This window comes from Paenibacillus oceani, from assembly GCF_014705615.1.
Classification (GTDB): domain Bacteria; phylum Bacillota; class Bacilli; order Paenibacillales; family NBRC-103111; genus Paenibacillus_AB; species Paenibacillus_AB oceani.
In genome coordinates this window covers 1-57,671 of record NZ_JACXJA010000042.1, presented here as the reverse complement: position 1 = coordinate 57,671, position 57,671 = coordinate 1, and the positions used below count along the sequence as shown (strand labels likewise).

Here is a 57,671-nt window from a genome sequence, read left to right as displayed (position 1 = left end):
GAAAGATTTAAGTACGGGTTATGATTCGTTCTCGTTCAGCGACGTGCTCAGCGGCAAAATCGACGCGAACATGTTCGAAAACGATATTGTCCTGATCGGGCCTTATACGACCGCACTTCAGGACGAATATATGACGCCGATGAGCCGGGCGATCAAAATGTTCGGGGTCGAAATCCATGCCAATATGGTCCAGTCGATACTGGATAGCCGGTTCTGGAACGAAGCCGGCAAGCCGGCCGGTATCGCTATTCTTGCTCTGGTCGTGCTGCTCGCCGCCTTTTTGTTCGGAACGTTCAGAGGCAGAGCCGCCTTATTCTGGTTTATCGGACTTTCAGTCTTGTACATAGGAGCGTTCATTGTCGCCAATGAAGCGCTTCGTATTTACTTGCCGATCTTTTATCCGCTGCTGGCGATCATTCTGATGTACGTCTGGTCGATCGTCGACCATTATTTGGCGGAGCGCCGGGAGCGCGGGCGTGTGACGGGCATCTTCGGAAGGTTCGTGCCGAAGGCGGTCGTCGACCAGATGCTCGCATCGGGCAATGAGGTGAAGCTCGGCGGAGAACGGATGGACATATCGCTCATCTTCGTAGATATCCGCGGATTCACGACGCTGTCCGAAAAGCTGGAGCCCGAGCAGGTCATCCAATTTTTGAACGAATATTTGGACGTGTGCACGAAAGCTGTATTCAAATACAACGGGACGCTCGACAAATTTATCGGCGACGGCGTGATGGCGATGTTCGGGGCGCCGGTCAAGTACGATAACCATGCGGAGATGGCGGTAAGAGCAGCGCTCGAGATGAAGAAGCAGACAGCCAGTCTCGAAAAGCGGCTTATGCAGAAACTGGGCTTTACCGTCCGGTTCGGCATCGGCATTAACTGCGGCCCGGCGATCGTAGGCAATATCGGTTCGGAGGAGTTGCGTCTCGACTATACGGCGATCGGGGACACCGTCAATCTGGCGGCCCGGCTCGAATCGAACGCCAAGCCCGGACAAATTCTGATCAGCGACGCCTTGTACGAGAGGGTTAAAGAGTTGTTCGAGATCGAAAGTATGGGCGAAATCAAGGTGAAGGGCAAGGAGCTCCCGGTAAACATTTATCAGGTGCACGCGGAGAAGTAAGGACCTAATGGTATCCAATTAGGCGAAAGAACTGATAAAATAAACGTACAACTTCGTTTTGCGCTGCCGAATGCGGCAGATCAGGAAACTAAAGAGGAGATTTTAACAGGGAAGAGGAGAAATGGGAGAATGAAAAGCAGATCCGTATTGTCTGTGATGCTGTGCCTGACGCTTTTGATCAGTCTGCTGACGGGGCCGCTAGCCGGTATAGCTAATGCCAAGGAGAGCCGTGCGGCGATCGTGGTCAGTGTCCAGGGCACCGTCATGGTGACGAAAGCGGGCGGATCGTCCCCCTTTAGAGCTGTCGAGGAGATGAGCCTGAATCAGGGAGACCATATCCGGACGGAGGAAGGCTCCCGTATCGTCTTGCGCGTGGCGGACGGGGAGGACGAAGTAACGATCGGCGAGAACACGGAGATGTACATATCGTCTCTCGTCGAAGCCGACGATGGAGGCAAGAAGTCCAAGCTGAAAATGTGGGCCGGCTCGTTATGGTTCAAAGTGAAAAAGCTGGTGAACGCCGACGATGAATTCGAGGTGGAAACACCGACCGCCGTTATGGGTGTTCGCGGCTCGAACGGTTATATTGAAGCGAGATACGGGCAGCTTTTTGCCCTGATGACGTCCGGTGTGTTGGAGACGAGAGGGACAAGCGGAACCGGAACGGGAGACCCCGCACGGGTATACCCCGGTCAGCAGATCATCCAATTGCCGGGGACGCCCGACGTCGGGGCGGATCATGTAACTCCGCTGGATGTGCAGTCGTTTATTAACGAAGCTACGCCGGAAGTGATCAACGCTTTATTAAAGTCGATTCAGCAAATCCGCGAAGAAAACGATCAATTCATCCGCGATATTGCGGACGGCGCCAAGGAAATCGATCCGAGCACCGGCTTGGCGCTTGCATCCGAGGACGACTTGCGTAAATTCGGCGAGAACTTAAAAAATTTGCTCGCTAACGTAGCCAAAGGCGCGATCGATACGAAGAAGCTGTCGGAAAGCAGCGTGCATGACCTGATCGATAAAGCGAACGAGAAATACAGACACGACCCGATTGATCTTGGCAATATCAAGCCGTTTGATCTGTCGGTCGGACTTGATCCGAACGTACAGAAGGCTAAGCTGGATCGGTTGAAGGAGCTGCAGGAGCAGCGGGAACGAATGAAGCAGCAGGAAAAGCAGCTGGAAGAAATCAAAAAACAGCAGCATGCGGCGTTGGTCGAACGGCTGGAAGCGGAGCGCAAACGTCTGGAGGAAGCGAACCGGAAAGCGCAGGAGGAGCGCGAGCGGCTGGCCCGCGAGCAGTATGAGCGGCAGTTGGCGCAGGAGGAGCGTACGCGCTTCCTGGAAGACCAGCGTAAACATCAGGAGGAGCTCCGCAGACAAGAAGGCGGAGCGCCTGTCCAGCCGAATCCCGGAACGCCTTCGCCAGGCGGCAGCGGGGGAAGCGACAGCGGCGGAGATCCGGGCAGCACGCCGGACACGACCCCGCCGACCGGCACGGTAAAGATCAATAACAGCAGCGAATCCGCGCCGACGACAACGCTGCCTGCGGTTACGCTGTACATCGCAGCATCTTCGGATACGGCGAAGGTGATGGTGTCGGAAGCGTTAGACTTCGCCGGAGCGTCGTGGATTCCGTTCCAGAAGTCGTCCGAAGGGGATTTCATGGCGCTGAGCCATCAGCTGTCGAGCGGATATGGCTCGAAGACGATATATGTGAAGCTGCAGGATGCGGCGGGCAATGTGTCGGCTCCGGTATCGGCGTCGATCGAATACAAGGTTCAGCCGACGGTTTCTCTCCGGACGGACAAATCGGCTCAAGAGATGATGGAGCTGAATGACTGGGATTCATTCCAGCTCGACATCGTCATGAACAACTTTGCGGCAAACGATGCGTTTTATGCAGTCGAGGTTGAGCTTACGTACGGCAGCGAGTTGGATGCTAGCACGTATGGCTACACGGACAGCGGTGACGATTACATTTTCGACCCGGATACGAGCGTAAGTACGGCAGGGCAGCAAAGGAATGGAAATCAGCCTACCGTTTTGACGTATGTAGCGACGAAATTTTCGACGACGGACAATTTGCCTCCGATCAGTTCGGAGAAAAAGCTTGTAACGCTGTCGTTCTCTGCGATGAATGACAGTCAGATCGCCAAGCAGGGAACGATTCAGATTACGAAAGTAACCGTGGTTAATGCAAGCGGCGACGCGATTGCGGGCATTAGCTTTACCGCCAATCCGATCTTGTATCAGGTTGCGGGTTATGCGGGAGGAAATTAAAATGAACCGAACTAACTTCAAGAGAAAGATTGCCGTCGTTCTGGTATGGATGCTGGCAGTCGGCTGCATCGGCTTGTCCGGTATATTCCAGGCAGGCACGGCGGCTGCGCAGTCGGTCGGGGTAACTCTTGCTCCCCCTGTCGCTTGCGAAGAACCGGCCGTGCAACAAACGGTCTATGTATCCGTCTATAATAAGAGCTCCGGGCAGACGTTGTGCTACCAGTCGAGCCTTTTCCAATTAACCGGCAATATCGGCGACCAGATGGAAGTCACCGTGCATATGCCCGAATTCGGGCAAAACGCTTTGATAGAATACCAGTATAATTACGAGCCGTATCCAAGTTATGAATATATGCAATCCCTCAGCCTTAAGCTTTCCGGGAGTTTCATCATCTCGCAAGGAACGAACGCCCTGCAGATCGGGGTCAGAACGAGCAGCAGCTACGGACCGGCGGTATATGCGAAGCCTAGCGGCACGCTGGCATACAGCCGCCATACGGATTCGAACGGAGTGCTGAAGCTGAATCCGGACGGGCAATCTTCACAACCCGGCAGCTATGACTTATTCATCGATTATTTTGGTTATGCGGAATGGGGAGTTCAACTGGTCGACTCCAGCGGACAGCCGTTATCCGGCGTCTCGGCCGTATCTCTGAACAACGACGGCCGCCACTCCTTTCCCCAAGTTCCGGTTCCGGCGGACGGACAAATTTATGCTGTATATACCCCCCCGGGAGGCCAAGGAAACGGACGGATCGAGTCGATTCTGATCGGTCATCTGCCGGATTCGAGCCAAGTCGTCAAGGTTGTACTCGATCCGGAGGGGCAGGCGGATGTTACGCTGGATCAGGTAGTCCGGACGGATGCAACGTTGAACCTGCTTGCGCGGTTTGGCAATCATCTGTACCTGCTGGATAATGAACCCGCCCCTCCGTGGGTTCACAAAGAAATTGTATTGGAAGCGACCCGAAATAGTCCGAACAACCCGACAACAGGCGGAGTCAAGCATTTGTTAACGGTTATATATACGGCGCCTGTGGAACAGAGTCCTTATGAGAACTCTCATTACATACCGATTCATACGGATTACTGGAGAACGGTGACGCTCGTCCATGCGAACCCTGCCTTGCCGGGCAGCGCTCTTTCGAACGTCAGAGTGTATTTGAATCGGGATGACTACCCTTCTTTTAATTCGATGTACACGTATACCGACAGTCAAGGAAAAGCGACTTTTTACGATTTTGACAGTTATTCGGTAGAACTCCCTTATACGTATAATCTGGCTTCGGAAGACGGAGGCAACGGGCACAAGCCTGCACTTATTCAGATCGGTCCCGACTTCTGGAACAACGATACCGGCGAGACGCAGCTTAAAGTAACCGAGTTGAAGCGGCCGGGCAGCGACGATCCGAATTCGGAGTTCCAACTGAAGGATCTGGTCTGGTTCGCGCAAAACTTCCAGTCCCCCGAGTACTTCTACGATATGAACCAGGATGGGGATGTAACCAAGGAAGATTTGAATATTTTGCTCAGAATTCTTGCACCAACTTTACTATTCGATTAACGGACAAAGGAGAGACCCATGAAAAAAAAGGATAAACTGCTCATCGCTCCGTTGCTGGCCGCTTCTTTGTTCCTTGGAGGCACGGCGGCGACCGGCGCCGGCATCGGTTTGGCCGTAACCGGCGGGGAAGGACAACCGCTCTCTCAAGTCACAACGGTCGCAGGCAGAGGCGACTTGGGCGAAGCGAACGGCAAAGCTGCAGATTCCACGTTCCGGGCGCCGTGGAGCCTGCTGGCGCTTCCAGACGGCTCGGTGCTGGTGGCGGATGCGCGCAGCCACTTGATCCGCAAGCTCGCCGCCTCGGAAGTTTCGACTTACGCGGGAATTACGATCGGCAAAGACGACTATTCCTACCCGATCGGCGGGATGATCGACGGCGCGGCAGCCGCTGCGGTATTCCAGCAGCCGAAAGGACTCGCGGCCGATCAAGCCGGCAACGTGTATGTGGCGGATACGGAAAACCATGCGATCCGCAAAATCGGCAAAAACGGCGAGGTGACGACTCTGGCCGGCAGCGGGGTTCTCGGCAGCAAGGACGGGAAAGGGGAGGAAGCCGCCTTTCATACGCCTCAGGACGTAGCGGTGGCTGCTAACGGAACGGTATATGCAGCCGATACGTTGAATCATACGATCCGTAAAATAACCGCAGACGGAACCGTAACGACGTTAAATGCGTTATCGGAGCGCGCCGTGGAAGTGACCCCGGGCCAGCTCGTTCCTGCCGGAGATTATGTTGACGGCCCCTTGAAGTCGGCGAAGTTCAACGAGCCGGCGGGGCTTGCGCTTGACGCGAAAGGCAATCTGTACGTGAGCGATTCCGGCAATCAGGTGATCCGTTATATCGATTTTAGCACCGGCACCGTTACAACGGTGGCCGGCGACAGCAAGACGGCTTACGGAAAAAACCAGATGTATGCAGCCGGCGATTTCGCCGACGGGGAAGCGGGAGCCGCCCGGTTTAATTTCCCGAAAGGACTCGCGGTTACGGCGGACGGAGGTTTGCTTATTGCGGACGCGCTGAACCATTCGGTCCGTTACTTGAAGGACGGTGTCGTCCGCACGGCAGCCGGACAAAAGGATAACGCCGGCGGCAGCCGGGACGGAACGGAACGGTATGCCGGCTTCCATCACCCTGCCGATGTGGCGGTGCTGTATGACGGCAGCATCCTCGTGGCGGACGCCTATAACAACAAAATCAGAAAAATCGCGTTTTATGATCTGCCAGAAGGCATTACTTCGGACGCTATGATTAAAGTTGTATACGGAGGAAGCCCAATCCGTTTCGAAGCGCCGCCGGAGCTGAGCAACGGACGTACGATGGTCCCTGTCCGGGCCATTACGGAAGCGCTTGGCTTTCAAGTTACGTTTAATGTGGATGAGTCGACAGGGGAGAGAACCGTCGATTTGAGCAAGGACGCAGCTACGATCCGCCTGACGATCGGCCAGGAAGAGCTGAAGCGAATCGCGCAAGACTCGACCGTTACTCGTCTGCAGATGGACGTTGCGCCTTATATCCAGTCGGATCTTACGTACGTGCCGGTCCGGTTTTTCGCCGAAGGTCTCGGGTTAAACGTCGAGTGGCACGAAGCGACAAGCACTGTTATTTTGCGGGATAACCGGTAGAAATCAGGATACGTCTTTACTAGGATAACGAGATAGGGAGGAAGCCGTCGATTCGACAGGCTTCTTCTTTTTTTTGTGCGCGAAACGGACCCGAGGACCCATTTTTGCCCGCCGCCTTCAAAACGTTGAAAGTCCGGCCGATATACAAAGATATACAGAAGGCAGAACAGAGAACAGAGGCTTATAGCGTTACTTCCTGATGGAAGGAGGGGCAGCATGGATGATCCGAAGAATGAAGATCCGAAATATTTAAAAAACTATATTAAAGAACATCCGACCAATAAAATGGCGTGGTATTTGTTAGGGCGCCAGTATGCCGCCAAGGGAGAGGAAGGGAAAGCGAACTACTGCTTCGCCCAGGCCGGCGAGGTGTACCGTGCGTTTGAGAACAGCGCCGCCTTTACGAATCCGCTCGAAGACGAAGAACCGGCGGAGGAGACGGCAGACCGGACGGAGCAGACCGTCAACGGCAGGCCGGCTCGCTGGCGTAAAATCGCCGTTGTGCTCCTGCTGCTGCTTCTCGGAAGCCATATTCCGTTTCAGGACGACCGGTTCGAACGGTCTGCGGCGGAAGTGGCGGCAGGCGACCGGCTCGGACAGGATGCACAAAACCCGGCGGTGGAAACGGGCGGCAGTGCCGAATCCGCCGCAGGCGGGAAGTTCGGCGTGGTGTATACCCGGCCAGGCGGCGGTTCCGGTTCCGGATCATCGCGAACGAACCAGATCGCGGATATGCTGAACCGGCTTTACTCCAGATCGCAGGAGAAAGCCGAATCGCTGCTGCTCGCCGATCCGACATGGAGCGGGGACGGCAGATGGCTGCTGTGGACAGCGCGTACGAAACCGATCGTGACGGCACAGCGGCCGGACCATGCGGCTCCCGACGCCAAGCTTACTTATTACGATGCCGCGGCTTGCCAGTGCGAGCCTGCTGACGCAGCCGCGCCTTCGGCCCAATACGTCAAATGGCAAAATGACGAGCTGCAGAAGCTGATCGTCCGCTCCTCCGCAGCAGCCTATGAGCAGCAAAACGGAAAGCCGCCGGAGCAGATCGAGCAGATGGCACAAAACTACCCGGATAATCTGATGACGGGTTATACCGCTGTGATGAAGAGAGAGTTCGAGGTATGGCTGGCGGAACGGAAAAACGGGCAGTCCGCCACTTCCGGCGGCGAGCCGCAGCCGGGACAACCTTCCGGGACGGCGCCTGCCGCAGCGAATCCGGGGAACGGAGAACTGCTGCCGGCATCGGAAGCTTTGAAGGAGCCGCTGCGCATTATGGTCGATATTACGACACATCGTTTGGCGGTTGTGAGCGGCAATGTGCTGCTGCGCAGCTACCCCGTAGGCTTGGGAGGCGACCGCACGCCGGAAGGTGAATTTCAGATCTCGGAGAAAGTGCGCAATCCGAACGGAAGAGACAACGGTACGTTCGGCAGCCGCGGCATGACGCTCTCCGATACGTTGTACGCGATACACGGCACGAACCAGCCTTCCAGCATCGGCCAAGACAAGTCGCTCGGGTGCATCCGCATGCTGAAGCCGGATGTGGAGGAGCTGTTCGATATGGTTCCGATCGGCACGAAAGTAACGATCGGGCGGGATCTGCCGCTGCCTGACGAGACGCTGCGTGCTGCAGAGCCGCTGAAGCTGCCTTCGGTATCGGACGAGACGAATCCGAACAAAGTATACAAATGGCTGGACTAACCGGCATTTCTAGGACGGCCATCCCGGGTATTGGAGCACATAATCACGGAATTGGACGGCAGAGGGAGTGAGATGTCGGGTCTCGCTCCAGGCTAAGCCGATCGTCCGACGGCACACGGGATCTGCAATTGGCAGGCGGGCGAGGTTCGTCATATCGATGCCCGACACGTGAGGCAGCAGTGTAATGCCGAGACCCGCTTTGACGAATCCGAGGGCACTTACCGCTTCATCGCTCTCGAACGCGATGTCGGGTGCGATTCCCGCTTGTTCGAATGCGTCCTCGAATATAGTCCGCGTCCCGTAACCGCGCTTCAGGACAATAAACGTTTCTTCGGCCAGCTCGTGAAGCGAGACTTGCTCGCGGCCCGCCAGCTTGTGACCGGCCGGCACGACGACATACATATCTTCCGTCCACAGCTGTGCCCATTCGATCCCGGGTCTTGTTTCTGTAATCGAAGACATGCAGAAATCAAGCTCGCCCTGCTCCAACTGATCCAGCATGACACTTGTGGAGTTTTGGAACAGCTGAAAATGAATTTGGGGGTATAGCTGAAGAAAGGACCGTACCAGATTGGGGACGGAGCTAAAGCCGAGCGTCTTCAAAAAAGCGAGAGAGACCGTTCCGCGATCCGGGTCTTGCAGCTCTGCAATTTCCCGCTTGGCGTCAATGATTTCCTGGAGCACGCGCGTCGTTCTCCGGTAGAACATTTCGCCGTAACGATTCAGCTTCACCTGCCTTCCGATCCGGTCGAACAAAGGGACTCCCAGCTCCTGCTCCAGCTTGGCGATCGAGCGGCTTAAGGTCGGCTGCGAGACAGCCAGTTTGTCCGCTGCGCGCGTAAAATGCTCCTCCTGCGCCACGATTTGAAAATACTCCAGCTGCTGCCATTCCATCATTTCGTCTCCTTACATCACGTATTCTATTGATTACATAATAACATCGAATAGATAGAGATTATACATTGGACGTCATGCGCAATCCGGTGTTTAATGAGAAGTAGCGGGAATGAAGCTGGAAATTAAAGCAGGATTCGAAGGATGATCTGCCTATGAGGGAGGATGTCCATGATCAAGTGCGGAATGAGTGAGCTCGTAATAACGCCGCCGCTTGGCAGTCCCATACCGGGGGCGGGGAACGAACGCATCTCGACGGGAGTCAAGGACGATCTGTTCGTCAAGGCGCTGGTGCTTGAATCGGACCGGATCACGGTCGTGTTTCTTGTTCTGGACGCAATCGATATCGCCAGGCCGGACGCGGAGGCGATTCGCCGCAAGGTGCAGGAGCAGACCGGCATCGCATACGAGCATATCATCGTTTCGGCGACGCATGCGCATACGTCGGGTCCGACGATCGAGACGAGTTATGTGAAAGCGGTGGACGCCGCCTATGTGCAGTGGATGATTCAAAAAGCTGCGGATGCGGCAGCAATTGCTTATGCCAGCCGGCAGGAGGCGCGGATCGGCTTCGGTCTCGGAGCGGAACGCGACATCGCGTTCAACCGCAGATTCCGCATGCGGGACGGATCGGTCCGCACCAATCCGGGCATCGGCCATCCGGATATTGTCGGACCGGAAGGGCCAACCGATCCCGACGTTCCGGTAATCCGCATCGACGATCCCGAAGGCCGCCCGATCGGGATCGTTACGAACTATGCTTGTCATGCCGACGTGGTGGGCGGACTGGAATACAGCGGCGATTACCCCGGCGAATTAAGCGCGGCGCTCAAGCGCGTGTACGGCGATCAGGCGGTCAGCCTCTTTTTTCAAGGGGCGAGCGGGAATATCAATCATATCGACGTCAGCGGACGAATAACGTTTGACCGGTCGGTGCATTACAAGAAAATGGGCCGGATTCTGGCGGGAGAAGCGATCCGCACGCGGGAAAAAGCGGAGACGCACGCAAGCCTCGATATACGAGTCGAACGTGTGTTCGTTCCAATCCGCTACAGGAAGCCATCGGAGGAAGAATTGGCGGTTGCGGGGCAGGTGCTGCAAGCGGAGGAGCGTTACCCCAGAAACGAGGTAAACTTCGCCCGTCAGGCGATGGAGCTTGCGGCACGGGAGGAAGAGGAGACGGAGGCTGAAATTCACGCGGTCGGTTTCGGACCGGATACGGCGCTCGTTTGCCTGCCTGCCGAACTTTTCGTCGAGTTCGGTCTTGCGATCAAACAAAGCTCCCCCTTCCGGCTCACGATCGTGAACGAGCTGTCCAATGGTTCGGTGAGCGGTTATGTGTGCACGCCCGAGGCGTACGGCAGCGGAGGGTACGAGAACCGGCTCCGGAAATACAGCAGGCTGCAGCCGGAGGCCGGGGAGCGGTTCGTACGGCGGGCGTTGGAGCTGTTGGAGAAAGTAAAGCTGGGTTATGCAGACGCAAGCGCAAACGCAAATGCATCAGACAAGGAGCATGAATGAAGCGAGAGACGATGAAACGAAGAGACGGCACCCGAAGCCAAGCAGCGTGAGCGGTTACCCGAAGCGACAAAATCCCCGTCAGCGGCTTGCCGTCTGTACGGGGATTTTGCTGTGTGGGGGTCCGGGTTCGAGCCTAAGGATTCCAGATCAGCAGAATAATCATAAACAAAACAAAAGCGGCAAGGATCGAGCCGACCCAGATGATCGCCTTCTTGTTCAGTTTATCCTTCTTTTTGTAGGAGTAGCTTGGTTTCCGGTTCGCCAAATGAATCAACCTTCCTTCCGAACATGCCCAGCATGCATTTAAGCCTATTATAGCAAAAGAACAGCCGCCCTGAAAGGGCTTTCAATCGCAAGGGTTGTCAACACTCCCGAAATGATATCCGCCACTTTCTTTTTGCTTCAGAAACAGATAAACTGTTCGATAGAGTCCAAGACAGAACGGAGTGTACTTCTCATGCTTTACCGCACTATTGCCAAACCGGTATTGTTCCGGCTTGATCCGGAGAAAGCCCATCATGTCACGGTGGACGGGCTGGGTGCCGCCACCCGCGTTCCCGGCATGACCGGGGTGTTGCAAGGCCTGTTCGGAGTTGTCAGCAAGCCGGAGACGACCGTTTCGTTATGCGGATTGACGTTTCCGAATCCGGTCGGCTTGGCCGCCGGGCTTGATAAAAATGCAAAGGCGGTTCGCGGCTTTGCCTCGCTCGGCTTCGGGTTTATGGAGGTCGGGACGGTAACGCCGAGACCGCAGCTGGGCAACGAGAAGCCGAGATTGTTCCGGCTGCCGAGCGATGATGCGCTTATTAACCGGATGGGCTTCAACAATGTCGGCGCGAGGGTGATGGCCGCCCACTTGAGGCAGGCGGGAGCCCAGCGTATTCCGGTCGCAGTGAATATCGGCAAAAACAAGGATACGCCGAATGAGCTGGCCGAAGAGGATTACCGGATCTGCGTCCGCGAGCTGTATCCGTACGGCGACTTCTTCGTCGTGAACATCAGCTCGCCGAATACGCCGGGACTGCGCAACCTTCAGCATGGAGCGGAGCTGCGAAGCCTGGTCGCCGCAGTCAAAGACGAGATGCAGCAGCAAAGCGCCGCGAAGAAGCTGCCGCTGAAGCCGGTGTTCGTGAAGATTGCGCCGGACGTCACAGGCACCGAGCTTGAATATATGGTCGAGACGCTCGCCGCCAGCGGCATCTCCGGGGTGATCGCCACGAATACGACGATCGGCCGGGAAGGACTGACCCATCCTCATGCGAAAGAAACCGGCGGCTTAAGCGGTAGGCCGCTGACCTCGAAGTCGACGGAAGTGATCCGCACCGTCTACCGGCTTACCGGCGGCAAGCTACCGATCATAGGCTCCGGGGGTATATTTACGGCGGAAGACGCATATGAAAAAATACGGGCGGGGGCCAGCCTCGTCGAAGTATATACGGCTCTGATCTATAAGGGACCGGAGCTGCTGAGGGAACTAAACGATGGATTGCTCCGCTTATTGCAGCGTGACGGCTATACGCATATTTCGCAAGCCGTAGGCGCGGACGCGAAGGCGTGACAACGTTTCAGGAGGCGGGCGTATGGACAGCAGGGATTGGAAAAAGTTTTTGATTCCATACGAACAGTCGGTCGAGGAGCTGAAAGTGAAGTTCAAGACGCTCCGCACAGAGATGAAGGCGCGGGATGAGTATTCCCCGATCGAATTCGTGACGGGAAGAGTGAAGCGGATCTCAAGCATATTGGATAAGGCGAAACGGCTTCATGTACCGATGGACCGACTGGAGGAAGGGATCGAGGATATAGCCGGAATCCGCATCATGTGTCAATTCATCCAGGATATACAGCGGTTGTCGGAGCTGATCCGGCAGCGGAAAGACATGTCGGTTATTTACGAGAAAGATTATATTACCAACTACAAGGAAAGCGGCTACCGCAGCTACCACATCATCGTAGAATACCCGGTTCAGACCTCGCTCGGTCAAAAAAACGTATTGGCCGAACTCCAGATCCGGACGCTGGCGATGAACTTCTGGGCGACGATCGAGCATTCGCTCAGTTACAAATATAAGGAAAGATTGCCCGAGCAGGTAAAGCTGAGGCTGCAAAAAGCGGCCGAGGCGGCTAACGCGCTCGATCAGGAGATGTCGAGCATCCGCAAGGAGATTATGGATGCCCAGAAGCTGTTTGAAGATAACTCCAACCTGGTGTCGAAGGTGTTGAACCATATTCAGGACTTGTACTACTACCACCGGGTTCGCGAAGCGGCTAACTTTCAACTGAAATTTAACGAGCTGTGGGAGTCGGAAGACATCTGGAATTTGCGGCTGCTGTCTTTGCAGGTCGAGGAAGCGGTTCTCCGAGCCAAAAAAACGGACCCGACGTGAACGTCAGCCGGCGAGCATTATCGGTTTGTGCCCGAGCCCCTCATATTCGCCGCCGGCGTCTGATGAGCGGGCTCCTTTCCTTCAATCGATCGCTGGAGGCGAAGTTATGTTTATCGGTTATGATAATCTGTACATCGAGTTTTTGTACTACTTTAACGTAGAGCGGGACTATTTCGAATGTCATGAGGTGATGGAGGAGCTCTGGATGGAAGAGGGACGCAATCCGCTTCATCAAGGGCTGCTTCAGATTGCAGTCGCTTTGTACCATCACCGCAACGGCAACGTCGGCGGGGCGATCAAACTGTTCAACCAAGGAATCGAGAAGCTGCAGTTTTACCCGAAGATGACGATGGGGATCGATCTGGGCAAGCTGCTGGCGGACTCAGAGGCGTATTTGACGAAGCTGGAACAGATCGACGAGAAGCCGTTCGACTTCTACGATCTCGATATTGCGATCGTCCATTCCGAGCTGGCTGCGATGGTCGAGGAGCTGAAGCAGTTTCCACCGGTAAAGGAGGATTGAAGGGCAAAGGGCGGATGCTTGGCGGATAAAGGCAGATTCCAGCCCGCGACAGGCAGGGCGACGCCAGTTGTCCGGAGAAAAACAACAGCGGCCGTCCCGACCGGGAACAACCGCTGTTGCGTCTGCCTTGCGACGATGTGCTGGCTTGCTTAAACTTACTTTTTCTTGGCGTCTTCGAAAAAGGTCTTGAACGTATCGCTCGAATGACCAGGCTGCCCGTCATGGCTGACGCCGCCTTCGAGACGCTGGACTTCCTTGCCGCCCTTGTAGTAGATGAGCGTTGGCGTTGCCGTAATCTTAAATTCGTTCCAGCCGGCTTCGTATTCCCACACGTTCAACTGCTTCAGATCGACCCCGGCATCCTTGGCGATCGGGTTCAATACCGGTGTAGTCGCCCGGCAGTGGACGCACGTCGTCGAGAAATAGTAGACGTACATATCTTTCTTGTCGTCCAGCGCCGCCTTCAGATCCGCCGGCTTAATAATGTTCTGGTAGTTCGGATCGTTCAGCTGGGCGAGCGTCTCCGGACGCAGCTTGGCGCCTTCGACTCCGTACAGCTGCTTAGCTTTCTCATTTGTCGCCGCATCGATCTTGCTGGCGCGGGATTGTTCCTTGGCCTTTTCGCTTTGTTGATTTACAATGAACAATAGAGCGAAAAGCGCTACAATGACTCCCAAATAAATCATTAGCTTTTTCACAAATTCACCTCAAGATGATCAAGTTTGGGGCACACCATTCTATTACGTATTCTACCTCCACTCCTTGTTTTCCTCCCGGACAAGTCTGGGAAAAAGATGATCATTTTATGAACAAAGCAAGCATCGCCTGCCCTGCATCAACGTTTCCCGCCCGGATGGACGAAATCGCCGGACGGGATGCTGAACAACGAATACCGGCAAGCTGGAGGTCGACTTCAATGGGGAAAAAACTTAGACTGGATAAAATCCTTGCGCATATGGGCTACGGCTCCCGAAGCGAGATCCGAAGACTGGTCAAGCAGGGAAACGTAGAAGTCGGAGGCAAGGTCGTCAAAGATTTCGGGCTGCAGGTCGATCCCGAGCAGGAGACGGTAACGATCGGTGGAGAACGGGTCGAGTTTCGCGAGTTTATCTATTTGATGCTGAACAAGCCGCAAGGAGTCGTCTCGGCCACGGAGGATACGAGAGACCGTACGGTGCTTGACGTGCTGGAAGGCGAATACGTTCATTTCGAGCCGTTTCCGGTAGGACGTCTGGATAAAGATACGGAAGGGCTGCTGCTTCTGACCAATGACGGCAAGCTTGCCCATAATTTGCTGTCCCCCCGCAAGCATGTGCCCAAAACGTATTTTGCCGAAGTCGAGGGGGCTGTCGGAGCTTCCGATGCTGCGGCTTTCGAGAAGGGGGTTGCGCTGGACGACGGTTATGTGACGATGCCGGCCAAGCTCGTCGTTTTGGCGGAGGGCGACCCTGCCGCCGGCCGGGTATCCAAAATCGAGCTGACGATTACGGAAGGGAAGTTTCATCAAGTAAAGCGGATGTTTCAGGCGGTCGGCAAAAAAGTCGTGTTCCTAAAACGGATCTCGATGGGACCGCTGCTGCTCGATGAGCACCTGGCGCCGGGACAATTCCGGGAGCTGACCGAGGAGGAGCTGGCGCAGTTGAAGGGCGATGCGGGACATTAACCGCAAATTCGTATACAAGGCGGATAAACAGATAAAGAGGGAGAGAAACGATGAACTACAGGCTGATTGCACTCGATGTGGACGGAACTTTGCTGAACGACCGGTACGAGCTTACGGAAAGGACGAAGCGGACGGTTCGGGACGTCCACGAAGCGGGCGCGACGATCGTGCTGTGCACCGGGCGCTCGCCGGTTAATACACTGCCGATCATGGAGGAGCTGGGCCTGGAAGGGACGCTTATTACGCATAATGGAGCTGCGACCGTCCTCTCCTCCGATCGGAGTGTAGTTGCGGAATGCCCGTTCGAGATGGAACAGCTGCATCCGCTGATCCGGTACTGCCGCGAGCACCGGGTCCACATGGACTTGTGCACGCCGTTCAACTCGTTTGTCGAAGGGGCGATCGGGGAGACGGAGACGGCGATGTATGCGAAATTTATGCTGGAGCCGTCGCGGACGGACGATCTTGCCCGGTTGTCTGTCTCTCCCGTCAAATTTACCGCGTTCGCCGATAAAGAAACGATGGACCGGGTCGAGCGCGATTGGCTGGCGATGGAGCTGCCGCTGGCGATTATCCGCAGCGGCGATTACTTCATCGATGTGATGCATCCGGAGGCGACCAAGGGTAACTCGCTGAAGCGGCTGGCCGATTCGCTCGGCATCGACCGCTCCCAGGTGATGGCGATCGGCAATTATTTCAACGATGTGGAGATGATCCGGTTTGCCGGCCTCGGAATTGCCATGGACAATTCGCCGGACGGCGTAAAGGAGGCGGCCGACGCCGTCACCGCCTCCAACAACGAAGACGGCGTGCATCTGGCATTGGTCCGGCATGTGCTGGAGGCCGGAGAACTGCTGCATACCAAAAAGGATTGACGCCCGGAGGCGCCAATCCTTTTTGGTTATACAGGAACACAGGCGTTGCCGTTTCCTGTGACGAACGGAGCTCCCCCAAAAGCGGCAGCCGTTCGTTGCGGAGCACAACCGCGCTTTCGGGGGCAGTGTTACTGCCAAGAGGGTGATCTTATTTGCTGTCTCTTCGTAAGCGAATGTGGACAGAGCCCGATATTAGTAGATGAACGGACGGGATACGATCACCAACAGGATGAACAGAACAAGAATAACGCCAGTCGACGTGACAAGTCCTCCAACTCCAGACATTGCAATTCCTCCCCTAGTGATTGTATTCCCGGATGCGCCCTGCGGTTCCATGCAGGTGCCGGCGGGCATTGACTGTAAGGTTACGCACCCGGTATACAAATAACATATGGCGACGGACGCACAAAGGACTGGACATTTGCCCGTACGCATAGAAATTAGGCGCGCTTAGGATAATAAAGGGGGAAATGGGATTTTACCGAAAGGGGACAGATCAAAGTGGCAGCGATCACCTATAGGCCTGACCTGAAAACGGCCGGCGGAGAAGTAACCGAACTCCTTCTGGACGGTACGTTCGTCGGAGCGATGACCCTGGTATACCGGGAAGGCCAGCGATTGTCCGGCTCGATTCAGCTCGATAGCGAGTCGTTATCCGCCGTCTCGGAGAACCTCGCGCTCCGCGCCGCCAAAGATTACGTTAGGCAGTTGGCGGATGCGCTGCAAGTCCGGGAGTGCGAAGTGATCGTTACCTGCAGCGCTTACGAACACCTCCTGTCTTCCGAGTCCGGCGAGGAGGACCCGTACGGACGATATGACAAGGTCCGGTTCCACGATGACGAGGACCTGGAGGTTACCGATATCGATCCGGACGAGATCGATACGATGGAGATGGTTTCCCGGTTCGGGAACATGGACTGGGAGCTGGTTATTATCGGGGAAACCCGCAACCGGGTCGAATACCATCTGTACGACCGCGACGGAGATCTGCTTGCGGAATCGACGGTCCGTTTATTCGGAGCGGATGCGGTCGGGGAGATCGAATGGAAGGTCGAACCTTCGGACGAGGCGACCGAACATTTGGCCGATCTGATCGTATCCGATTTTAATCCCGACGAAGTCGACACGTTCGTGCTTCATATGAAATTCGACGACAGGATCGTCGAGACGATCGAGCTGACGCATGAGGACTTGCTTGATGAGCACGGCTGGCTGGCGGACAGGGAACTGGAACTGGAGCCGGAGCTGGTGATGCCGGAGCCGGATAGCGGAAACAACTATTCGGTCATTCTGGTCCGGGACGACGGAGATACGCTAACCTACGACTTGTATGAGCAGTCTCACGGCGGACTGCCGGTCGGTCAGGCGACCGTCGACACCAGCAGCTGCGAGCTGACCGGCTTTATCGATTTCCGTCATCCGGAAAGTCCGGAGGACCGGGAGCTGATCGGGATGCTGCTTATGCGCGAGCTCGATAAAGAACGGGAATGCCGGTCGCTTAACTTGACGATGCTGGTGAACAACAAACGAATCGACGAAATATGTTTCGGTACGGAAACGCTGCATTAAGCCGGTGATTTCCGTTCGCGGCGCAGACGGGCATCTCCGGTTGATCGGGAGGTGCCCGTTTTTTCATGACCGACTGCCGAATAGGGAGAGATGAGGCGTTGATCGAATTTACCCCGGAATGCGCAGCCCTTTCGGCAAATGGTTTTTGATTAAACCATCGCTTGCCTTGCCCCACCCCAGCGGGAAGCCTTCGACCGTTACCGCCGTCCACCCCGATAAATCGTCTGCGGCGGCGATCGTCTCGCCTCTCAAGTAGCCGCTGAGCTCGGGGCTGTCCGCAGCGTAGTCGGCGGTATGCCGGCACATGCCGGCTGTGACGGCGAGTGCCAACGAATGAGCGGGCTCGGCGCGGTTTTTTTTGATATGGGCGAGATGAAGTCCCGGCCGTAGCGTCTTGAGGCCGTTCAGATCGGCTGCCGAGAGCTTCAGGCCGGGAGCCGCCGGAAGCACGTACAGCTGATCGCCGAACAGGACGGGCTCGCCCTGCGGCGGTTCGAAGCCCGGAACCGTCTCCTTCATCATCGCGTCCGCGAGCTTTACGGCTTCCCGCAGAAGCTTATCCGGCGGTTCCGCCCCGCCCTTGCCGCGCCGGCCCTGATTGCTGCGGGAGCCGGAAGAGACAGGTGCTGCGCTGTCCCCGCTTTTGCGCAGCAAAGCCGCGAAATGCCCTTCTCCGCGAACCCGGTGAGGCCACAGCCGCTCGATTTTTAGTACCGAGAAGGCAGGGTGGGCTTGCGTAAACCGTTCGAGGACTTCTTCGTTTTCTTCGCGGTTAAACGTACAGGTGGAGTAAACGAGCGCTCCTCCGGGCTTCAGCATCAACGCTGCGGATTCCAGAATGTCCAGCTGGCGGTCGGCGCACATCCGTACATGGTCTGGTGACCATTCGGCGACGGCGTCCGGATCTTTGCGGAACATTCCTTCTCCGGAGCAAGGGGCGTCCAGCATAATCTTATCGAACGCGGCGGGAAACTTGCGGGCCAGCTCGTCCGGCGACGCGCTCGTGACGACGGCGTTTGCGACGCCCATCCGTTCCACGTTTTCGGACAATATTTTGGCCCGGGCCGGGTGGATTTCGTTGGCCATCAGAACGCCGCGGTTGCCCAGCTTGCCTGCGATTTGCGTCGTTTTGCCGCCGGGAGCGGCGGCCAGGTCGAGAACGATGTCTCCGGGCTGCGGATCGAGCAGCTCGGCGGAAGACATCGCGGACGGCTCTTGAATATAATAAATACCCGCTTGATGGAACGGATGCTTCCCGGGTCTGGCCGACTCTTCATAATAGTAACCGTCCGGACACCACGGTACCGGGCTAAGGCCGAACTGACGGAATATCGGGTCCAGCCGCGGATCGTCTGTAAGTCGCCCCGTTGTCGCTTTTAGCGGATTCAGTCTGAGCCCGAGCAAACGGGGCAGTTCGTAGGTTTGCAGGAAAGCGCCGGCGTCATCCCCCAGTTGGGAGCGAATCCGGTCTATAAAAAGGGGAGGGAGCTGTATCATTCCGTTTTTTCTCCTTCGGTATCGGGGCTAGTCGCTGTTAGAGTTCGTTAAAATGCACAAGAAGGCGTCAACCTTTCTCTAACAAGAACATGATTATTATACTCGCCGATGAGGCCGGAGAAAAGTTTTTTGCTGCAGCGGAAGGAGAACCAGGAGTGGAGCGGGGATTAACCGTAGGGGAGCCGGACCGAGATAGAAGCCTGCCGTGTAAAAAAGATCCGGCTGAACAAAGCTGTTCATCGCGTGCGACCTGCAGCGTAGGCGACCGCTTATCCTGCGGCGGAAAGCGTCCGGTTTCGGTTTTGTAAAAATGAAATCAAAAAAGCCGCAATCGCGGCTTTTGAGTGTTTACGTGGATTGTAGAAGTCCATTCCGAGCTTACCCCGGAAGAGGCAAGAGTGGCCGGCGGCCAGCGCCCCCAGACCCCTTTTTCAAAACAGAGATGTGCAGCTCCGTATGGTGTGTTACCTCTCGGCGGGCAACGCATGTTTGGAGGCGGCGGGCATATTCGAAGAATATTTAACCACTTTGTTTTTGCCGGTCGTTTTCGCTGCGTACATCGCCTGATCCGCCTGCGCGACCAACTGCTCGGCGGTAATCCCTTTGCGGGATTTGGTGTAGCCGACGCTGACCGTCACTCCGGCATCGCTCTCGACGCGCGCCCGCACTTTCTCGGCGAACTTGGCCATATCAACGGAGGAGTCGGTTACGAGAATGACCATTTCTTCACCGCCGAACCGGCCGGCAATCCCGATATCTTCGCTTTCCTCGATCATGATGTTCGCTACTTCCTTTAACGCTTCGTCGCCGGCCTGATGACCGAGCGTATCGTTCAGCTTCTTGAAGTTGTCGATATCGCTGAACAGCACCGACACCGTGTAGCCGTGCTTGATATACTGCGCCGCCCGGCCTAGCAGAAACCGGCGGTTGTATAGCCCGGTCAAGCCGTCCGTTATCGAGGAGCGGTAGCTAGCCTGCATCAATTCCACGATTCGTTCGAACAGCAGCAGGAACAGGATAAAATAATACAGCAGCGGCACATACAGCTCGGCCAGCGTAAGGAAGACGTGCGGCTCTTCCATCATATACAGATTGACCAGGTGCGACAAATGGACGATAAAATAGACAAACAGTCCGAACTTGTACGTCCGTGCTTGCCCGATCCGGTCCGGAATCGTCAAATAACAGACGAACAGGATCAGCAGCAGAAACAGATCGAGGCCGATCTGCTCGAGCGTGGCGATCTGTTCCGGAGACCCGGCGAACAAGCGCGGCACATTGATCCGGAATGCGGCTAGCACAACCGTAACGATCAGCGTAAAATAAAAATAAAGGTGATGACGACTTTTTGTGGAATTATATAGCTGGTAGATCGCCCGGTTGATCATCACAAAAGCGGCGACTTCGAGCGTCTGTACGAAGAGGTCGGCCCAACCGGCAGGCTTGTCAGGAGTCAGCGCGAGCGCGATTTGCAGCACATATTGGATGACAAAAGCGAATACCGCTACCGTCAGCGACAAGTAAGCTTTGCGCCGGCGGCTGGTGAACAGGCGGACCGACATGACCAGAATCATGATCAGAATGACCAGAATGCCGGTATACGAATACACCTGGGCGTACGTTCCGATAAAAAGCGCAGATAAACTCACAATGGCCTCCGTTCATTCGACTCGATTCGACTACATTATATCATCAGAACGAATAAACATCGACGGACAATTTTTTGTTTGTATCCGAAGTTTCTGCCGGTGCCGTATCCCCAGCGAAGGGACGGCGGTTTTCGACTGCTTAGACCATCATCATTCACCATATGGGAGAGACTAGCGAGATGAACATGCTGCAAGCGTTATTTTTTCCTCCGGAACAGCCCGGAGGGGTATCATCCATGATTCCGTATATTCAGCATTCGTTTTTGGATAAAGGGTGGGAGATGGAGCTGTTCTCGCTCCCGAAGAGAATCCGTGCCAAAGGGACGGAGGAGGTCCGCTTCGAATCGTTCGATTGGCGGCAGTATGCGGGCAACCCGGTCGTTGACAAATACATTCAAACCTTCAAAGATTACGTGTGGTGGACCCGGATGCGCATCCGGAAGCGGTACGATCTCATCCATGCCCATCATCCGATCGCGGCGCTCGCTATGAAGCAGCTGTTCCCGGATACGCCGGTGCTGGCTACGATTCACTCCAGCTACGAGAAGGAGCTGATTTTGAACGGCAAGATTTTGCCCGGCGGCCCGGAAGAAACGTTTCTGACCAAGCTGTACGGCGAGCTGGAGCACCAGGTCAACGGCATCGTGACCGTCTCGCAGTCGTTCAAGGCATACTTGGGCGGATATGTTCAGAAGGGAGAAGCGATCGGCGTTATCCCGAACGGCTTCGACGAGCGGAGGTTCCGGCCGGTCGCTCACGATAATGCCGTTCCCCAGCTGATCTCGGTATGCCGCCTCGTCCCGGCCAAAGGGATCGACGTCCTGCTTCAGGCTTGCTCGGAGCTTAAGAAACGCGGCTTCCCGTTCGTGCTTCATCTGATCGGGGACGGTCCGATCCGCGAGGAGCTGGAGCGGATGGCGGTGGAGCTGAACATTTACGAGGAAACGATTTTTTACGGCTATATGCTGCATCCCGAGGAATTTATGCCGTTTTTCGATATTTTCGTGCTTCCGTCGAGGGCGGAAGCATTCGGTTCGGTCTTCGCGGAAGCGGCGTTATGCTGTCTGGCGCTGGTAGGCACCGATGTCGGCGGAGTGTCCGAGCAGATCGAAGACGGCGTGAACGGGCTGCTCGTGCCGGTTGACGAGCATGCGGCGCTCGCCGATGCGCTCGAGAAAGTGATGACCGATCCGGACTACCGGTACCAATTGGCCCGCTCCGCATGGCTCAAAGCCAAAAGCTCCTATTCGCTGAACCGGGTAATCGGACAGCTACAGCAGCAGTACAGCCTCGTCATGGGCAAACGGTAACCAACCGCAACCGACAACCGGATACAAGGCTGCACCCCGCTGACGAGCGCTCCGTTCGAATGCGGGGTTTTTGCGTGTACGGACAGGACGGCGGCCAACAGCCTCGTCTGAGGGGGAAAAACGGGCCCTGTACATTGACGCAGCGTCAACGTTTACAATAGGCGGAGGAGGGACCGAGATGAAGATTAAAGAAATAGCGGACCGGCTGGACGTATCCGCCCGTGCCATCCGATTTTACGAGCAGAAAGGGCTCGTGCAGCCGGCCAAGGAAAGCGCGAACGGTTATCGGACGTTCTCGGAGGAAGACGCCTGGAAGCTGCAGACGATCGTCTCGCTGAAGGAGATCGGCTTCCGTCTGAACGACATCGCACCGGTGCTTCGGAATATCAGGAGCGGCGACGGGGAAGCGGTGCTGGAATTTCTGGAGGCGCAGCGGAGCGCGATGTACGCCAGGTGGGTCGAGACCCGGCAGATGATCGAGACGCTGGAGCGGGTCATCGAGCGGGCGTCGGGCGAGGAAGGATTGTCCGGCACGGATCTGGCGGAGATGGCCGAGGGCGTGAAACAGTTGAAGGCGGCGCGTGCGGACTGGAAAGATATGTGGAATTATGACGTGCTCGCCGAATCGTTCGACCGACTTGCTTCCGAGGCCGGAGAGACCGGCTTCGGCGCGTCGTACCGCCCGCTGCTCGAGCTGGCCGCACAGCGGATCGCCCCGGCGTCCGGGGAGCGCGGACTCGATGCGGGAACCGGCACCGGCAATCTGGCCGGGCTGCTTGCTTCGAGGGGAGCGCGGATGGCGGGAATCGATCAATCGCGGGAGATGCTGCGCCGCTGCAATAGCAAATATCCCGAAGTGGAGACGAAGCTCGGGAACGTGCTGGCGATCCCTTATTTCGATTCCACGTTTCACTTCGTCGCATCGAGCTTCGCTTTACAGCATCTGCACGGCCGCCAGCTTCCCGCAGCAATCCAGGAGATGGACCGCGTCCTCCGTCCTGGAGGGCGGATGGTCATCGTCGACCGCTTTCACGAGGGGGCACGGAGCGCTCATCCGAAGTCGATGCTGCGGGCCGCCGATCCGCTGCCGCTGCTGGAGCGGCTGGAAGCTTGGGGGTACGAGATCCGGAAGGAGCTGCTGGAAGATTCGCTTGGCGTCATCACGGCCAATAAGCCATAACGGATTTCAGCTGATGAGAACACTTGTGCCTGTATCCGATCCTTTGTACAATGGAGTCAGTATCTAAGAGATTCGCACGGATCGGAGGGGGAGAACGTTATATGAGATCATTCCGGTTCATTCATGCCGCGGACTTGCATTTGGACAGCCCGTTTAAGGGGCTGTCGGCGCTGCCTTCCGCCATACGCGAGCGGATACGCGAATCGACATTCCGGGCGCTCCGGCATCTGGTCGAGCTTGCCGTAACCGAGCGGGCCGACTTCGTTCTGATCGCAGGCGACGTCTACGACTCGGCCGACCGCTCGCTTAAGGCGCAGCTGAGGTTTCAGAGCGCCGTCGGACTGTTGGCGGAGCGGGGCATTCCGGTGTACGTCATTCACGGCAATCACGATCCGGACGACGGTAACGGCGCGTCGCTGCGCTGGCCGGATACGGTCCGTTTTTTTTCGTCGGGGGAGCAGGCGGATGCCTTCGTAGTCCGGGATCGGTCGGGTGCCGATCTGGCTTGCGTACACGGGTGGTCGTATCCGACTTCCGCCGTAACGGACAATCCGCTCGCCCGGTTCGGAGCCCCCAAGCCGGGGCTGTTCAATATCGGCCTGCTTCATGCCAACGTGGACGGGGATGCGGGTCACGACAATTATGCGCCATGTTCCGTAAAGGAACTGCAGAGGACGGGCTTCGACTATTGGGCGCTGGGGCACATTCATACGCGGGCCGTGCTCAGCGAAAATCCGGCGATCGTATATCCGGGTAATATTCAGGGGAGGAGCGTCCGCGAGACGGGGCCGCGCGGCTGTTGTATCGTAGACGTATCCGAATCCGGAAGTACGGCGATATCGTTCCGCCCGCTTGATGCGGTCAGGTGGCATACGGCGGCCGTGTCGATCGAAGGACTCTCGACGGAGCAGGAGCTGCGCGACCGGCTGGAGGAAGAGTTGCGTCTGTGCGAGGAGCGGTCGGGGGGCCGGCCTGCGATCGTCCGTTTTCGGCTGAACGGACGGGGGCCTTTGCATAAAACGCTAAGGAAGCCCGGGCCGCTGCTCGAATTAACGGAGGAGTTCCGGGAGCTGGAGCGCCGTAGGGCGGAATCGTCCGAACCGGACTCGCCGTTCGTCTGGATCGAATCCGTGGACGTCGCTACCGCGTCCGAGCTCGATCCGAAGGAGGCTGCGAATCGAAACGGGTTTATCGGCGACATGCTGCAGCTGTCGGCAGGTCTGGCCGGTGACGGGGACAGCCTGAGGTCGCTTATCGAGGAGGCGCTCCAGCCTCTGCTCGCCCATCCGAAGGCGGGACCGCTGGCCGAGGCGATGGCTGCTGACGAACGGGAGGAGTGGCTGAAGGCGGCGGAATCGCTCGCTCTCGGACTGGTCGCCGAAGAGGAGGGCTGGGACGAATGAACATTCGCGGTATAAGGCTTGATTCCTTCGGCTCGTTACGCGACCGGCGCTACGAGCTCGGCGGCCCGATCACGCTGTTTTACGGCCCGAATGAAGCCGGCAAAAGTACGCTGATGGCGCTTATTCGCGCCGTGCTGTTCGGGCAGCCAACGAGAGGAGCAAGTGCGGACAAGTATGAGCCAACGCTCGGAGGGGCTTACGGAGGCGCTTTGACCTTGGAACTGCCGGATGGCTCCGTAATCCTGGTGGAGCGAGCGTTCCAGGGAGAGTCCGGCGGACGGGGGAAAGCGGCGTCCGCCGGCCGGGTGCGATTAACCCGGCTGCACGGAGGCGCTCATCATGTCTCGGCGTCCGGGCCAAGCAGCCCGGCGGAAGACGAAGCGGCGCTGCGCGCCTTGCTGGGAGGCGTGCAGGGCGAGCTGTTCCGCAGCGTTTTTGCCTTTAGCTTGACGGAGCTGCAGGAGCTCGGCACGCTGCAATCCGAGGAAGTGGCCGCTTATTTGTACAACGCCGGCTGGGGAGCGGGCGGAGGGGCGATCCTGTCCGCGGAACGAAGGCTCGCACAGGATATGGACCGGCTGTACCGGCCCCGCGGCAAAACCCAGGAGCTGAACTTGCTGCTGAAACGGTGGGAGCAGGAACAGGCCGATCTTCGAAGAAGCAAGGAGAGTTTGGCGTTATACCGGAAATGGACGGAGGAGCTGGAGGGCGCCGATCGGGATATCCGGGAGGCGGACGAGCAGCTTCGCACGGTGCGTCAGAAGGCGGCGAGCTTGGAGAGGTGGCTGCGTGCCCGCGACCATGGGCTTAGGCTGGAGGCCGTAGAGCGCAGGCTGGGAGAGCTGCCTCCGCCGGAGAAGTTTCCGCACGGCGCTTTATCTCGATTCGAGGCGATGCGCGCGGAGCTGGAGCGGCTGCTGGAGCAGCGGCAGGAAGCGACAGCGAAGCTCGGGCAGGCGGAACGGGCAATCGGTGCGCTCCAGCCGGATCAGACGCTGCTCGATTCGCGTCCGAAGCTCGAGGCGCTGCTCGAGAGAGCCGGGCTGTACCGCGACGCGAAAGCCGCGATCGCCGCGCAGCGCGAGGAAGCGGAGTCGCTTGGGCGCGGGGTGGATCAGGCGCTGGAGCGGCTCGATGTCGGCTGGACGGACGCCGAGCTGGCGTCGTACCCGCTGTCCGTATCGGACCGGGAGCGGCTGCGGGACGCCAAGGAGCAGCATGCGCTGCTCCGGAGCGAAGCCGAGCTCGCCCGCGCTGAAGCGAATCGCGCGTCGCGGGAACTGGAAGCGGCGGAGCGGAGGGCGGAACAGGCGCGGCAGGAGCTTGAGGCGGCCGGGACTGAAGCCGGGACAGGCGCAGGCGCAGGGACAGGGATAATAGGTACAGGCGCAGGCGTAAAAACAGGCGCGGGCACAGGATCAGGCGCAAGCGTCCCCGGGGCGCTCCTGTGGGAGCCGTCCGCGGATGCGATGCGGCGCAAGCTGGAGCGGCTTGGCGCGGATTATGCGGAGTGGAGCCGGCTCCGCCAAGAGATGCGGCATCTGCGGCAGCGGGAGGACGATTACCGGCGGCTGCAGATGGCGCCGGAGCCGCCTTCCGCCGCAGGCGGCCGTTCCGCGGGCAGGCGGCAGCCTGGCGGGATACCGGGGGGAAGTTTCATCTGGCTGAGACTGGTGCCGATCGTAACCGGAGTTTTGTTATCCGCGGTATTGTGGATTCGGGGAGAGGCCGTTCTGTCTGTGCTGAGTCTGCTGGCCTTTGCGGTTATGTCGGTGTTTGCCTGGAAGCTGACTGGTGCCTCTAGCGGGGAACGTTCCCGGCCTCATGATCGTTCCGGCAGTTCCTTTTTGGAGGAAAAAGCGGAACTGGACAGGCAGCTGGCCGGGTTGGAGCGGACGATTCTGGAGCGGACCCGGAGCTGGGCGGTGCCGTTAATTAGCAGTGTTGCCGAGGCTGCGGCGGCATCCGCGGAACGCCGCACGGGTACAACGGGTACAGAGGCAGGGACGCTGCTGCCGGACGACTGGCTCGCCGAAGCGCGTTTTGCCGGGGAAGCATGGCTTCAGGCGCGGATCGAGCTGGAGCAGAGGGAGAATCGGTATGCGGAAGCTGCTTCGGACGTCGCTCGCCTACGCGAAGCGTCCAAGGCTGCCACGGAGCGTCTGGACGAAGCGGAGAGCCGTCTTGCGGCGTGGCAGGCGGAGTGGGAAGATTGGCTGGACCAGCGCGGCATCTCCGGCGGACTGCGCCCGGACGGAGCGGCGGAATGGCTTCTCGTCTGCGAGCAGGGCAAACAGCTGCTGCTTCGCCGCGATGCCAGCTTGCGGCGGCTTGCGGATATGGAAGCGGAAGCGGCTGCATTCAAGCGGGAGACGGCCGACGTGTGCGGCACGGCTTCGGAAGCCGACCCGCTCTTCGAGCTGAAACGCCGCAAGGCGGAAGCGGAGAAGGAGGCGGCGGCGTTTGCGGAGCGGGAGAGGCTGGCCCGCGAAGCCGAGCTGCTGCGGGACGAGATCCGGCTGATCGGGGACAAGCTGGCCCGGGTCCGGGAACGGATCGGCGGGCTTTGGCAGGAAGCCGGAGCGGCCGATGAGCAGCAGTTCCGCGAACGGGCCCGGCTTCATGAGGAAGGAAGTCTGCTCTCGCGGGAGCGGGAGGAGCTTTTGTTGACGCTCGACTCGATGCTTGGAAAGGACCGGCGGGACGAGGCGCTGGAGGCGATGCGGCAGCCGCCGGAGGAGCTGCGGCGGGAGCTCGAGCGGCTTGGCGGCTTGCAAGAGGAGCTGGAGCGCAAGCTCGATGAGCGGAGAGACCGCAGGGGGAGGCTGCGCGGGGAGATGGAACGGCTGGAATCCGGTCGCGATCATGCGGACAAGCTGCAGCGCGTTCAAGAGACGGAGACGGAGCTCCGCCAGCAGATGCGCCGCTGGGCGGTTCATGCGATGGCCGGAAAGCTGTTTGCGCATACGCGGAAGCTGTACGAGACGGAGCGGCAGCCTGCCGTACTCCGGCGGGCATCGGACTATATGGCCGCGTTGACCGGACAGCGGTACACCCGGGTTATCGCACCCGTCGGCGAAAAGCGTCTGGTCGCCGTGACCGGCTCGGGCGAACCGGTCGATTCCTCCAAGCTGAGCCGCGGAACGGCGGAGCAGCTGTATCTCGCGATGCGGTTCGCGCTCGCCGATGAGACGGCACCGTCCGCTTCACTGCCTTTCATCATGGACGACGTCTTCGTCAATTTCGACGCAGACCGTCTCCGCCGCTGCCTGGAGCTGCTGCCCGAGCTATCCGCACGCAGACAGCTGCTGCTGTTCACATGCCACAGCCATGTGACGGAAGCCGCTGCCGCCGCGATTCCGGGGCTGCAGGTCATCCGGCTGTAGGCGCGGCGCAGCACAAGGACCGGCTCGTCCCGTGAGGGGGCAAGCCGGTCCTTGTGGTTGTTAGCCGTCATGCGACGCTGATCACCGCCCGGGAGCGGAATAAGGGTGGTTTGTACCTGTTATTTTAACGGAAACCGGCTTGGACGAGGAAATAAGAGCGGTTTGAAGCTTTAATATTCTGGGAAAATGGGGCTGAGCCGACCGGATGGTTGAAATAAGAGGCGCAAACCGCTTTTTTTCGCTTCTGCAGTGCGAAAAAGCCGGAAATAGAGGGCGCAAAAAGTTTTTATTTTGTTTTAACCCCCGGTCATCCGTCCATACGAACTCTCCGACTTCAAACGGCGAAAGAGACCGCTACTCCAGCAGCCTAAGTCCAAGCACGCCGGCAAGCGCGCAGCAGATCCCGATGATTTGGTGAAGCGACCAGCGCTCCTTCAGAACGATCCGCGCGTACAGCAGGATGAGCAGTACGTTCGTCGTCACGACGGCCGAGACGAGACCCGTAATGCCGAGCGAAAAAGCTTGCATGATGAAAACCATGCCCGAAATGTTGCTGAGTCCGACGATTCCGCCCCAGCCGATCGTTTTGGCGACCGGCCAGTTCGCCGCCTTCTGTTTCTCCCGAAAAGCGGCCGCACCCGCTTCCGGGTGTATCTCACCGCCGAGGGAAGTGACGGCAACCTCTTGCTTGGCCCGACTGACCATTCTTCGCTCCATCAGCCTGCCCCCGTACCATAGCAGGAAAAACAGGACCGCTCCCGTTCCGTACATAATGACCAGCGTAGGAAGTTTGTCGGCCTGCCAGAGCATCGCCTGCTTGGAAGCGACATCGGTAATGCCGAACGTAACCATGGCGAGGAGCGCCCATTGAACGCCCTGCAAGTTTTTCCACGATAAATCGCTGGAGTACCGGATTATGACGATACCGGCCAGAATGACGGCAAAGGCGACCGCCTGCATCGGACTTAAGCTTTCCCCCCAGCGGATGTACGACAGGGAAGCGACTACAATCGGAGTTAATGCGGTGAATACGGCGACCAGCGACGCTTTGCCGACCGCAAATCCTTTGTAGATCGCAGCGTTTGATATAAACGAGAAAAAGCCCATAAAAGCCCCGGTCCACACGGCCGGGGTGTATGATTGACCTAACAGGGCGGCGGCCGAGACGGAGACGACCGCTCCGGACAAGTAAACGCCAAGCAGCATCAAGTTGCGCTCGATCGGCTTTTGCGAAGTCCACTGATACAATATTCCTCTGAATCCAAAGCATACGGCAGCCAAAACCGAGTATGCGAGCCACATGATGAAGCGTCCCCTTCCGGTATGCGTTCCAAAAGTTGATCCCACTTTACGCCCGGATTTGTGTTTCGTCAACCGAATTTTTCGAAGACAAGGGAGGGCGGGTATTGTACAATAAACCAGAAGGTCGGCATGGAAATGGAGGGATCGATGATGGAAGAACAACCGAGGAAACAGCCGCGGGCCAGGGAGATTACATACCGGGTAGGCTGGAAAAAAGGGAAGCTGGAGGTTGGCGAGAACAACCAGGTGACCGCTTCCGAGTCTGCGGTCGTTTTCATGGAGAAGGCGCTCTGGCTCCGTCTGCTGGATCGGTACATCTGGCGGCGCGCCCCGTTTTTGCCTTTGGCGGCAATTCCGTATCTGCTGATTGCTTTGCCGCTCCTCACCTTCGGTTTCGTCTGGTGGATGGTTTATATGCTGATGAGGGTTTAACCCGGCCTAATATTGCGAATGAAGCTTAGAGCACGTATTTGGAAAGGAGAGAGGGCATGTTTCTTCCTTTAGCCATATTTGCAAGTATCGTCGGGTTGTTCGTAACCGGGGCCGCTGTATTTACCGCTTGGGCGTTTTTCGCCACCCGCAATAATCAGGTTAAGGCGCAAACCGCGGAAGCGGCCGACGGTCGCGAGCTGGCTGTGCAAGAAGCCGGGGCACCGCCCTGGAGCTGGTTTCTGCGGTGGACGGTTGCCGATTATTCGGCGCTGTTTCTGTTCGGCTTCGGAGCCGTATTTCTGATCGTCAATCTGGTAGGGGTGTCCAAAGACCGCGACCTGTACCCGGACTATCATTTTGCTTATTTGTTGTGCGGCTTTATTTTTAGCTTTCTTGGCATGCTGTTTACGTTCGTGAGGCTGGCGATGGTGCTCCGGCTAACGCGCCGACTGATGCCGGCCGGAGATCATCCGCACAAACCAGATCAGGCTCAGCAGGCCGAATAGCGGGTACAGCGTCGAGAGCAGCTTGCTGAAGCCGATTTGCCCGATCAAGTACGTACCGGCCAGGATGACGGCAATAATCGGCTTGGCCGCCCATCCAGTGCGTTCGCGAATTTGCAGCATAAGCCCGTAGACGTTGGCGATGTAAGTGGTAAAGATTTCACCGAAGATGACACCTGCGAACAGCAGCTGTACGGCGCCGCCCAGTCTCGCAATCAGTTGGCCCATCGGGATTTCATATTGGGCGATGCCCGGCATCTGGGAAGCAAGCGCAAAATGACCGGCAAGCATCATGGCTGTAATCAGAATGCCGCCGATGATGCCGCCGCGTACAATCGATTTCCGGTCGGGCGCCGATGCTCCCAGCGGGACGAGGACCGCTTGCGCGGTCGCCAGATTATAAGAAGCGTACAAGAGCGGCGCGGTCCAGATTTGGAGTGCCGAACGGTCGCTGCCGAGCGTCAGCCAGTTGCCGGCGTTCGGCGAGTCCGCCGTTGACCAGACGACAAGCAGGCAGAGTACGATCATCAGCGGTACAACGATACTATTTACGGTCACGATCGCTTGAAGTCCTTTTGTAATAATCCAATAAGCGAGAAATAGGGTCAGCAGCAGTCCGGCCTGATACGACAGATGAAAATGCTCATTAAAAACAGAGCCTCCGCCAGCCAGCATGACCGTTGTGATGCCGAACAGCATGAAGAGTGTGAACAAGCTGAACCATTCGCCGACTTTCGTACCGAACAGATGTTTGTTCAAATCCTCGTAGGAGACCGCCCGGATGAAACGGGCGAGCAGCATCATTTTCGTACCGAGCCAGATGAACAGCAGACCGGCTATCCCTATGGTTGCGGTGGCCGCCGCCCCGTATTTCGTAAAAAACTGCAAAATCTCCTGCCCGGTCGCAAAGCCAGCGCCGACGATCGTGCCGACATACGTAAATGCGATTTGTACCGCTCTGCCCCATGACGGCATCCCATCTCCCCCTAAGCTACATTTGGCTATAGTACAAGGGTATGTGGACGGACCGTCCGGCATGACTGTTCGGAGATTTCCGCAGGGAATGCGCCTTCCGCCGCTTGGAGGGCGGGGTCTGGCACCGGAACAATTTGCCTCGAGATGGACCTTGCTTCACGCAAAACAAAACGGCCTTTCTCCAATTGGAGAAGGCCGTTTGCCGATTCTGTCCAGGCACGCAAACCCGTTATTTCCGGTCTGCAAACAGTTTGATCGACGTGATCGCTTCCGTTTTCTTGTCGATGTCCAGCTTCAGTATCGTTCCGCCCGCTTTGTAATGCAGGGCATAGGTTGTATTCGTATCGGGCTTGCCGAGAGCCGTCTCGGCATCTTTTACTTTCTGGCCGAGCCGAAGGCCGTTTAGTCCCGGGTTGACGTCTTTGGAAGTAATCTCGATAAATTCGACGAAACCTTTGGAGTTGAAGCCGATGGAAAATCCGTCGTACTCCTGAACGTCGATCGGATCTTTCTCGTCCTCCATAACGAATTCGGACACGGGATCGCCGAGCTTTTGTTTTACCGAGGGCTTCGAATCGGTCAGTCGAACTCCCATCAATGCGGGCTTTTTGGCGTCGTATTGAAGCGTGCTGGAATCCGGCTTCGAGGCGGGCGGCTTCGTATCGGACGATGTTTCCACCTTCTTGTCGGCTGGAGGCGGCGTTACCTTGGGCGGAGTCTGCGGCTCTACTGCAACTGTAGCTGAACCGCTATCTTCCGGTTTGGTAACATCCCCCGTAACATTCGATCCGTTGCTGGTATGCTGGGGGATAACCGGTTCCTGCCCGAACCGGGGTGCGGACACGGATGCCTCCGGATTTGTTGCAGCAGGTTTTGTGGTGTTGCAGCCGGCCACAAGTGCGCTTACCATGGCGGCGGCCAGCCAAAAACGGACGTAGCGGCGTTTTGTCATGATGATCTTCCTTTCCTCCGCGTGGAGACGGAGCCACTACTAGGGTACGACTGTGTTCCGGATTTGACAAAACCTAAATGAGCCGGAATAATGCGGGTAATCCAATCCGATCGTTGCTTTACGTTCCGCATGTCGTTCATTCATCGTGGAGCTCATTCATTTGGATATTACCACGGAAACTTCGGGACGAAACACCCTAGCAATGATTTATTTTCTCATACTAATAAGACGGTTTGAACTGGTAAAAAGTTGCATCATTTGCCGGAAATCTTATGTTTTTTTTGTTTGAAGACCAAGCTTCCCCCATTCCCTCTCTTGAATGTGCGAACCCCGTTATGGTACGTTAGTCCAAGACCTATTTTAACGGAGGAAAGACGTATGGATATTTTAAAACAACGGATCGCGGAGCAAGGCGTAATTTTGTCGAATCAGACGCTTCAGCTGGACGCTTTGCTTAATCATCAGGTGGACCCGAAGCTTATTATGGAGATCGGACAAGAATTTGCCCGCCGGTTTAAAGAAGAACGGATTACAAAAGTACTAACGATCGAATCGTCCGGCATTACCGTCGCTTTCGCGACTGCGCTGGAGCTGGGAGTACCGCTCGTATTCGCCCGCCGCAAAAAAACGCTCACTACCGACGGGGAAGTATGGTGCGAACGGGTGCCTTCCTTTACGAAGGGCATCGTTACGGATATTCTCATCTCGAAAAATGTGTTGTCGAGCCAGGACCGGGTGCTGCTCATCGACGATATTATCGCTAACGGGGATGCAGCGCGCGGACTGATTCGCATATTGGAGCGGGCGGAAGCGGAACTGGCGGGAGTCGGAGTCGTCGTCGAGAAGAGCTTCCAGGCCGGCGCCAGACTGATCCGCGAGATGGGTTACCGGTTCGAATCGATCGTCGCCATCAAGTCGCTGGAAGGCGGCGCCGTACAATTTGAATCGCAGTGAGAGGATTTGGAGTCTTTTCTCCCCGCCGTTTTTTCGATATAATGAATGAAGGCGAATGGGAGGAGGGTACACTATGGGGAAAGAGCACTTGTCAAGTGAGTATCTGATGACGAAACTGTCGGAATCCAAAGTACATTTCGAACGCGCTCTTGACTGCAAGCACACGGAGTTCGATGATTTGTATCCCTATATGATCGAGCATCCTCAGTTTTTCTGGTACAAACGTTATGTGGCTTGGTCCGAGCTCCTAACGATCGTCAAACTATGCAACGAACTGGACATCGAGTGGAAAACTCAATTTTCTCAGCAACAGGCGGATTATATCGAAAGTCGGGTCATGTCGGGCAAAGTACTTGACGAATGGTTCGAGAAAAACGATTCGAAGGAACATGTCGGTTAATTCCGTCGATCATAGCGTCGCTTGAGGGACCTGAATGTTTCGGCATTTGGGTCCTTTTTTATTGTCAACGAAGAAGACAAGGGAGGGCTTGTGATGTTAACGGATGAACAGCTGGACGCTTTTCGTGTAGAAGGCATGAAAGTACGCGTAGTGCGGGATGCCAGCCCCGAAAACGATGTGAGGGGAATTGTCGTCGCATGGGACGATGAATCGGTTCTGATCCGCAGGCCGAATCGCCGGGTCGTGAAGCTGTCGAGAGAATATTTTATCCAGCCGGCCAGCGACAAACGTCCGGAGTCGTTATAGTAAAGAACAGGCGGCAGGCCGTATTATTAATCTGAGGGGCTGCCCGGGACAGATGGCGGAGATGAGATCCCATGACGATACGATTGTGCACGGAGCCGGTATCGGGCGTACATAGCAGAAAAGGAACCATGAACGGCAGTTTATGCTTGACCGTAGAAGCGGCGAGCCGGCTGTATGCGTTGAATTCTTCGATATGGGGCGGCGGTTTCCAGTATGTCCGGCGGATCGTCAACCGGCAGGTGTCCAAATCGTATATGTGCGACGATCCGGAAGCGGAGATGGAGCAGTTCCTCCGGGGGAGCGGCTTCGATCCGGGCGATACGGCCGCGATGCTGACCGCTGCCTTCATCGAGGATGCAGGGGAGTGCCATGCCGGCGCCGACGAGGGGCTGCATGTGTCGGCCTGGGTGACGGCGGGCCTTGGCAACGCGGCCCGGGCCGGTACAAGCGAAGGAACGGATCGGTTGTATCCGGGGACGATCAACAGCATAGTGATCGTGGACGGCCGGATGACCGACGCCGCCATGGTCAACGCTGTCATTACCGCAACCGAGGCGAAGGCAGCCGCTCTTCAGGAGCTCGGCATTACCGCGCGCAACAGCACACAGCTGGCCACCGGCATGACCACGGACGCCGTCCTCGTCGCGGTCACGGGACGAGGCGAGCTGTACCGGTATGCAGGAACTGCGACGCGGGTAGGGCATCTGATCGGCAGGACTGTGTATGAGGCGGCTTTGCAGGCGATGCGGATTTATTTGGAGAGAGCCCGGCGCAAGCAGATTTAGGCTCGGGCGACCTCCATGCGGTAGTGGTGACGGCCTCCATCGTATCAGGCTCCTACTGGCGTCTTAGAAAAGCGTCGATCAGCTCGCCGACGCTGACTTCATCCAATTGTTCGGCGACCCGGTCCGCTTTCGTTTTTCGGCGGAACGAGCCGGTGAGCACGATTTCGAACGTCTGATCTTTGTTGATCAGGATGGATTCCACGGATAAAGCGTTGGTAAGCAGTCCGGCGACAACGGCAATCTGCTGGGGAGTGAGCTTGCCGAACCCATTCGATTTTTTTCCGTTGCCGCTTCTTTTGTCTCCGAAGCCGTTCCGGCACGATTTGGGCATGGTGCTCACCTTCTTTTGTTGAGTTGGTTTAGGATGTGATCAAGTAAGTACTACGATGGAGGATCCGTCATCAGTCTCATTATTCTCTTCTTCGCCGAGCCCCAGGAAAAAGGAAACAACGATAACGGCTGCGACAATCAGCGCGATTTCCCTTTTGTAATCGTCTTTTTTCTTCATACGGCGGCCTCCGTTGCATGGCATTATGAGTATTATAAGAAAGAACGCTCCCGCATGTTCCAAAAATTTTGGGACGCCCGTTGACTTTGGTTTAGGCGGTATGCTATATTAATTCTTGTCGCTGATGACAGCGTCAATTGAATAAGCGGTCATGGCGGAATTGGCAGACGCGCTGGCTTCAGGTGCCAGTGGTAGCAATACCGTGGAGGTTCGAGTCCTCTTGACCGCACCACCCTAAGAATGAACTAGCTCTTGAATCTGTCCTTGTGACGGTTCAGGAGCTTTTTGCATAATTGGGATTTGCAAAGTGTTGCTCATGACCTGCGCCGACGAAATCTTTGAACTGTAGTCCAGATGAGCATATATTTATATGTTAGCCGCCGTGGAATAATGGCTATGCCCGAGCCATTCTTGAATTTCTTTCAGGCTTACACCATTTGCAAGCAACAAGCTTGCACAACTGTGGCGAAGATCGTGGAAACGAATCCGACGCATGACGTGTTTTTGGAGAACGAGTGGAAAATGTTGTGTATTATATCCCGGCTTGATTCGATCTCCCAGCTTGTCCACGGTGATGTTATGCGGAGATTGCTGCTGCAATTGATGAATGGCCAAGATATGATTTTTGAGAATGGTGTCTGCTTCAATCCTTGCGCCTCGCTCAGCCGATGCGTTGAGCGACTTATTTAATTTATATTTTTATAACGATTTTACAGCTTCATTACAACTTGATCTAACATCCAATACATCCAAGTGATACTCTAACATTGTCCGAGTATGGTTGGTTTTTCCTGTTTTATGTTATTCCATTTAGTCAAAGCATATTGTATTCCTTCCGATGCCGAGTAACCTCCAAAAATTGACACCGGGATCTCCTTCGACAATAAGTCCAGACTCTGTTAAGGTATTTGATAAGCAAGTAATATCTGACCTTAAATGTTTTTGGACAGAGAACTGGATTTAATATCGAAAATCAATATGCCATGTTTGCTAAGTGAAATTTAGAAGCAGTCCCTATGAAAAAACTGGGGTGCTTCTTTTTTCGTGGATAATACGGTATCCCGTGTAACCGTTTGTTTTAGATCAGACTTGAAACCAACAATTAAACGTTTGATTATCGTACATACTCAGTAACAGAGTATAAAATATTAAGTCAGGAGATCTATAAAAGATGGGAAAGAGAATATTGATCGTCGAAGATGATCTTCACATATCCAATATCATTAAAATGAATCTAAACCTCGTAAACTATGAAACAACTGAGGTACATGACGGAATGGCGGCGTTGGAAGCGATAGAGCGAGAGAAGTGTGATCTTATCCTGCTGGACATCATGATTCCGAAGCTGGACGGCTTTGCTCTGATGGAAAAAATACAGCCCTACCGCATACCAGTTATTTTCCTAACTGCGAAAAACTCCGTATACGATAAGGTGACCGGACTTAAACTGGGGGCGGATGATTACATGGTCAAGCCCTTTGAAGCAATCGAGCTCTTGGCGCGGATTGAAACGGTGTTACGTAGATACGGCAAAGAACAGACCGTGATGGAGTTTCATAACGGTCAAGTCACCCTAGACAAACGAGAGGTGACCATCTTTGGCGAGCCGGTTGAACTGACACCGAAAGAATACGATTTGCTGGTTGTATTACTGAAAAACAAGAACATCGCACTCTCACGGGAGCAGATTATCGATAAAGTATGGGGCATTGACTATTACGGTGAAACAAGAACGGTCGATATGCATATCAAATCGCTGCGCAAAAAGCTTCAGCTTCAGGACCATATAAAAACGATCTATAAAATCGGTTACCGGCTGGAGGATTGATTGATGAAGTTTTGGCAAAAAATTTATTTGTTTTCAATTCTGTCCTTTGTTCTTATTTTTAATGCGGCTTCCATAATAGTCATTGAGCAAAATCATAGCAAGATGCTGCGGCAGGAAATCAATGGCACATTGAGCGAGAACATGAACATTCATTCTAGCGTCGATGCGATTGTTCCGATTTTCCGCATCTATGATTCCATTGATTACGAGAAAGTCGTGTTAACGAACATCGCCAAAGAATTTGTCGAGAAGAACGGTGACCAACGCACATATTTGCAAATCTTGAACGAAAGCAATATGGAGATTTTCAACAATACCGACTTTAAAATGCCGGTGCATCGTGAGGAATTGGACAATCTGGCTGCTGATGAAGTCAAATATATTTTAAGGGATATCGACGAGCGTACGCTATTATTTACAATAAATATAACGGATATTAATCGTAAAAGCTACGTGTTCACCTATATGAAAGACATTACTCCCTTATACCGGGAGCGTGCGGACCAGTATCGTTTTTTCGTTAAAGTGGATATCGCCACATGTTTTATATATTTACTTGTTATGTTTTTCGTAAGTAGAGGGCTGACGAAGCCAATCAATCACCTCAACCGCACGGCTCAGGTCATTGCAAAGGGCGGTTTTTCGGAACGTGTTCATTTAAAATCGAAGGATGAAATAGGCATTCTCGCAAGTAACTTCAATGCAATGGCCGTGGTTGTCGAAGAGAAAATCAGAAATCTGGAGCGGCACAATCAAGAGAAACAAAGATTCATCGACAATTTTGCCCATGAATTAAAAACGCCGCTAACGTCGATTATCGGATATGCGAATTTCCTGAGGACGACCAAATATAACGAAGAGCAGTTTCTAGACGGGTTGGATGTTATTTACTCCGAGGGGAAGCGACTGGAGTCGCTTTCATTGAAGCTGATGGACTTGATTTTACTTCAGGAGGACCATTATCAGATGGAGGAGTATGATTTGGGGGCTATCATCACAGAGATCCAACCCGCGCTAGAGATGAAAGCCAAGGAGAAACAAGTTACGATTGTCACTTATTGCGAAGAGGGCAGATTGCTGCTGGAGAAGGATTTGATAAAAATCATGATCTTCAATTTAGTAAACAATGCCCTCAAGGCATCTGACGCAGGGCAAAGTATTACGATTCGTACTCACTGGTACGGTAGCCGTTACGTTCTTGAAGTAATCGACCAAGGCATCGGTATTGCCATAGAGCATCAAGACAAAATTTTCGAACCGTTCTACATGGTGGATAAAGCTAGAACGAGAGCCAACAATGGAGCTGGCTTAGGCCTTTCGATATGTCAGGGCGTGGCGAGCATACACCATGCCGTCATTGAAGTGAGTAGTGAAGAGAATCAGGGCACGACGATCGGAGTCATCTTCGATCAGAGGGGGCGAAAGGCAGGGTGAAGCAATGAAAAAGCTCAGCGTACTTATCGTATCAGCGGCGTTCATGATCTTGACGACGGGGTGTGGGACATTCTATAAAACCATCGAAAAAGATACCGTCATGGTTAAAAAAATAAACAATGAGGACAAAAGGAGTGAAGTGCAACACGAAGGTGCACTCTCTCAAGATACTGCGAAGACGCTAAGTGTCAAAGCGGTCAACAAATATTTTAACGAGAATTTCACGGTAGACGAATTCAAGTTTGAGTTGATGGTGGTAGATCAGAATAAGCTGAAAGACACAGTTGAAAACAGTGTTAATTCACAGCAGAATCAGAAAGATAAGGAGGATTTCGAAACGGAGCTTAACAAAGTTCCTGATGGCCTATTTTATTTGACACTAACCGATTCTTCCAGTCGCGATGGAATATATGATGTCGTCTTGAATGCAAGAACCGGCGATGTACTAAAAATCTTTAAATACCCTAATGCTAACGGTAGTAAAAGTATAGACGGAAGTGAGTCGATTGATCAAATAAAAAAAACTGCCAATCGGTTTATTCAAGGAGAGGGAAGTTATGCCGTTTCTGATCTAACTATGGATCTTCGAACGATTCGCTCATATTGGGCGGAAGTGTATTATAGGAGCAACTATGGCAAATCATTGAAATATCATGTCATTGTTCAATTAAAAGATATGCAAGTGTTAGGATTCAACAAGGATTTAATGGCGATGCTCAATTATTCTACAGGGATAACATACTATCAATACTACAGGTACTACAATTATTAACCAGACAGAAACTAGTTGCTAAAGCAACTAGTTTTTTTACGCTGTTCTGACTAAAAACGTTAACATTAAAAGTTCATTTCTATCACGTTAATTGACTGGTGAAAAAAGTGATTAGGAATTTACAAATCCATTACAACTCTATCTTACTTATCATATATTGAATTATTATGCTGAATGTATACCCAAATACACAAAATCTTCGGGAATGGAACCCCGATTCACAGAGTATTGCAGGCTATTTTCAGAGGACAGATTAGGAGGAGTAAGATGGTTGGGATTGGAAGAGAAAATCAAAACAAACGAGCTAATAAAAAGAAAGCATGGATATACGCTTCGATCAGCATTGGCGTTTTATTATTGGGCATCTTCAGCCTCTTTAGCTATCAGGCCATTGGGGCCATCAATACACTGAATATTTTGGATAAACCGAAAGACACGATACCGATCGGACAGTATAAGGAAGATGAATCAATGAAACCCGTCAAATGGGAAGGCACTGAACGAGTCAACATCCTGCTGATGGGGGGTGACAATCGAGGGTTAAAGGAGAACGATAAGGCTCGTTCGGACTCTATCTTACTTGCAACTTTTGATCCTGTCACAAAAAAAGCTCATCTGCTGTCCATTCTGCGTGATACCTACGTCAGGATTGAAGGTCATGGCGAGGAACGAGTCAATACGGCGCTTGCACTAGGCGGACCGAACCTTGCGATGAAAACAATTGGCGATTTGCTAGGCCTTGACATTCAATATTACGTCTATACTGATTTTGAAGGATTTAAATCGCTTATTGATGCGTTAGACGGGATCGATTTCTACGTTGAGAAAGACATGACCTATACCGATAAAGCCGATGGCAGCCGGTACGATATTCACCTCAAAAAGGGGCAGCAAAAATTGGATGGTGATAAAGCGTTGCAATATGTGCGATTTCGTCACGATGCAATGAGCGACTTCACCCGTACCGAACGGCAGCGCAACCTGCTGTCGGCCGTAGCCGATAAGTTGAAATCCGGTCGGAATCTCATGAGGATGAAGCAAATATTAGAAAGCGTGGCGCCTTACATCAAGACGAACCTGGACATCTTTGACATGTTGAAACTGACTACGCTCGGTGTGGAGAGCCACATGGCCGGCTCCGCGCAAGTTCCACCGATGGATCTGATCGACGGCAAGTCAGTAAGCGGCGCCTCTGTCCTAAGTGTGAAAAACAACGAGAAGCTTCGTGCTTATGTGCAGGAAATGCTGTTGAAAGACGCCGAGGTTAGCATAAACAGCGGCGGCAACAACGACACTCACTAGTTACAATTTGTCTTTATTACGAAGTATCGGCTGGGTTCAAAAATTTACAACTTCATTACAAGTCCATCTCACTTATCATATTTTCGCGTACTATACTAGTTCACATCCTTCGATATTTGACAAAAATCTGAAGAACGCCACTTCCACCGGCCATCGTTAAAAACTACTTTATTAAAAGGGAGGGTAGATGAGATGTCATTAACGATGGGTAGATTGACTAATATTCATCCAAACAAGCCTCTTAATGTAATGAAATACAAACGACGCTATATGCCGGGACTAGATGGACTCAGGGCTCTAGCTGTTCTCGCTGTCATTGCTTACCATTTTAATTGGGGCGTGGCAACGGGGGGACTATTGGGAGTCGGCATCTTCTTTGTACTCTCTGGCTACCTCATAACGGATTTGCTGATGGAAGAGCGTAAGAGGAAGGGTCGAATCAACATGAAACAGTTCTGGTTGAGGCGCATGTACAGACTGTTGCCGGCCATGCTGTTTATGCTGTGCATTCTAACCGTCTATCTTACGATTGTTGATCCCGGAAGGCTTTCTTCGATTAGCGGGGATATTTGGTCATCGTTAACATATACGAACAATTGGTATTTAATTTATCATAATGTATCCTACTTCGAAAGCTTTGGACCCCCTTCACCTATCGGACATCTTTGGTCGCTCGCTGTGGAGGAACAATTTTACTTGATATGGCCGTTGCTGCTCATGATATTGATTTCTACTTTAGCCCCAACGCGTGGCAAACTTTTTTTTCTAATACTTGCGGGAGCAGCAGTCTCATTCGCATCGATGGTACTTTTGTATGAGCCAGGCACAGACCCGAGCCGTGTTTATTACGGAACGGATACGAGGGCTTTTGGGCTGTTGATTGGAGCAGCACTTGCAATCGTATGTCCAAGCCACAAATTTGCTGAGCCATATTCGCGAAAAGGAACCGCTAGGGTTAATTTTTGGGGAGTTGTCGGTCTCTGTATCGTGACGTATATGTTGACAAAGACAGGGAAATACGATGAATCATTATACCGTGGCGGCATGGTCATCCTCTCTTTAGCATCTGCATTGGTCATTGCGGCTGCGGCGAGTCCGTTCAGTGCAGTAGGCAAACTGCTTGCATGGAAACCCCTTCGCTGGATCGGAAAACGATCTTATGGCATATATTTGTTGCATTTTCCGATTATTGTTTTAACCGGTCCAGCAGATCCAAACGCAAATCCGAATCTGATTCTCCAGTTAGCCCAACTGACGACAACTGTTATACTAGCCGTATTGTCTTATAGATTTGTGGAGGAGCCCATTCGAAACGGCATGACAAACCCATTAAGGAAAGAGGTTAGATATATGGAAAAGTCAAAACAGATCAAACGTTTATTTTTGCTGTTTTCCTTCGTTATGACAATCTTCATTTGCGTAGCTTGTGCACGAGCAGAAAGTGAAAATTATGGATCTTCTGAACTGAGAGAATCCGAAACAAGCGAGACTTCTGCCGAAAATACGAAACAATCTGAATCGGCACCATTGAATAACTCAACATCGATGTCGAGCAGTAACGTATCGCAAGGTCCAAAGTCACCACCCAATGATGAGAAGTCCTCTAAGTCAACCGTAGAAATTACAGCAATTGGTGACTCCGTGTTGACCGGAGTAGCGCCTTACCTGAAAGAATTAGTACCCAGCATCAATATAAATAGTAAGGTAAGCCGGCAAATGTCTGAAGCGAAGGATGTCGTTGAACAACTCGATTCGAAAAAGAAACTGGGGGGTACTGTCATCGTTGGGCTTGGCACGAATGGCCCATTTTCTTCCGAAAAACTCGAAGGACTACTCAGTACCTTCGGTAAGAATAGGAAAATCTATCTCATTAACACCCGTGTGCCACGAGACTGGCAGGACTCAGTAAACAAAACATTGGCTGATGCTGTCAAGGGGCGTTCCAACGTCACATTGATCGATTGGCATTCGTTTAGTGCCGACAAACCTGAATGGTTCACAAAGGACGGTGTTCACCTGCAATCGGAAGGAGCTAAGGCGTATGCATCACTTATTGCTAAGTCAATACAGTCTAGATAGCAATAAATTGTTTTTCGAAATCTGCCAGCAATAGTGGAATAAGGAAAGCAACCACTACTTGCAAGGAATTGAAGAACACTTAATGAAATAACTATTTGAGGAGGAATGCTAATTGTCAGTCAATATCAAGTTTTCGGACGAATCCGGCAGTAAAAATAATACAGGAGCAACCATCAATGATGTAGCGGATTCCAAAAACAACGGATTGAAAGACAAGGCGGTTTTAGGCGAACCACGGGGGTCGGGGCGTCTCATGGCGCTTGATGCAGCGCGGGGGTTAGCGGTCTTAGGGATGTATTTGCAGCATTTCGCATCGAATGAAACGATTTCTGCGATCGTTTCCGGGAACACGACGCTGCTGTTCGTGCTCTGTGGCGGGATTTCTTACTCGATTATGGCGCAACGCATGAAGGATCGAGAAACGGAGACGACCACGTTCCGGGCACGGATGCTCGCTCGTGCGGTGTTCATTGATGTGATTGGGTATCTGCTCATCCTTCTAAATACTCCGTACGGGGTAATCTTGCCCGCCTATGCGGCAATGTTCGTACTGGCATTGGTGCTGATTCGACATTCGACGCGCGTGCTCGTTACGACAGCAGCCGTTTTGACCGTGGTTGCCCCACCACTGATGATTCTTGGCATGAGCGTTCTATCGGGAGCGTACCTCCTTGATGATATCGCGGGCGGTCCGATGTCCGCGCTCGCACTTGCTCCTGCTTTCGTCGCCGGTATGGCGATCGGGCGCCTCGACCTCACCAAGGTACGTACCGCACTCTCACTCGCGGTAGGTGGTGGTATCATGCTCGCCGTCGGTAAGATGCTGGGCGTTTTCATTATTCCCGGGCTGAGCCGTTCCTTCGACGGGTGGCTCATTGGCCTTCAAGACACTGTCAGTGCCATGCCGACCCTGCCGGATCCGAATGCAATCTGGCCGCTCAACGGTGAACCTCCGCTGTGGAACATGCTTCTCTGGACATCTCCCCACAGTGCGTCGACGTTCCAGACGGTGATTGGGCTGGGGATCGCATCACTCGCGCTGGGACTGGTATGTCTCGTGCCGAAGAATACCTCTGTAGTGTTAATGCCTTTCGCAGCTGTCGGACGCGTGGCATTGACGATGTATGCGGCTCAATTCGTCGTGATATGGTCTCTCAAACTAGCGGGGATAGAATATAGTGTTGGAGGGATTCCATTCGGTGACCTTCTCGTCGCGGTTTCAACGCTGTTGACAGGGTGGTTGATCTCGCGCCTTCCTATCGGTCCTCTCGAGTCATTGATGAGACACTTCGATCGCGCGTTCAGCGATTCCCGAATAGCGCCGTACTCGAAAGGACGTTCATCCTCGACGACGGCCACGGGTCTTCAGCACTAGTGCAATGATCGCCGGGTTACCCTCTCAAACCACACCAAGATGACAAGCAGGCACGCCAGTGAGAGGGCGTGTCTTTTTGTCATTTGAAAATAATAAGAGGTGGTCGATTTATGAACGAACAAACAAGTTTTTCTGTAGAGATAAATGACCTGATCCGTAAACTGATTCCCCATATTGAGAATCCCGATCTGAAGGAACGGGTCAAACCCGCCGGCTGTATGTATCATCGAACGGAGAGCGGTTTTTATTGTTATACATGCCCGCGGCTGAACGATGAGGATTGGGAGATTCGGCGGCGGCTGCACAAGGCGAAGCGGAACGTCGGCAAGTAAGGCGCGGATTCGATAATCGTGCATGCAGGTTTGAGGATTTGTGTATTTGCATTTGAGGATGATCTTGCTATACTATTAGATGAGAATGATTATCGTTGTCGTTTAACTGAGGCGAGAACTTCGCTGCCGGGAACGGGGCGCGCCTTCGGCCGCAAATGTAGGGAAAATGACGACTTCGTAAAGAGGAAGGGATGGCGGCGGTACGTGAGTGCAAACAGGCAATTGTGCATCGGATTTTCTTTATCGGCAACCTGGATGAAGGGATATAGCTGGCGGCGTCCGGACAGCGGCGTGGAGAAGATGGATTCGATCGATTATTATATCGGGCTGGCCCAACTGGCGGAGAAGGCCAAGCTCGATTTTCTGTTCAGGGCCGATTATTTGTATATCAGTCCGCAAATGCTGGGCGATTCCGCCAATTTCGGCAGTTCCGATCCTACGCTAATGTTTGCGGCGATTGCCCGCGAGACGGAGCGGATCGGTCTGGTTACGACGGTCTCCACCACCTTTAATCCGCCGTTTGTCGTAGCCAGGCAGCTTCAGTCCTTGCACTGGCTTAGCAAGGGGCGGGCAGGCTGGAACATCGTGACATCAATTGAAGGAGCGGAAAATTTCGGTGAATCGTCGATGCCTGCCCCTCCGGTGAGGTATGCGAAGGCAAAGGAAGTTTGGAAGGCGTCTTTCCGTTTCCCTACACAAGGGGGTTACGTGATTACGTGGACGTCTGGTTGGCGGGTTGGCTGGCCGGCTGATGGAACGGCTGGACCCGTTTCGTTCGCACGCTCGCTACCAGGCTGAGCAACACCAAGGCGAGATTAAACATCATGGCAGCGGTGATTCCGGCCTGCATGGACATCCCGCCGGTCTGGCTCAGGGCGACGATCGCGCCGCCGATTCCGACCGCCACGCCGGGCGTAAACGAGTCGGCAAACTGCAGGCTGCCGGAAACTTGCCCGGACTCCCCCTCCTTGGAGAAGGAGAACGCCACGGTTCCGCTCGTCGTATGAGCCAGGCCGATGCCGATGCCCGCCACAATCTCGCCGAGTATCGCGAGCCAAATGTTAAGCACAGGCACCCAAGCCATAATTCCGATCCCGGCGATCATCAACAGAATGCCGGCGATGATCCGTTTATTCCGGCCCCGTCCTTGATCCGCCGCATCCCAGCGGGCTTGCAGAATCGCCACGATACACCAGCTTAGCGCAGCGCAGGCCACGATAAGTCCGGCTCTGTCCGCCGCCAATCCTTTCGTATCCGTTAAGGCGAGCACCAGGAAGTTCTGCGTACATACATAAGCGGCGAAAAATAATCCGCGCGAGGCGATCAGGGAAGACAGTCCTGCGTGAAAGATCAACGTTCCGGACGGAAGCAGCTTGCGGAGAGGCTGCGCCATAAGAGCGAGACCGACAATCAGCAGCGTGATCCCCAGCGCCTTGGGCAGCATGCCTAGGCCGCTCAGAAACAGACCGGTGCCGATCGCCAGCAGCACGGATAGCCCGATAACGCCCGTTTCGTTTTTCTCTTGAACGACGGGCATCTTGAGCTTGCGGAAAACCGGCAAGCTGAGGAGAACAGCCAGCAGCAGAAAAGGAAGAACCCCCCAAAAAACGAACCGCCATGAAAAATGCTGGGCGATCAGGCCGGCCACATAAGGACCGAGCATCGATGGCAGCACGTAGGCTGTACCGAGAGCACCCAATATTTTGGCGCGCAGCTCATCCGGGTAGCTTAATGAAATCGCCGTATATATGCAAGTGTACATAGCGCCTGCGCCGAAGCCTTGCAAGGCGCGTGAGCCGATCAGGACATACATGTCAGTAGCGACGGCCGCGAGCACGAGACCGGCAGCGAACAATAAGATGGCGATCGTAAATAACGAAGCGGGACCTTTCCGGTCGATTTGCCTGCCGATAACCAGCGTGCCGACGATTTGTGCGAGCAGATAAGCGCTGAATATCCATCCGAACAGATGGATTCCATTCAGATCGCCGGCAATGGCCGGGGCGACCGTCGTTACGGCCAGCCCCTCGAAGCCGATTGTCATGGCGGCCAGGATGATGCCGATCGATAATGCCAGATAACGCGGGCCGAAAATGCTTTGCGCAGAAGACAACCTGTTCACCCTCCATCCAGTATTCTGGGGTTTCCTGTATCCGGATACTTTCTAAACAAAGATCTTTACAAACAAAATATACCTGGATTTTGACTTTGTCAATATTTTTCTTTATAATCTAGATAGTGAGAAAGTTAAAAAAGATTGGAATGAGACCCAATGAAACCGCACGCTAAAGATGGAGCCGAACGAACAAGAAGAGCCATTGTCAAGCTTCTCAAACAGAATGGATCTATGGATGCCCATCAGTTGGCGGTCCAGCTTGGGGTTACCGCTATGGCTGTGCGGCAGCATTTGTATGATTTGCAGGAGCAAAAGTTGGTCACATTCACGGAGGAAGCCAGAGCGATGGGGCGTCCGGCCAAGATGTGGACGCTTACTTCCGAGGCGAATCGGCTGTTTCCGGACGGGTACGCGGATCTTACGGTCAGCCTGATCGAATCGATGAAAGAAGCGTTCGGCGACGAAGGGCTGGAGAAGCTGTTGGAGATCCGCAATCGCAAGCAGGTGCTCGATTACCGGAACAAGGCGCCGGCGGATCTTCCGCTGAAGGACAAATTGGCAGCGATCGCCGAGGCCCGGACGGCGGAAGGGTATATGGCGGATGTTGTCGAGAATGCTGACGGTTCCTATCATTATGTGGAGAAGCATTGTCCGATCTGCGAGGCGGCCAAGGCATGCACCAATCTGTGCTTGAAAGAATTGGAGATGTTCCAGGACGTCCTGGGGAACAAGGTGGAGATTACCCGGGGCGAGCATATCATAAAAGGCGACAACCGGTGCGTGTACAGAGTGGTACCCGAGTAAGCGAGGTTTTGTACATAGGTTCTGAACGGATGGCCTTGCGTAGCCGAATAGGAGCGGTTTGTACCCTCTATTTTGTGCAAACCCGCATGAATAGAGGAAATAAGAGCGGTATGGAGTCGCTAAAACCGGCGAAAAGGGTGCAGACGCGACGAGTTGGCTGAAATAAGGGGTGCAAACCGCTTCTATTCGTTTCGTTTTGTGGAAAAGGCCGAAAATAGAGGTTGCGAAAAACTCTTATATGGATTAGAACCCGCGCGCATATGTTTTGGCGAAGGCGGACACAACCTGCACGCAAGCAAAATGTTTTCGAGCCGCGTCTAGCGTCGAGTTGGTCGGATGACCGGTTCCATGCCCGCGGGCAGGCGGAGGATGCAGCCGTTCACCCTGAAATTGAAGTTTGGTGACGAGCTGACTTGAATTTCATATTTAATGAAGATTTAAACATGCTTTAATCCCGCTTGCCGGCCGTCTCCAGTACAATGGAGTTGCTCCCGTAAGGAGGAGAACCTTCATGGATCATCGCATGTTATCTATAAACGAATCGCTGCTCGGCAAAAGACTGCGTCAAGATATGTTCTCGCAGGAAGGCGCGCTCGTGCTGCCGGCCGGGACCGTTCTGAATAAAATTCACTTGGAAACGATAACCGGTCACGGACTGAAGCTTCCTGTAAACGATGTGGAAGAAGTCGGACCGTATGCCGATCTGTCCGTCGGAGGCTCGCATCACACGGAGATCGAAGAAGCGGTCGGCATCGTCCGCGAAGCGTTCGAGCAGATGCGTCTTTCCAGACAAATCCCGCTCGCCGGCATTCGCAGCCGGGTCATTCCGCTGATCCGTTCGTCAACCAGGCAACTGCACCTGTTCCAACTGCTGGCCACGCTGCAGGCGAAGGACGATTATTTGTACCGGCACAGCGTGGCGGTCGGGGCGATCTCGATGCTGCTCGGCAAATGGCTGGAGCTCGGCGAGGCGGAACTGCTGCAACTGACTACAGCCGCGATCCTTCACGACGCCGGCATGACGCAGATAGCGTCCGAATTGCTGATCAAGCCGGAGAGACTGACCGAGGACGAGTACGATACGATGAAGCGGCATACGCTGCTCGGGTACGACATGATCAAGAAGACGGTCGGGGCGACGCATCGGCAGGCGGCCGTAGCGCTTCAGCATCATGAGCGGATCGATGGCAGCGGTTATCCGTTCGGACTGAAAAGCGGCAAAATCGATCTGTTCAGCCGCATCGTAGCCGTTGCCGACGTTTTCCACGCCATGTCGTCGAAGACGGAATACCGCAACCCGTCGCCAGTATACCGGGTGCTCCAGCAGATGGAGAGCCATGCGTACGGGACGTTCGATCCGGCAGTCGTAGCCGTTCTTATCCGGAAATTTATGCAGGCGCTGCTCGGTTACAAGGTCATGCTCACGGACGGAACGGAAGGCAAAATCGTCCTGATTCATCCTCATCACCAGACGCGCCCACTCGTTCAGACGAACGACGGTTTCATCGATTTAAGCAAAGACTACAACACCCAGATCGAGCAGGTTCTGGCCCGTCATGAGACGGAGGCAGAGTCCAACCTGCAGGCAGCGGCTCCCGGAAGCGGATCTTGATCCGTTCCGGGTTTTTTTGCGCTTTACCGGCCAATCCGGTATGATGATAGCAACCATTTTCTAGGAGAGGGGAGAAAAGATGTTGGACGATCGCCTGTCCCGCCCGGTTCTGTGGGCATTAATAGCGTCTAGCGTCCTCTGTGCGGCGATGGTCGGCCTGCGTATCGCTTATACGGGCGAGGGGACGTTCAGGTGGCTGATTGTTCCGAATCTGCTGCTGGCCTGGATACCTCTTGCCGCTTCCCGCCTCGCTTGCCGCACGTTGGCCGGCGGCCGCAAGCCCGGCCTGCTTGCTGCGGCGTGGGGGCTTGTCTGGCTCGCTTTTTATCCGAACTCTTCTTATATCGTGACGGACCTGATTCATCTGAGCTGGGCGAGCGATAAGACGACCTTGTACTTCGACTTGTCGGTGAACATGCTGGCCGCGATGCTGGGCTGGTTTCTCGGGGCGATCTCGTTGTACGGGCTGCACCTGGAAGTGCTCCGGCGCTGCGGGGCGGTTGCGGGTCATCTGTTCGCGGGTGTTGTCCTGCTGCTGGGAGCGGTCGGCGTCTATCTGGGACGCGTGCTGCGCTGGAACAGCTGGGATCTGGTGACGCGACCCTGGAGGATTGCGGTCGATTCGATAGAGATCGTGCAGCGGCCGGATGCGCTGCTGTTTATATTCGCATTCGGCTTGTTTACGGGAGCCGTGTACGCCGTTTTTTATCATGTGGCGAGTCATCCGCGGACGGGACGATAAGATGATCGATCAGCCTGACAAAGCGCGCTTTACTTCGCCAAGTCGGTTCTCTATAATGGAAAAAAAGATAGGAAGGCGATTGTTCCAAGCGTCAGCACCCCGTTCGGGGTGTTTTTGCTAGACGAAAGCGAATGGAGGACGGATGACTTCCGAACGGCTTCGCAGGAACAATCGCGGGCGAACCGGAAAGCTGGTTATCGGTACCAGACACTCGTATATAAAGGATGGAGAACAAGATGAGAGAGTATAAACAAACGGTGGCGGCCCTGGTTGCCTCGGCGATGGAAGGCTTGGACGCCGCCGCGATCGAGTCGATGCTGGAGGTGCCGCCCAATGCGGAGATGGGCGATCTGTCGCTCCCTTGCTTCAAGCTGAGCAAGGCGCTGCGCCAATCGCCGCAGCAAATCGCCGAGCGGCTCGCAAGCTCGCTGCCGCAGCATCCTTCGATTGCGGAGACAAAGGCCGTATCGGGATATTTCAACGTATTTCTGGACAAACGTTCGTTTGCCGCGGATGTGCTCCGCGCAGTAGAGCGTGACGGAGAACGGTTCGGAGCGAGCGAGCTGGGCAAAGGCAAAACGATCGTGATCGATTTCTCCTCGCCGAATATCGCCAAACCGTTCCACGTCGGCCATCTGAGATCGACGGTGATCGGCAATGCGTTGTACCGGATTCACCGGTTTCTTGGTTTTGATTGTGTCGGGATTAACCATCTGGGCGACTGGGGAACGCAGTTCGGCAAACTGATTACCGCCTACAAGCTATGGGGGGACGAGCGTCAGGTCGAGGAAGGCGAGATCGAAGAGCTGATGCGGCTGTACGTGAAGTTTCACGATGAGGCGGAAGCGAGACCGGAGCTCGAGGACGACGCGCGCGCCTGGTTCGTCAAGCTGGAGCAGGGCGACGAAGAGTCGCTGCGGCTGTGGCGCTGGTTCAAGGAGATCAGCTACAAGGAATTTAACCGGATCTACGGGCTGCTTGGCGTCACGTTCGATTCAGATGCAGGCGAAAGCTTCTATAACGACAAGATGGGCGCGGTCGTCGACGAGCTGAAGGAGAAAGGGCTGCTGGAGGAAGACCAGGGCGCTTATCTCGTCCGGCTCGACGAATATAACATGGCTCCGGCGCTTATATTGAAAAAAGACGGAGGCACCTTGTATCATACGCGGGATATAGCGGCTGCGCTGTACCGCAAAAAAACGTACGATTTCGACAAGGCGATTTATGTGACCGATTATGCGCAAAATCTGCACTTTGCCCAGTGGTTCAAGGTCATCGAGCTGATGGGCTACGACTGGGCGAAGCGGCTCGTGCATGTGGCGTTCGGGCGCGTCAGTCTCGAAGGCGTCCGCTTCGCGACGCGCAAGGGCAACGTCGTGCTGCTGGAAGATTTGCTGCGCCAGTCGATTGACAAGACGCGGGAAATTATCGACAGCAAAAACCCGTCGCTCGAAAATAAAGATGAAGTCGCGCTGCAGGTTGGCGTCGGCGCAGTTATTTTCAACGATTTGAGCAACAACCGGATCAAGGACATCTCGTTCTCCTGGAAGGACGTGCTCAACTTCGAAGGCGAGTCCGGTCCGTACGTGCAATACACGTATGCCCGCGCACGCAGCGTTCTTCGCAAGGCGGAAGCGGCCGGCGGCGGTCCTGCGCCTTCGGTCGCAGAAATCGACGCGGCGCTGCTGGCCAACGCGGAAGCGCAGCAGGTGCTGAAGGAGCTGGCGGCGTTCCCGGATAAAGTGATGCAGGCGATGGAGAAGCTGGAGCCGTCGGTCGTCAGCCGTCATCTGATCGATATCGCGCAAAGCTTCAACCGGTTCTACCACGAATGTCCGATTCTCGTGGACGATCCCGGACTTCGTGCGGCGCGCCTGGCGCTTGTGCGCTCGATGTGCACGGTGTTGCGCACCGGTATGAGCCTGATCGGCATGCAGTCGCCGGAGCGCATTTAGCTCGCATTTGCCGCAATGTTTTTGCTGATCAAGAAACGGTGATCACGCAGGCTATTATAGGGGCTAAGGCAGGGTGACTTGCTGAGGCTAAGCTTGGCTCTCCTGCTTTCTTTTGTACAAACAGCTCGATTGATTGAACAGTCGGCCCCATTTGCGGGGCCTTCTTTTATTTGTTCCGGCCCTGTTTTTTATAACAGGAGCAGCTAAAACTTTTGTTGCTTGCAAACGCATGTTCTGGTAATCTTTGTATGGGAACAAATGTTTGGGAATGGATTTTGCCGATGGTCCCGATTATGCCCCATTTCGCTGTATTCTTTCGTTAGATTAGGAACGGCGGAGAAGCTTCGACTTAAGTCGTAAAACTACCCGATTACATGTTGTTTATCAAAGATTTTTTCCCTTTTCGGATCGGCGCAGACGTTGTATGATTGGTGTTATGTACCAAAAAAATTCCAATTTGCAGGGATTTGGAGAGATGATGAGGACACTTCCAAACGAAATGGTAACCGTACTTGCGCAGAACCGGAGAACGGCGGACGAGATCGTCTACTGGATGGTCTGCGACCGGACGACGGAAGGCAGCTTCGTGGATACGTACTTGCTGCTCAGCCGGGAATCGTTGACGATGGTGTCGAGCGGCGGGCAGCCGTCCCAAGAGAAAAACTACAAAGGGTTCGTCCGGAAACAAAAGGACAAAGCATCTCTGAAAACGGTCTCATCCGGACCGTGGACGATGGAATCGATCCGGCTCGATCAACTGGATGCCGTGTCGGTCGTCAATCTTGTCGCTTCGGGGATGATCGTTGTCAAGGAGGAGGGGAAGGAAAAGGTTGTCGCCGCTTTTACGAACGAGCATATGAGCCGTGCGGCGAAGCTGACCACGCTGTTCAAAAAGCTGAAGAACAACGAGGAGATCGACAGCCAGGAATTGGCGGAAGAGGAATCGGCGTCTTGTCCGAAGTGCGGGATGATCTACCCGGATAAAGGCCGGAAGGTATGCCCGAAGTGCATCAAGAAACATGCGATCTTTACGAGACTGCTGTCGTTTGCGGGGAAGTACAAGGTTTCGATCTTTTTCATCGTCCTGTTTATGCTGCTGAACTCGGGCACGGGACTTGTCATTCCTTACTTGCAGGGGACGGTCCTGTTCGATCAGGCGCTCGGAGGAGAAGGGACGTTCGCCGGGAAAATCGGTCTGGTCGTCCTGCTCATTGTCGCCTTTCGCACGTTGTCGCTGCTGTTCGGCGTGTTTTTCGGGATGATTATCGCCAAAACGGCGGCCCTCGTATCGTTTGACCTGAAGTCCAGCGTGTTTTCGTCCATGCAGCGGCTGTCGCTTAACTTTTTCCAGAGAAAGCAGACCGGACAGCTGATGACCCGGGTGAACAACGACGCGACTGAGCTCCAATATTTCTTCGTTGACGGGCTGTCGTATTTTATCGTCAATGCGATGAATATTATCGGGATTACCGCCATATTGCTTGTTATGGACTGGAAGCTAACGCTGCTATGTTTCCTGCCGCTGCCGATCGTCTTTTATATCGTCCGCAAAGTGTTTCCGAGGCTGTGGAGGCTGTCGTGGAGAAGGCACCGGAAGGTGAGCGCGCTGAACTCGATCATCAGCGACACGATCCGCGGGACGAGGGTCGTCAAAGCGTTCGGCAAGGAGCAGCAGGAGATAGAGCGCTTCCAAAAAGCGAACCTGTCGTTTTCGCACGCCGAGCAGACGGTCAACAAGATGGGCGGAACGGTATTCCCGGTACTGAACCTGCTCACGCAGACAGGCGGAATTCTGATCTGGGCGTTCGGCGGCTGGATGGTGATGAAGGATCAGTTTACGTTCGGTCAAGTGCTGACGTTCGTCAATTATATGTATATGCTGTACGGCCCGATTCAGTTTATGAACAATATCGTCAACTGGTGGTCCCACTGTATGTCGGCGGCCCAGCGCATCTTCGAGATCCAGGACGCGGTTCCGGAAGTGGCGGAGAAAATGGACGCCGTCGAGCTGACCGAGATGAAGGGCGATATCGTCGTCCGGAACGTCGTTTTCGGCTACGAGCCGAACAAGGCGATTCTGAAAGAGGTGTCCATGCACGCGAAGCCGGGCCAAATGATCGGAGTCGTCGGCCATTCCGGAGCGGGCAAATCGACGCTCGTCAATCTGATCTCCAGACTGTACGACGTCAATGAAGGCGAGATCCGGATCGACGGCATCAACGTGAAAGATATGACGACCGCGTCGCTTCGCAAACATATCGGCATCGTCTCGCAGGATGTCTACGTGTTCTCGGGAAGCATCGCCGAGAATATCGCTTACGCCGATCCCGAATGCACCGTAGACGATATTATTTATGCGGCGAAGATTGCCAACGCCCACGATTATATCGAGAAGCTGCCTGATGGCTACGATACGATTATCGGAACAGGGGGGTACAATTTGTCCGGCGGCGAGAAGCAGCGGTTGTCGATCGCGCGCGCTATCCTTCATAATCCGAAAGTGCTAATACTCGACGAAGCGACGGCTTCGCTGGATACGGAGACGGAGCTGCAAATTCAGGAGGCGCTCGATTCGCTGATCAAGGGCAGAACGACGATCGCAATCGCGCACCGGCTGTCCACGCTGAGAAATGCCGATTACCTGCTCGTGATGGATCACGGCAAAGTCGTCGAAGCCGGGACGCACGATGAGCTGATGGCGAAAGAAGGCACCTATCACGGTCTTGTGAAAAAGCACGATGAGGCATTGAAGATGAAAGAGGTGGTTATCGCATGACGACTACGACTACGGCTGCGGCTGCGGTTACGGAAGCAAGCCCGGAGGAGGAAAAAAAGGAAGAGGTGCCGATAGGCCAGGAGCAGACCGGGAGCAAAGAGTCGGATCTCGCCGATGCGGCCAAGATCCGCTACTTGACGAAAGACAACGCCTCGTTCAAGAAAACGGCCGGCAATATGCTGACCGTAACCGTCGACGGCGAAGAAACGCCTTCCGTGTACGTGCATTGCTCGTTCCCGCATACGAACAAGCGGATCTACATCTCGATCCGGACGATTGAGAATAAAGAAATCGGAATGATCCAATCGCTGGACGACTTTCCGAAGGAGACGGCCGATCTGCTTGAGGAACAGGTGAAAATCCGGTATTTCGCTCCCGAGATTACGAAAGTGGTCAAGATCAAAGAGGAGTTCGGCTACTCCTACTGGGAGACGGAAACGACCGCCGGGCTTTGCCGGTTCACCGTACGGGGCGGCGGAGGCAATGTGAAGCTGGTATCGGAAAGCCGGCTGCTCATCTCCGATGTCGACGGCAACCGGTTCATCATCCCCGATCTGGAGAAGCTGACCGACAAGGAATACCGGATGGTCGAGATGTGCATGTAGGCAAACGCAAACGCACTTCCTAAGAAAATCGGAGGCTGAAATGAACTTAAATTATACGCTCTCGCAGCAGGATATGCATGCCGCCCAGCATGCCGTCGGGGAGCCTATCGCCTATTGCGTCCCTGCCGACCTGTCTTTGAGCGGACAGCGAACGCCGGGGTACCTGGTCATCGGGACGGAGAAGTGGGCTTATGTCGAGCAGGGGCAAACTCTCTCCAGCGGCGTAATCTCATCCGGAACGGAATACAAAATCGTCCCGCTGATCGGCAATGCCGTGCTCGAAACGGTGGAAAACGGCACGAAGCGGATCATCGTCCGGGTGACGATGCAGCATGCCGCCAGATACGGGTATATCGCCAAAGTTTTGAACGATATGTCGGCCAAAAACAAGATCCGCATCTACAATAACGAGGAGGAGGCCATCTGCGTCAAGTGCGGAGGGCCTCTCATCTCCGGCACGAGAGTATGCCCGAAATGCATGAGCAAGGCGGCGGCGTTCAAGCGGCTGATCGGGGTATCCAAAGCGCACTGGCCCCTGCTCGGCCTCGGTCTGGTCGTCTTATTCATCTCCGCTGGACTGGCGCTGCTCGGACCGTATTTTCAGAAGGTGCTGATCAATTCGGCTTTGCAGCCTCCGGAAGGACAAACCGGGAGCATCCCGATGTTTTTCTACGCTCTCGCGGGGATGCTGGCCGTCCTCGTGTTCGGCGAGCTGCTTGGGATTGCCAAAAGCCGGATCATGGCCGGTGTCAGCTCGGGCATCGCAGCGGATCTGCGAAAGATGGTGTACGACAAAATCCAAAACCTGTCGCTCGGCTTCCTCACCTCGCAGCGGGCCGGAGACATGATGAACCGGATCTCGTCCGATACGGACCGGATTCGCCACCTGATTCAGGAGCTGTGCACGACCGCCATCTTCCAATTAATTATGCTGGCGTCGGCCACGTATCTGCTGTTTCATGCTGACTGGAGACTTGCGCTTGTCGTGCTGCTGCCGGCTCCGATCGTAGCTGTTCTCCATATGTACATTTGGAAATACGTCATGTGGAAGCTATTTCACAAGCAGTGGAGAATCTACGACAAATCGAGCACCTTCCTGCATGACGTGCTGAGCGGAATCCGGGTCGTGAAGGCGTTCGGCAAGGAAGAGACCGAGATCCGCAAATTTAAGAAGTACAACGGCGACTTTATGCGGGCTTCGATCAAAACCGAAAAAGTGTTCAGCATTTTGTCGCCCGTAACCAACTACTTGATCCAGCTCGGACAGTATCTGGTCTTGATGATCGGCTGTACGATGATATTGAATAAGCAGATGTCGCTCGGGGAACTGATCCAGTTTACGATGTATGCCGGGATGATCTTCGGCCCGATCTCGTGGCTGATGTTTATGCCGAGATGGGTGGCGAATGCGGTTATCTCGGTGGACCGGGTGTTCTCCGTGATCGACGAGCAGCCGGAAGTGCTGGATACGGAGTCTTCGGTCAAGCATCCGATCCGCGGCTCGATTCAGTTCCAGGACGTCATCTTCGGGTACAAATCGTATGAACCGGTGCTGAAGGACATTAACTTCGAGGTCAAGCAGGGAGAAATGATCGGTCTGGTCGGACATTCCGGATCGGGCAAATCGACGCTGATCAATCTCGTATCCCGGTTTTACGATGTGACGGAGGGGCGCATACTGATCGACGGCATCGATATCCGCTCGATTCGTCAGGAAGAGCTGCGCCAGCAGATCGGCGTCGTCCTGCAGGAGACGTTCCTGTTCAGCGGAACGATCTTCGACAATATCCGGTATTCCAAGCCGGACGCGACGTTCGAGGAAGTGATCCAGGCGGCGAGAGTGGCGAATGCCCACGACTTCATTATCCGCCTGCCGGACGGCTATGATACGAAGTTGGATGAGAACGGCAACAATTTGTCCGGCGGAGAACGGCAGCGGCTTGCGATCGCAAGGGCGGTGCTGAACAATCCGCGCATCCTGATCCTGGACGAAGCGACGGCCTCGCTCGATATCGATACGGAGACGGCGATTCAGGAAGCGCTGAAGCGGGTGACCCGGAATCGGACGACGATTGCGATCGCCCACCGGCTTTCCACTCTGCGTAATGCGGACCGGCTGCTCGTGCTAGAGAAAGGGAAAATCGCCGAGATCGGCACGCATCATGAGCTGATGGAAAACAAAAGCATCTACTACAAGCTCGTAACGGCGCAAAGAAATATGGCGAAGCCGAAAGCGGGAGCCGAGGAACGGGCGGTGTAGGCCGTTAGGTTGGGGTCGACCGCTCGCCGGCTCTCGTCTCAGGCTGCAACGCAATACCGCAAGCCGGGAGGCCGAGAGACATGGGGAGCAACTCGCGGTGCTATAGATCGGTCCGGCGTACGGCTACTATCAAGTACAACACAAAATAGAAGCGGAAGAAATGAAGGGTTTGTCCCAGAAGTATTCGTCTGACCGGGGAACGTCCCCATTTTCAAATGGAAGGACCTCAAATTCCACTGTTTCGTGGAGGCCGAGGTCCTTTTTCTTGAGGAGAATCGGTCCCAGTCCAGGTAGCGCTCGAAATATCGACAAAGTGACTTGGATGGCTGCTTTCCGAGTAGATCAGCATGTTTAGGTTTTTTAGCCGTACAAGAGTATGGATGAGGTTCCCCACCTGTTGAG

49 protein-coding genes, 1 tRNA gene and 1 pseudogene (1 of these 51 running past the window's edge) are annotated in these 57,671 nt (G+C 54.7%); 38 read left to right on the top strand and 13 right to left on the bottom strand.

The window, feature by feature from the left end:
* The 5 genes from IDH45_RS25980 to IDH45_RS25960 form a co-directional block, all read left to right on the top strand.
* Positions 1 to 1,126, top strand: partial view of a CHASE2 domain-containing protein gene (locus tag IDH45_RS25980; RefSeq protein ID WP_190931059.1) — the 3' portion only. It extends 725 nt beyond the left edge of the window; only the last 1,126 of its 1,851 coding nucleotides appear in the window; the start codon falls outside the window, past its left edge; its stop codon occupies positions 1,124 to 1,126.
* 129 nt (positions 1,127 to 1,255) lie between these two features.
* Positions 1,256 to 3,412 carry a FecR domain-containing protein gene (locus tag IDH45_RS25975; RefSeq protein ID WP_190931058.1) on the top strand — a complete coding sequence of 719 codons (2,157 nt, stop codon included), beginning with the start codon at positions 1,256 to 1,258 and terminating at the stop codon, positions 3,410 to 3,412.
* A 1-nt stretch (position 3,413) separates the two neighbouring features.
* A complete protein-coding gene (locus IDH45_RS25970; RefSeq protein WP_190931057.1) occupies positions 3,414 to 4,976 on the top strand; it encodes a hypothetical protein in 1,563 nt (520 codons plus the stop codon).
* An 18-nt stretch (positions 4,977 to 4,994) separates the two neighbouring features.
* The gene (locus IDH45_RS25965; protein WP_190931056.1) at positions 4,995 to 6,599 is read left to right on the top strand and encodes a stalk domain-containing protein; all 1,605 of its coding nucleotides are present in this window, start codon (positions 4,995 to 4,997) and stop codon (positions 6,597 to 6,599) included.
* A 216-nt stretch (positions 6,600 to 6,815) separates the two neighbouring features.
* Positions 6,816 to 8,306, top strand: a complete 1,491-nt coding sequence (locus tag IDH45_RS25960) for a L,D-transpeptidase (RefSeq protein ID WP_190931055.1) — start codon at positions 6,816 to 6,818, stop codon at positions 8,304 to 8,306.
* Positions 8,307 to 8,315: 9 nt separating this feature from the next.
* Here IDH45_RS25960 and IDH45_RS25955 read toward each other — a convergent pair whose 3' ends face one another.
* Positions 8,316 to 9,200, bottom strand: a complete 885-nt coding sequence (locus IDH45_RS25955; RefSeq protein WP_190931054.1) for a LysR family transcriptional regulator — start codon at positions 9,198 to 9,200, stop codon at positions 8,316 to 8,318.
* 171 nt (positions 9,201 to 9,371) lie between these two features.
* On the opposite strand from IDH45_RS25955, the gene IDH45_RS25950 reads away from it, so the two are divergent.
* Positions 9,372 to 10,721, top strand: coding sequence for a hypothetical protein (locus IDH45_RS25950; protein ID WP_190931053.1), 1,350 nt, complete (start codon positions 9,372 to 9,374; stop codon positions 10,719 to 10,721).
* Between the two features lie 133 nt (positions 10,722 to 10,854).
* Here the strand turns inward: IDH45_RS25950 and IDH45_RS34775 are convergent, their stop codons facing one another.
* Positions 10,855 to 10,986, bottom strand: coding sequence for a hypothetical protein (locus IDH45_RS34775; protein ID WP_263364861.1), 132 nt, complete (start codon positions 10,984 to 10,986; stop codon positions 10,855 to 10,857).
* A 192-nt stretch (positions 10,987 to 11,178) separates the two neighbouring features.
* Here IDH45_RS34775 and IDH45_RS25945 point away from each other — a divergent pair, with 192 nt between their 5' ends.
* From IDH45_RS25945 to IDH45_RS25935, 3 genes are all read left to right on the top strand, one after another.
* The gene (locus IDH45_RS25945; RefSeq protein ID WP_190931052.1) at positions 11,179 to 12,279 is read left to right on the top strand and encodes a quinone-dependent dihydroorotate dehydrogenase; all 1,101 of its coding nucleotides are present in this window, start codon (positions 11,179 to 11,181) and stop codon (positions 12,277 to 12,279) included.
* A 22-nt stretch (positions 12,280 to 12,301) separates the two neighbouring features.
* Entirely contained in the window at positions 12,302 to 13,105 is an 804-nt protein-coding gene (locus tag IDH45_RS25940; RefSeq protein WP_190931051.1) for a GTP pyrophosphokinase, read from the top strand.
* Between the two features lie 106 nt (positions 13,106 to 13,211).
* The gene (locus IDH45_RS25935; protein ID WP_190931050.1) at positions 13,212 to 13,628 is read left to right on the top strand and encodes a DUF309 domain-containing protein; all 417 of its coding nucleotides are present in this window, start codon (positions 13,212 to 13,214) and stop codon (positions 13,626 to 13,628) included.
* Between the two features lie 155 nt (positions 13,629 to 13,783).
* Here the strand turns inward: IDH45_RS25935 and IDH45_RS25930 are convergent, their stop codons facing one another.
* Positions 13,784 to 14,326, bottom strand: coding sequence for a thioredoxin family protein (locus tag IDH45_RS25930; protein WP_190931049.1), 543 nt, complete (start codon positions 14,324 to 14,326; stop codon positions 13,784 to 13,786).
* 218 nt (positions 14,327 to 14,544) lie between these two features.
* Here IDH45_RS25930 and IDH45_RS25925 point away from each other — a divergent pair, with 218 nt between their 5' ends.
* Both IDH45_RS25925 and IDH45_RS25920 read left to right on the top strand, forming a co-directional pair.
* Positions 14,545 to 15,291, top strand: a complete 747-nt coding sequence (locus IDH45_RS25925) for a pseudouridine synthase (RefSeq protein ID WP_190931048.1) — start codon at positions 14,545 to 14,547, stop codon at positions 15,289 to 15,291.
* Positions 15,292 to 15,341: 50 nt separating this feature from the next.
* Positions 15,342 to 16,166, top strand: coding sequence for a Cof-type HAD-IIB family hydrolase (locus IDH45_RS25920; RefSeq protein ID WP_190931047.1), 825 nt, complete (start codon positions 15,342 to 15,344; stop codon positions 16,164 to 16,166).
* Between the two features lie 192 nt (positions 16,167 to 16,358).
* Here the strand turns inward: IDH45_RS25920 and IDH45_RS25915 are convergent, their stop codons facing one another.
* Entirely contained in the window at positions 16,359 to 16,451 is a 93-nt protein-coding gene (locus IDH45_RS25915; RefSeq protein WP_190931046.1) for a sporulation protein YjcZ, read from the bottom strand.
* Between the two features lie 216 nt (positions 16,452 to 16,667).
* On the opposite strand from IDH45_RS25915, the gene IDH45_RS25910 reads away from it, so the two are divergent.
* Positions 16,668 to 17,735, top strand: a complete 1,068-nt coding sequence (locus tag IDH45_RS25910; protein ID WP_190931045.1) for a hypothetical protein — start codon at positions 16,668 to 16,670, stop codon at positions 17,733 to 17,735.
* 108 nt (positions 17,736 to 17,843) lie between these two features.
* On the opposite strand, the gene IDH45_RS25905 is transcribed toward IDH45_RS25910, so the two are convergent.
* Both IDH45_RS25905 and IDH45_RS35095 read right to left on the bottom strand, forming a co-directional pair.
* A complete protein-coding gene (locus tag IDH45_RS25905; protein WP_190931044.1) occupies positions 17,844 to 19,232 on the bottom strand; it encodes an RsmB/NOP family class I SAM-dependent RNA methyltransferase in 1,389 nt (462 codons plus the stop codon).
* Between the two features lie 464 nt (positions 19,233 to 19,696).
* Complete coding sequence (locus tag IDH45_RS35095; RefSeq protein ID WP_190931043.1) at positions 19,697 to 20,881, bottom strand: GGDEF domain-containing protein; 1,185 nt, start codon at positions 20,879 to 20,881, stop codon at positions 19,697 to 19,699.
* 179 nt (positions 20,882 to 21,060) lie between these two features.
* On the opposite strand from IDH45_RS35095, the gene IDH45_RS25895 reads away from it, so the two are divergent.
* From IDH45_RS25895 to IDH45_RS25880, 4 genes are all read left to right on the top strand, one after another.
* Positions 21,061 to 22,191 carry a glycosyltransferase family 4 protein gene (locus tag IDH45_RS25895; RefSeq protein WP_190931042.1) on the top strand — a complete coding sequence of 377 codons (1,131 nt, stop codon included), beginning with the start codon at positions 21,061 to 21,063 and terminating at the stop codon, positions 22,189 to 22,191.
* Positions 22,192 to 22,369: 178 nt separating this feature from the next.
* A complete protein-coding gene (locus IDH45_RS25890) occupies positions 22,370 to 23,371 on the top strand; it encodes a MerR family transcriptional regulator (protein WP_190931041.1) in 1,002 nt (333 codons plus the stop codon).
* 101 nt (positions 23,372 to 23,472) lie between these two features.
* Entirely contained in the window at positions 23,473 to 24,774 is a 1,302-nt protein-coding gene (locus tag IDH45_RS25885) for a metallophosphoesterase family protein (protein WP_190931040.1), read from the top strand.
* The gene (locus IDH45_RS25880; protein ID WP_190931039.1) at positions 24,771 to 28,160 is read left to right on the top strand and encodes an AAA family ATPase; all 3,390 of its coding nucleotides are present in this window, start codon (positions 24,771 to 24,773) and stop codon (positions 28,158 to 28,160) included. Before IDH45_RS25885 ends, IDH45_RS25880 begins: the two co-directional genes overlap by 4 nt.
* A 354-nt stretch (positions 28,161 to 28,514) precedes the next feature.
* On the opposite strand, the gene IDH45_RS25875 is transcribed toward IDH45_RS25880, so the two are convergent.
* The gene (locus IDH45_RS25875) at positions 28,515 to 29,462 is read right to left on the bottom strand and encodes a DMT family transporter (protein WP_190931038.1); all 948 of its coding nucleotides are present in this window, start codon (positions 29,460 to 29,462) and stop codon (positions 28,515 to 28,517) included.
* Positions 29,463 to 29,609: 147 nt separating this feature from the next.
* On the opposite strand from IDH45_RS25875, the gene IDH45_RS25870 reads away from it, so the two are divergent.
* Both IDH45_RS25870 and IDH45_RS25865 read left to right on the top strand, forming a co-directional pair.
* The gene (locus tag IDH45_RS25870) at positions 29,610 to 29,894 is read left to right on the top strand and encodes a hypothetical protein (protein ID WP_190931037.1); all 285 of its coding nucleotides are present in this window, start codon (positions 29,610 to 29,612) and stop codon (positions 29,892 to 29,894) included.
* Positions 29,895 to 29,950: 56 nt separating this feature from the next.
* Positions 29,951 to 30,400, top strand: coding sequence for a hypothetical protein (locus IDH45_RS25865; protein ID WP_190931036.1), 450 nt, complete (start codon positions 29,951 to 29,953; stop codon positions 30,398 to 30,400).
* On the opposite strand, the gene IDH45_RS25860 is transcribed toward IDH45_RS25865, so the two are convergent.
* Together IDH45_RS25860 and IDH45_RS25855 are read right to left on the bottom strand one after the other, a co-directional pair.
* On the bottom strand, positions 30,332 to 31,372 hold the full coding sequence (locus tag IDH45_RS25860; RefSeq protein WP_190931035.1) for a YkvI family membrane protein: 1,041 nt from the start codon (positions 31,370 to 31,372) through the stop codon (positions 30,332 to 30,334). The two genes, IDH45_RS25865 and IDH45_RS25860, sit on opposite strands and share 69 nt — an antisense overlap.
* Positions 31,373 to 31,601: 229 nt before the next feature.
* Positions 31,602 to 32,324, bottom strand: coding sequence for a hypothetical protein (locus IDH45_RS25855; RefSeq protein WP_190931034.1), 723 nt, complete (start codon positions 32,322 to 32,324; stop codon positions 31,602 to 31,604).
* Positions 32,325 to 32,702: 378 nt separating this feature from the next.
* Here IDH45_RS25855 and IDH45_RS25850 point away from each other — a divergent pair, with 378 nt between their 5' ends.
* The 4 genes from IDH45_RS25850 to IDH45_RS25835 all read left to right on the top strand — a co-directional run bounded on the left by IDH45_RS25850 (position 32,703) and on the right by IDH45_RS25835 (position 34,769).
* Complete coding sequence (locus tag IDH45_RS25850; protein WP_190931033.1) at positions 32,703 to 33,278, top strand: xanthine phosphoribosyltransferase; 576 nt, start codon at positions 32,703 to 32,705, stop codon at positions 33,276 to 33,278.
* Positions 33,279 to 33,351: 73 nt separating this feature from the next.
* Entirely contained in the window at positions 33,352 to 33,678 is a 327-nt protein-coding gene (locus tag IDH45_RS25845) for a hypothetical protein (protein WP_190931032.1), read from the top strand.
* 93 nt (positions 33,679 to 33,771) lie between these two features.
* Positions 33,772 to 33,984, top strand: coding sequence for a hypothetical protein (locus IDH45_RS25840; RefSeq protein WP_190931031.1), 213 nt, complete (start codon positions 33,772 to 33,774; stop codon positions 33,982 to 33,984).
* 71 nt (positions 33,985 to 34,055) lie between these two features.
* Entirely contained in the window at positions 34,056 to 34,769 is a 714-nt protein-coding gene (locus IDH45_RS25835) for an adenosylcobinamide amidohydrolase (protein WP_190931030.1), read from the top strand.
* 52 nt (positions 34,770 to 34,821) lie between these two features.
* Here the strand turns inward: IDH45_RS25835 and IDH45_RS25830 are convergent, their stop codons facing one another.
* Together IDH45_RS25830 and IDH45_RS25825 are read right to left on the bottom strand one after the other, a co-directional pair.
* On the bottom strand, positions 34,822 to 35,100 hold the full coding sequence (locus IDH45_RS25830) for a hypothetical protein (RefSeq protein ID WP_190931029.1): 279 nt from the start codon (positions 35,098 to 35,100) through the stop codon (positions 34,822 to 34,824).
* Between the two features lie 39 nt (positions 35,101 to 35,139).
* Positions 35,140 to 35,277 (bottom strand): hypothetical protein, encoded by a 138-nt coding sequence (locus IDH45_RS25825; protein WP_190931028.1) that lies wholly within the window; start codon positions 35,275 to 35,277, stop codon positions 35,140 to 35,142.
* 145 nt (positions 35,278 to 35,422) lie between these two features.
* On the opposite strand from IDH45_RS25825, the gene IDH45_RS25820 reads away from it, so the two are divergent.
* Positions 35,423 to 35,509, top strand: a tRNA-Leu gene (locus IDH45_RS25820).
* 134 nt (positions 35,510 to 35,643) lie between these two features.
* Here the strand turns inward: IDH45_RS25820 and IDH45_RS35350 are convergent.
* Positions 35,644 to 35,877, bottom strand: a complete 234-nt coding sequence (locus IDH45_RS35350) for a tyrosine-type recombinase/integrase (RefSeq protein ID WP_397327107.1) — start codon at positions 35,875 to 35,877, stop codon at positions 35,644 to 35,646.
* A gap of 571 nt (positions 35,878 to 36,448) precedes the next feature.
* Between IDH45_RS35350 and IDH45_RS25810 the strand changes: the two genes are divergently transcribed.
* The 8 genes and pseudogenes from IDH45_RS25810 to IDH45_RS25775 form a co-directional block, all read left to right on the top strand.
* Positions 36,449 to 37,105 carry a response regulator transcription factor gene (locus tag IDH45_RS25810; RefSeq protein ID WP_190931027.1) on the top strand — a complete coding sequence of 219 codons (657 nt, stop codon included), beginning with the start codon at positions 36,449 to 36,451 and terminating at the stop codon, positions 37,103 to 37,105.
* A gap of 3 nt (positions 37,106 to 37,108) precedes the next feature.
* Positions 37,109 to 38,539: a sensor histidine kinase gene (locus tag IDH45_RS25805; protein WP_190931026.1), complete on the top strand. Its 1,431-nt coding sequence runs from the start codon at positions 37,109 to 37,111 to the stop codon at positions 38,537 to 38,539.
* Positions 38,540 to 38,543: 4 nt separating this feature from the next.
* On the top strand, positions 38,544 to 39,311 hold the full coding sequence (locus tag IDH45_RS25800) for a hypothetical protein (RefSeq protein ID WP_190931025.1): 768 nt from the start codon (positions 38,544 to 38,546) through the stop codon (positions 39,309 to 39,311).
* Positions 39,312 to 39,578: 267 nt separating this feature from the next.
* Positions 39,579 to 40,613 carry an LCP family protein gene (locus IDH45_RS25795; RefSeq protein ID WP_190931024.1) on the top strand — a complete coding sequence of 345 codons (1,035 nt, stop codon included), beginning with the start codon at positions 39,579 to 39,581 and terminating at the stop codon, positions 40,611 to 40,613.
* A 192-nt stretch (positions 40,614 to 40,805) separates the two neighbouring features.
* Entirely contained in the window at positions 40,806 to 42,692 is a 1,887-nt protein-coding gene (locus IDH45_RS25790; RefSeq protein WP_190931023.1) for an acyltransferase family protein, read from the top strand.
* A gap of 112 nt (positions 42,693 to 42,804) precedes the next feature.
* On the top strand, positions 42,805 to 44,067 hold the full coding sequence (locus tag IDH45_RS25785; RefSeq protein ID WP_190931022.1) for a DUF418 domain-containing protein: 1,263 nt from the start codon (positions 42,805 to 42,807) through the stop codon (positions 44,065 to 44,067).
* Between the two features lie 110 nt (positions 44,068 to 44,177).
* Positions 44,178 to 44,399, top strand: a complete 222-nt coding sequence (locus IDH45_RS25780; RefSeq protein ID WP_190931021.1) for a (2Fe-2S)-binding protein — start codon at positions 44,178 to 44,180, stop codon at positions 44,397 to 44,399.
* A 204-nt stretch (positions 44,400 to 44,603) separates the two neighbouring features.
* Positions 44,604 to 45,065: pseudogene (locus IDH45_RS25775) on the top strand (LLM class flavin-dependent oxidoreductase); the annotation flags it as partial.
* A gap of 46 nt (positions 45,066 to 45,111) precedes the next feature.
* On the opposite strand, the gene IDH45_RS25770 reads toward IDH45_RS25775, so the two are convergent.
* Positions 45,112 to 46,512 (bottom strand): MFS transporter, encoded by a 1,401-nt coding sequence (locus IDH45_RS25770; protein WP_223836966.1) that lies wholly within the window; start codon positions 46,510 to 46,512, stop codon positions 45,112 to 45,114.
* A 159-nt stretch (positions 46,513 to 46,671) separates the two neighbouring features.
* Between IDH45_RS25770 and IDH45_RS25765 the strand changes: the two genes are divergently transcribed.
* The 7 genes from IDH45_RS25765 (at position 46,672) to IDH45_RS25735 (ending at position 57,269) form a co-directional block, all read left to right on the top strand.
* Positions 46,672 to 47,319 (top strand): helix-turn-helix transcriptional regulator, encoded by a 648-nt coding sequence (locus IDH45_RS25765; RefSeq protein WP_190931020.1) that lies wholly within the window; start codon positions 46,672 to 46,674, stop codon positions 47,317 to 47,319.
* 511 nt (positions 47,320 to 47,830) lie between these two features.
* The gene (locus IDH45_RS25760) at positions 47,831 to 48,931 is read left to right on the top strand and encodes an HD-GYP domain-containing protein (RefSeq protein ID WP_190931019.1); all 1,101 of its coding nucleotides are present in this window, start codon (positions 47,831 to 47,833) and stop codon (positions 48,929 to 48,931) included.
* 79 nt (positions 48,932 to 49,010) lie between these two features.
* Positions 49,011 to 49,673 carry a DUF1361 domain-containing protein gene (locus IDH45_RS25755; protein ID WP_190931018.1) on the top strand — a complete coding sequence of 221 codons (663 nt, stop codon included), beginning with the start codon at positions 49,011 to 49,013 and terminating at the stop codon, positions 49,671 to 49,673.
* A gap of 236 nt (positions 49,674 to 49,909) precedes the next feature.
* On the top strand, positions 49,910 to 51,628 hold the full coding sequence (gene argS, locus IDH45_RS25750; RefSeq protein ID WP_190931017.1) for an arginine--tRNA ligase: 1,719 nt from the start codon (positions 49,910 to 49,912) through the stop codon (positions 51,626 to 51,628).
* 475 nt (positions 51,629 to 52,103) lie between these two features.
* Positions 52,104 to 54,404 carry an ABC transporter ATP-binding protein gene (locus IDH45_RS25745; protein ID WP_223836965.1) on the top strand — a complete coding sequence of 767 codons (2,301 nt, stop codon included), beginning with the start codon at positions 52,104 to 52,106 and terminating at the stop codon, positions 54,402 to 54,404.
* Complete coding sequence (locus tag IDH45_RS25740; RefSeq protein ID WP_190931016.1) at positions 54,401 to 55,009, top strand: DUF1854 domain-containing protein; 609 nt, start codon at positions 54,401 to 54,403, stop codon at positions 55,007 to 55,009. Before IDH45_RS25745 ends, IDH45_RS25740 begins: the two co-directional genes overlap by 4 nt.
* Before the next feature lie 40 nt (positions 55,010 to 55,049).
* Positions 55,050 to 57,269: an ABC transporter ATP-binding protein gene (locus IDH45_RS25735; RefSeq protein ID WP_190931015.1), complete on the top strand. Its 2,220-nt coding sequence runs from the start codon at positions 55,050 to 55,052 to the stop codon at positions 57,267 to 57,269.
* Positions 57,270 to 57,671 lie beyond the last annotated feature (402 nt).

What these genes read in the sequence shown, in the direction of transcription:
- IDH45_RS25890 (WP_190931041.1), top strand. Translation starts at nt 22,370, where the DNA reads ATGAAGATTAAAGAAATAGCGGACCGGCTGGACGTATCCGCCCGTGCC.
- IDH45_RS25970 (WP_190931057.1), top strand. Translation starts at nt 3,414, where the DNA reads ATGAACCGAACTAACTTCAAGAGAAAGATTGCCGTCGTTCTGGTATGG.
- IDH45_RS25925 (WP_190931048.1), top strand. Translation starts at nt 14,545, where the DNA reads ATGGGGAAAAAACTTAGACTGGATAAAATCCTTGCGCATATGGGCTAC.
- IDH45_RS25755 (WP_190931018.1), top strand. Translation starts at nt 49,011, where the DNA reads ATGTTGGACGATCGCCTGTCCCGCCCGGTTCTGTGGGCATTAATAGCG.
- IDH45_RS25940 (WP_190931051.1), top strand. Translation starts at nt 12,302, where the DNA reads ATGGACAGCAGGGATTGGAAAAAGTTTTTGATTCCATACGAACAGTCG.
- IDH45_RS25800 (WP_190931025.1), top strand. Translation starts at nt 38,544, where the DNA reads ATGAAAAAGCTCAGCGTACTTATCGTATCAGCGGCGTTCATGATCTTG.
- IDH45_RS25965 (WP_190931056.1), top strand. Translation starts at nt 4,995, where the DNA reads ATGAAAAAAAAGGATAAACTGCTCATCGCTCCGTTGCTGGCCGCTTCT.
- IDH45_RS25850 (WP_190931033.1), top strand. Translation starts at nt 32,703, where the DNA reads ATGGATATTTTAAAACAACGGATCGCGGAGCAAGGCGTAATTTTGTCG.
- IDH45_RS25905 (WP_190931044.1), bottom strand. Translation starts at nt 19,232, where the DNA reads ATGATACAGCTCCCTCCCCTTTTTATAGACCGGATTCGCTCCCAACTG.
- IDH45_RS25975 (WP_190931058.1), top strand. Translation starts at nt 1,256, where the DNA reads ATGAAAAGCAGATCCGTATTGTCTGTGATGCTGTGCCTGACGCTTTTG.
- IDH45_RS25955 (WP_190931054.1), bottom strand. Translation starts at nt 9,200, where the DNA reads ATGGAATGGCAGCAGCTGGAGTATTTTCAAATCGTGGCGCAGGAGGAG.
- IDH45_RS25920 (WP_190931047.1), top strand. Translation starts at nt 15,342, where the DNA reads ATGAACTACAGGCTGATTGCACTCGATGTGGACGGAACTTTGCTGAAC.
- IDH45_RS25825 (WP_190931028.1), bottom strand. Translation starts at nt 35,277, where the DNA reads ATGAAGAAAAAAGACGATTACAAAAGGGAAATCGCGCTGATTGTCGCA.
- IDH45_RS25860 (WP_190931035.1), bottom strand. Translation starts at nt 31,372, where the DNA reads ATGCCGTCATGGGGCAGAGCGGTACAAATCGCATTTACGTATGTCGGC.
- IDH45_RS25855 (WP_190931034.1), bottom strand. Translation starts at nt 32,324, where the DNA reads ATGACAAAACGCCGCTACGTCCGTTTTTGGCTGGCCGCCGCCATGGTA.
- IDH45_RS25765 (WP_190931020.1), top strand. Translation starts at nt 46,672, where the DNA reads ATGAAACCGCACGCTAAAGATGGAGCCGAACGAACAAGAAGAGCCATT.
- IDH45_RS25960 (WP_190931055.1), top strand. Translation starts at nt 6,816, where the DNA reads ATGGATGATCCGAAGAATGAAGATCCGAAATATTTAAAAAACTATATT.
- IDH45_RS25835 (WP_190931030.1), top strand. Translation starts at nt 34,056, where the DNA reads ATGACGATACGATTGTGCACGGAGCCGGTATCGGGCGTACATAGCAGA.
- IDH45_RS25915 (WP_190931046.1), bottom strand. Translation starts at nt 16,451, where the DNA reads ATGTCTGGAGTTGGAGGACTTGTCACGTCGACTGGCGTTATTCTTGTT.
- IDH45_RS25935 (WP_190931050.1), top strand. Translation starts at nt 13,212, where the DNA reads ATGTTTATCGGTTATGATAATCTGTACATCGAGTTTTTGTACTACTTT.
- IDH45_RS25760 (WP_190931019.1), top strand. Translation starts at nt 47,831, where the DNA reads ATGGATCATCGCATGTTATCTATAAACGAATCGCTGCTCGGCAAAAGA.
- IDH45_RS25830 (WP_190931029.1), bottom strand. Translation starts at nt 35,100, where the DNA reads ATGCCCAAATCGTGCCGGAACGGCTTCGGAGACAAAAGAAGCGGCAAC.
- IDH45_RS25945 (WP_190931052.1), top strand. Translation starts at nt 11,179, where the DNA reads ATGCTTTACCGCACTATTGCCAAACCGGTATTGTTCCGGCTTGATCCG.
- IDH45_RS25870 (WP_190931037.1), top strand. Translation starts at nt 29,610, where the DNA reads ATGATGGAAGAACAACCGAGGAAACAGCCGCGGGCCAGGGAGATTACA.
- IDH45_RS25880 (WP_190931039.1), top strand. Translation starts at nt 24,771, where the DNA reads ATGAACATTCGCGGTATAAGGCTTGATTCCTTCGGCTCGTTACGCGAC.
- IDH45_RS25845 (WP_190931032.1), top strand. Translation starts at nt 33,352, where the DNA reads ATGGGGAAAGAGCACTTGTCAAGTGAGTATCTGATGACGAAACTGTCG.
- IDH45_RS25805 (WP_190931026.1), top strand. Translation starts at nt 37,109, where the DNA reads ATGAAGTTTTGGCAAAAAATTTATTTGTTTTCAATTCTGTCCTTTGTT.
- IDH45_RS25840 (WP_190931031.1), top strand. Translation starts at nt 33,772, where the DNA reads ATGTTAACGGATGAACAGCTGGACGCTTTTCGTGTAGAAGGCATGAAA.
- IDH45_RS25865 (WP_190931036.1), top strand. Translation starts at nt 29,951, where the DNA reads ATGTTTCTTCCTTTAGCCATATTTGCAAGTATCGTCGGGTTGTTCGTA.
- IDH45_RS25875 (WP_190931038.1), bottom strand. Translation starts at nt 29,462, where the DNA reads ATGTGGCTCGCATACTCGGTTTTGGCTGCCGTATGCTTTGGATTCAGA.
- IDH45_RS25885 (WP_190931040.1), top strand. Translation starts at nt 23,473, where the DNA reads ATGAGATCATTCCGGTTCATTCATGCCGCGGACTTGCATTTGGACAGC.
- IDH45_RS25780 (WP_190931021.1), top strand. Translation starts at nt 44,178, where the DNA reads ATGAACGAACAAACAAGTTTTTCTGTAGAGATAAATGACCTGATCCGT.
- IDH45_RS25790 (WP_190931023.1), top strand. Translation starts at nt 40,806, where the DNA reads ATGTCATTAACGATGGGTAGATTGACTAATATTCATCCAAACAAGCCT.
- argS (WP_190931017.1), top strand. Translation starts at nt 49,910, where the DNA reads ATGAGAGAGTATAAACAAACGGTGGCGGCCCTGGTTGCCTCGGCGATG.
- IDH45_RS25795 (WP_190931024.1), top strand. Translation starts at nt 39,579, where the DNA reads ATGGTTGGGATTGGAAGAGAAAATCAAAACAAACGAGCTAATAAAAAG.
- IDH45_RS25740 (WP_190931016.1), top strand. Translation starts at nt 54,401, where the DNA reads ATGACGACTACGACTACGGCTGCGGCTGCGGTTACGGAAGCAAGCCCG.
- IDH45_RS25895 (WP_190931042.1), top strand. Translation starts at nt 21,061, where the DNA reads ATGAACATGCTGCAAGCGTTATTTTTTCCTCCGGAACAGCCCGGAGGG.
- IDH45_RS25735 (WP_190931015.1), top strand. Translation starts at nt 55,050, where the DNA reads ATGAACTTAAATTATACGCTCTCGCAGCAGGATATGCATGCCGCCCAG.
- IDH45_RS25745 (WP_223836965.1), top strand. Translation starts at nt 52,104, where the DNA reads ATGATGAGGACACTTCCAAACGAAATGGTAACCGTACTTGCGCAGAAC.
- IDH45_RS25950 (WP_190931053.1), top strand. Translation starts at nt 9,372, where the DNA reads ATGATCAAGTGCGGAATGAGTGAGCTCGTAATAACGCCGCCGCTTGGC.
- IDH45_RS25810 (WP_190931027.1), top strand. Translation starts at nt 36,449, where the DNA reads ATGGGAAAGAGAATATTGATCGTCGAAGATGATCTTCACATATCCAAT.